Origin of the sequence: Paraburkholderia acidipaludis NBRC 101816 (genome assembly GCF_000684975.1) — a bacterium.
Lineage (GTDB): Bacteria > Pseudomonadota > Gammaproteobacteria > Burkholderiales > Burkholderiaceae > Paraburkholderia > Paraburkholderia acidipaludis.
The window spans coordinates 277,613-334,040 of record NZ_BAXZ01000006.1 but is presented as its reverse complement, the minus strand read 5'-3'; the positions used below and the strand labels follow the sequence as shown (position 1 = coordinate 334,040).

General features: G+C 67.7%; 49 protein-coding genes and 2 pseudogenes (2 of these 51 cut by a window edge). 25 read left to right on the top strand and 26 right to left on the bottom strand.

The genetic code is table 11. The annotated features are described in order from the left end of the window. A protein-coding gene (locus tag BAC01S_RS30890; protein ID WP_245616554.1) for an NRAMP family divalent metal transporter crosses the window boundary here: on the top strand, window positions 1-1,222 show its 3' portion. 89 nt of this gene lie to the left of the window's left edge; 1,222 of the gene's 1,311 nt are visible here — the last part of the coding sequence; its start codon lies beyond the left edge, outside the window; it ends in the stop codon at window positions 1,220-1,222. 26 nt (window positions 1,223-1,248) lie between these two features. Here the strand turns inward: BAC01S_RS30890 and BAC01S_RS10335 are convergent, their stop codons facing one another. After that, entirely contained in the window at window positions 1,249-1,977 is a 729-nt protein-coding gene (locus tag BAC01S_RS10335) for a GntR family transcriptional regulator (protein WP_043201773.1), read from the bottom strand. 458 nt (window positions 1,978-2,435) lie between these two features. Here BAC01S_RS10335 and BAC01S_RS10330 point away from each other — a divergent pair, with 458 nt between their 5' ends. The 6 genes from BAC01S_RS10330 to BAC01S_RS10305 all read left to right on the top strand — a co-directional run bounded on the left by BAC01S_RS10330 (window position 2,436) and on the right by BAC01S_RS10305 (window position 9,424). Further along, on the top strand, window positions 2,436-3,365 hold the full coding sequence (locus BAC01S_RS10330) for an ABC transporter substrate-binding protein (protein ID WP_156954378.1): 930 nt from the start codon (window positions 2,436-2,438) through the stop codon (window positions 3,363-3,365). A gap of 13 nt (window positions 3,366-3,378) precedes the next feature. Continuing rightward, window positions 3,379-4,905 carry an ATP-binding cassette domain-containing protein gene (locus tag BAC01S_RS10325; RefSeq protein WP_027794699.1) on the top strand — a complete coding sequence of 509 codons (1,527 nt, stop codon included), beginning with the start codon at window positions 3,379-3,381 and terminating at the stop codon, window positions 4,903-4,905. Beyond that, window positions 4,902-5,840, top strand: a complete 939-nt coding sequence (locus BAC01S_RS10320; RefSeq protein ID WP_027794698.1) for an ABC transporter permease — start codon at window positions 4,902-4,904, stop codon at window positions 5,838-5,840. Before BAC01S_RS10325 ends, BAC01S_RS10320 begins: the two co-directional genes overlap by 4 nt. Before the next feature lie 107 nt (window positions 5,841-5,947). Further along, window positions 5,948-6,895, top strand: a complete 948-nt coding sequence (locus BAC01S_RS10315; protein ID WP_043201843.1) for an ABC transporter permease — start codon at window positions 5,948-5,950, stop codon at window positions 6,893-6,895. 55 nt (window positions 6,896-6,950) lie between these two features. Next, window positions 6,951-7,871, top strand: a complete 921-nt coding sequence (locus BAC01S_RS10310; RefSeq protein WP_027794696.1) for an SMP-30/gluconolactonase/LRE family protein — start codon at window positions 6,951-6,953, stop codon at window positions 7,869-7,871. A 2-nt stretch (window positions 7,872-7,873) separates the two neighbouring features. Further along, complete coding sequence (locus BAC01S_RS10305) at window positions 7,874-9,424, top strand: UxaA family hydrolase (protein WP_245616553.1); 1,551 nt, start codon at window positions 7,874-7,876, stop codon at window positions 9,422-9,424. A gap of 88 nt (window positions 9,425-9,512) precedes the next feature. Here BAC01S_RS10305 and BAC01S_RS10300 read toward each other — a convergent pair whose 3' ends face one another. The 4 genes and pseudogenes from BAC01S_RS10300 to BAC01S_RS30885 form a co-directional block, all read right to left on the bottom strand. Then, window positions 9,513-9,938, bottom strand: coding sequence for an organic hydroperoxide resistance protein (locus tag BAC01S_RS10300; RefSeq protein ID WP_027794694.1), 426 nt, complete (start codon window positions 9,936-9,938; stop codon window positions 9,513-9,515). 240 nt (window positions 9,939-10,178) lie between these two features. Beyond that, window positions 10,179-10,745, bottom strand: a complete 567-nt coding sequence (locus BAC01S_RS10295; protein ID WP_027794693.1) for a TetR/AcrR family transcriptional regulator — start codon at window positions 10,743-10,745, stop codon at window positions 10,179-10,181. An 82-nt stretch (window positions 10,746-10,827) separates the two neighbouring features. Then, window positions 10,828-11,059: pseudogene (locus BAC01S_RS33790) on the bottom strand (LysR substrate-binding domain-containing protein); the annotation flags it as partial. Between the two features lie 141 nt (window positions 11,060-11,200). Next, window positions 11,201-11,920, bottom strand: coding sequence for a CerR family C-terminal domain-containing protein (locus BAC01S_RS30885; RefSeq protein WP_043201767.1), 720 nt, complete (start codon window positions 11,918-11,920; stop codon window positions 11,201-11,203). Between the two features lie 93 nt (window positions 11,921-12,013). Here BAC01S_RS30885 and BAC01S_RS10280 point away from each other — a divergent pair, with 93 nt between their 5' ends. Genes BAC01S_RS10280 through BAC01S_RS10270 form a run of 3 tightly spaced genes read left to right on the top strand, consistent with a single transcriptional unit; the run spans window position 12,014 to window position 16,238 of the window. Further along, complete coding sequence (locus BAC01S_RS10280; protein WP_027794691.1) at window positions 12,014-13,150, top strand: HlyD family secretion protein; 1,137 nt, start codon at window positions 12,014-12,016, stop codon at window positions 13,148-13,150. Then, the gene (locus BAC01S_RS10275) at window positions 13,143-14,741 is read left to right on the top strand and encodes an MDR family MFS transporter (protein ID WP_027794690.1); all 1,599 of its coding nucleotides are present in this window, start codon (window positions 13,143-13,145) and stop codon (window positions 14,739-14,741) included. Before BAC01S_RS10280 ends, BAC01S_RS10275 begins: the two co-directional genes overlap by 8 nt. 18 nt (window positions 14,742-14,759) lie before the next feature. Next, a complete protein-coding gene (locus tag BAC01S_RS10270; protein ID WP_043201764.1) occupies window positions 14,760-16,238 on the top strand; it encodes an efflux transporter outer membrane subunit in 1,479 nt (492 codons plus the stop codon). Between the two features lie 57 nt (window positions 16,239-16,295). On the opposite strand, the gene BAC01S_RS10265 is transcribed toward BAC01S_RS10270, so the two are convergent. Together BAC01S_RS10265 and BAC01S_RS30880 are read right to left on the bottom strand one after the other, a co-directional pair. Continuing rightward, window positions 16,296-16,841 (bottom strand): cytochrome b, encoded by a 546-nt coding sequence (locus tag BAC01S_RS10265; protein ID WP_027794688.1) that lies wholly within the window; start codon window positions 16,839-16,841, stop codon window positions 16,296-16,298. Beyond that, a complete protein-coding gene (locus BAC01S_RS30880; protein ID WP_043201761.1) occupies window positions 16,838-17,920 on the bottom strand; it encodes a catalase family peroxidase in 1,083 nt (360 codons plus the stop codon). The genes BAC01S_RS10265 and BAC01S_RS30880 overlap by 4 nt, the downstream gene beginning before the upstream one ends. Before the next feature lie 254 nt (window positions 17,921-18,174). Between BAC01S_RS30880 and BAC01S_RS10255 the strand changes: the two genes are divergently transcribed. After that, entirely contained in the window at window positions 18,175-18,573 is a 399-nt protein-coding gene (locus BAC01S_RS10255) for a GFA family protein (protein ID WP_043201758.1), read from the top strand. 74 nt (window positions 18,574-18,647) lie between these two features. Here the strand turns inward: BAC01S_RS10255 and BAC01S_RS10250 are convergent, their stop codons facing one another. The 3 genes from BAC01S_RS10250 to BAC01S_RS10240 all read right to left on the bottom strand — a co-directional run bounded on the left by BAC01S_RS10250 (window position 18,648) and on the right by BAC01S_RS10240 (window position 22,955). Next, window positions 18,648-20,090 carry an NAD-dependent succinate-semialdehyde dehydrogenase gene (locus tag BAC01S_RS10250; protein ID WP_027794686.1) on the bottom strand — a complete coding sequence of 481 codons (1,443 nt, stop codon included), beginning with the start codon at window positions 20,088-20,090 and terminating at the stop codon, window positions 18,648-18,650. 243 nt (window positions 20,091-20,333) lie between these two features. Further along, the gene (locus BAC01S_RS10245; RefSeq protein ID WP_027794685.1) at window positions 20,334-22,484 is read right to left on the bottom strand and encodes a phosphocholine-specific phospholipase C; all 2,151 of its coding nucleotides are present in this window, start codon (window positions 22,482-22,484) and stop codon (window positions 20,334-20,336) included. Window positions 22,485-22,562: 78 nt separating this feature from the next. Beyond that, window positions 22,563-22,955 carry a hypothetical protein gene (locus BAC01S_RS10240; protein ID WP_043201839.1) on the bottom strand — a complete coding sequence of 131 codons (393 nt, stop codon included), beginning with the start codon at window positions 22,953-22,955 and terminating at the stop codon, window positions 22,563-22,565. A gap of 229 nt (window positions 22,956-23,184) precedes the next feature. On the opposite strand from BAC01S_RS10240, the gene BAC01S_RS10235 reads away from it, so the two are divergent. After that, the gene (locus BAC01S_RS10235; protein ID WP_027794683.1) at window positions 23,185-23,649 is read left to right on the top strand and encodes an RbsD/FucU family protein; all 465 of its coding nucleotides are present in this window, start codon (window positions 23,185-23,187) and stop codon (window positions 23,647-23,649) included. 10 nt (window positions 23,650-23,659) lie between these two features. Here BAC01S_RS10235 and BAC01S_RS30875 read toward each other — a convergent pair whose 3' ends face one another. Then, a complete protein-coding gene (locus BAC01S_RS30875; protein ID WP_043201755.1) occupies window positions 23,660-24,016 on the bottom strand; it encodes a DUF1330 domain-containing protein in 357 nt (118 codons plus the stop codon). Between the two features lie 227 nt (window positions 24,017-24,243). On the opposite strand from BAC01S_RS30875, the gene BAC01S_RS10225 reads away from it, so the two are divergent. Next, complete coding sequence (locus BAC01S_RS10225) at window positions 24,244-24,462, top strand: hypothetical protein (protein WP_027794682.1); 219 nt, start codon at window positions 24,244-24,246, stop codon at window positions 24,460-24,462. A gap of 79 nt (window positions 24,463-24,541) precedes the next feature. On the opposite strand, the gene BAC01S_RS10220 is transcribed toward BAC01S_RS10225, so the two are convergent. The 6 genes from BAC01S_RS10220 to BAC01S_RS10195 all read right to left on the bottom strand — a co-directional run bounded on the left by BAC01S_RS10220 (window position 24,542) and on the right by BAC01S_RS10195 (window position 32,252). Beyond that, window positions 24,542-25,594, bottom strand: coding sequence for an alcohol dehydrogenase (locus BAC01S_RS10220; RefSeq protein WP_027794681.1), 1,053 nt, complete (start codon window positions 25,592-25,594; stop codon window positions 24,542-24,544). A gap of 179 nt (window positions 25,595-25,773) precedes the next feature. Then, on the bottom strand, window positions 25,774-26,403 hold the full coding sequence (locus tag BAC01S_RS10215; RefSeq protein ID WP_027794680.1) for a DUF2894 domain-containing protein: 630 nt from the start codon (window positions 26,401-26,403) through the stop codon (window positions 25,774-25,776). Further along, complete coding sequence (locus BAC01S_RS10210) at window positions 26,396-27,046, bottom strand: OmpA family protein (RefSeq protein WP_027794679.1); 651 nt, start codon at window positions 27,044-27,046, stop codon at window positions 26,396-26,398. Before BAC01S_RS10210 ends, BAC01S_RS10215 begins: the two co-directional genes overlap by 8 nt. Further along, window positions 27,043-29,340 (bottom strand): DUF802 domain-containing protein, encoded by a 2,298-nt coding sequence (locus BAC01S_RS10205; protein ID WP_027794678.1) that lies wholly within the window; start codon window positions 29,338-29,340, stop codon window positions 27,043-27,045. The genes BAC01S_RS10210 and BAC01S_RS10205 overlap by 4 nt, the downstream gene beginning before the upstream one ends. Before the next feature lie 11 nt (window positions 29,341-29,351). Further along, window positions 29,352-30,074, bottom strand: coding sequence for a DUF3348 domain-containing protein (locus BAC01S_RS10200; RefSeq protein WP_027794677.1), 723 nt, complete (start codon window positions 30,072-30,074; stop codon window positions 29,352-29,354). Window positions 30,075-30,218: 144 nt separating this feature from the next. Beyond that, window positions 30,219-32,252: an acetoacetate--CoA ligase gene (locus BAC01S_RS10195; RefSeq protein ID WP_407667917.1), complete on the bottom strand. Its 2,034-nt coding sequence runs from the start codon at window positions 32,250-32,252 to the stop codon at window positions 30,219-30,221. A 168-nt stretch (window positions 32,253-32,420) separates the two neighbouring features. Between BAC01S_RS10195 and BAC01S_RS10190 the strand changes: the two genes are divergently transcribed. The 3 genes from BAC01S_RS10190 to BAC01S_RS30870 are packed head-to-tail and all read left to right on the top strand — an operon-like array spanning window position 32,421 to window position 34,356. Further along, window positions 32,421-32,837, top strand: a complete 417-nt coding sequence (locus BAC01S_RS10190) for a MarR family winged helix-turn-helix transcriptional regulator (protein WP_027794675.1) — start codon at window positions 32,421-32,423, stop codon at window positions 32,835-32,837. A 35-nt stretch (window positions 32,838-32,872) separates the two neighbouring features. Further along, window positions 32,873-33,007: a hypothetical protein gene (locus BAC01S_RS35785; RefSeq protein ID WP_027794674.1), complete on the top strand. Its 135-nt coding sequence runs from the start codon at window positions 32,873-32,875 to the stop codon at window positions 33,005-33,007. Next, on the top strand, window positions 33,004-34,356 hold the full coding sequence (locus BAC01S_RS30870; RefSeq protein ID WP_052408727.1) for a hypothetical protein: 1,353 nt from the start codon (window positions 33,004-33,006) through the stop codon (window positions 34,354-34,356). The genes BAC01S_RS35785 and BAC01S_RS30870 overlap by 4 nt, the downstream gene beginning before the upstream one ends. Before the next feature lie 60 nt (window positions 34,357-34,416). Here the strand turns inward: BAC01S_RS30870 and zwf are convergent, their stop codons facing one another. Both zwf and BAC01S_RS10170 read right to left on the bottom strand, forming a co-directional pair. Further along, entirely contained in the window at window positions 34,417-35,892 is a 1,476-nt protein-coding gene (gene zwf, locus BAC01S_RS10175; RefSeq protein WP_027794673.1) for a glucose-6-phosphate dehydrogenase, read from the bottom strand. A gap of 161 nt (window positions 35,893-36,053) precedes the next feature. Then, window positions 36,054-37,379: an Nramp family divalent metal transporter gene (locus BAC01S_RS10170; RefSeq protein WP_027794672.1), complete on the bottom strand. Its 1,326-nt coding sequence runs from the start codon at window positions 37,377-37,379 to the stop codon at window positions 36,054-36,056. Window positions 37,380-37,617: 238 nt separating this feature from the next. Between BAC01S_RS10170 and BAC01S_RS10165 the strand changes: the two genes are divergently transcribed. From BAC01S_RS10165 to BAC01S_RS10155, 3 genes are all read left to right on the top strand, one after another. Further along, complete coding sequence (locus BAC01S_RS10165) at window positions 37,618-38,586, top strand: YVTN family beta-propeller repeat protein (RefSeq protein WP_043201833.1); 969 nt, start codon at window positions 37,618-37,620, stop codon at window positions 38,584-38,586. Between the two features lie 60 nt (window positions 38,587-38,646). Continuing rightward, entirely contained in the window at window positions 38,647-39,651 is a 1,005-nt protein-coding gene (locus tag BAC01S_RS10160; protein ID WP_027794670.1) for a sterol desaturase family protein, read from the top strand. Window positions 39,652-39,725: 74 nt separating this feature from the next. Then, entirely contained in the window at window positions 39,726-40,850 is a 1,125-nt protein-coding gene (locus BAC01S_RS10155; protein ID WP_027794669.1) for a 3-deoxy-7-phosphoheptulonate synthase, read from the top strand. Here the strand turns inward: BAC01S_RS10155 and BAC01S_RS10150 are convergent. After that, window positions 40,841-42,429: pseudogene (locus BAC01S_RS10150) on the bottom strand (methyl-accepting chemotaxis protein); the annotation flags it as partial. The gene BAC01S_RS10155 and the pseudogene BAC01S_RS10150 sit on opposite strands and share 10 nt — an antisense overlap. A gap of 376 nt (window positions 42,430-42,805) precedes the next feature. Here BAC01S_RS10150 and BAC01S_RS10145 point away from each other — a divergent pair. Further along, the gene (locus BAC01S_RS10145) at window positions 42,806-44,194 is read left to right on the top strand and encodes a tetratricopeptide repeat protein (RefSeq protein ID WP_027794667.1); all 1,389 of its coding nucleotides are present in this window, start codon (window positions 42,806-42,808) and stop codon (window positions 44,192-44,194) included. Window positions 44,195-44,498: 304 nt separating this feature from the next. On the opposite strand, the gene BAC01S_RS10140 is transcribed toward BAC01S_RS10145, so the two are convergent. The 5 genes from BAC01S_RS10140 to BAC01S_RS10115 all read right to left on the bottom strand — a co-directional run bounded on the left by BAC01S_RS10140 (window position 44,499) and on the right by BAC01S_RS10115 (window position 50,363). Further along, window positions 44,499-45,773: an MFS transporter gene (locus tag BAC01S_RS10140; RefSeq protein ID WP_027794666.1), complete on the bottom strand. Its 1,275-nt coding sequence runs from the start codon at window positions 45,771-45,773 to the stop codon at window positions 44,499-44,501. Window positions 45,774-45,840: 67 nt separating this feature from the next. Further along, complete coding sequence (locus BAC01S_RS10135; RefSeq protein WP_027794665.1) at window positions 45,841-46,653, bottom strand: siderophore-interacting protein; 813 nt, start codon at window positions 46,651-46,653, stop codon at window positions 45,841-45,843. Between the two features lie 55 nt (window positions 46,654-46,708). Next, a complete protein-coding gene (locus BAC01S_RS10130; protein ID WP_027794664.1) occupies window positions 46,709-47,437 on the bottom strand; it encodes a PadR family transcriptional regulator in 729 nt (242 codons plus the stop codon). Window positions 47,438-47,807: 370 nt separating this feature from the next. Further along, window positions 47,808-48,722, bottom strand: a complete 915-nt coding sequence (locus tag BAC01S_RS10120; protein ID WP_027794663.1) for a glutaminase — start codon at window positions 48,720-48,722, stop codon at window positions 47,808-47,810. 96 nt (window positions 48,723-48,818) lie between these two features. Beyond that, window positions 48,819-50,363: a DHA2 family efflux MFS transporter permease subunit gene (locus tag BAC01S_RS10115; protein ID WP_027794662.1), complete on the bottom strand. Its 1,545-nt coding sequence runs from the start codon at window positions 50,361-50,363 to the stop codon at window positions 48,819-48,821. A 227-nt stretch (window positions 50,364-50,590) separates the two neighbouring features. Between BAC01S_RS10115 and BAC01S_RS10110 the strand changes: the two genes are divergently transcribed. The 3 genes from BAC01S_RS10110 to BAC01S_RS10100 all read left to right on the top strand — a co-directional run bounded on the left by BAC01S_RS10110 (window position 50,591) and on the right by BAC01S_RS10100 (window position 53,554). Beyond that, entirely contained in the window at window positions 50,591-51,244 is a 654-nt protein-coding gene (locus tag BAC01S_RS10110) for an alpha/beta hydrolase (protein ID WP_027794661.1), read from the top strand. 281 nt (window positions 51,245-51,525) lie between these two features. Next, window positions 51,526-52,572: a rod shape-determining protein gene (mreB, locus tag BAC01S_RS10105; protein ID WP_027794660.1), complete on the top strand. Its 1,047-nt coding sequence runs from the start codon at window positions 51,526-51,528 to the stop codon at window positions 52,570-52,572. A gap of 196 nt (window positions 52,573-52,768) precedes the next feature. Further along, on the top strand, window positions 52,769-53,554 hold the full coding sequence (locus BAC01S_RS10100; protein ID WP_027794659.1) for an alpha/beta fold hydrolase: 786 nt from the start codon (window positions 52,769-52,771) through the stop codon (window positions 53,552-53,554). A 115-nt stretch (window positions 53,555-53,669) separates the two neighbouring features. Here the strand turns inward: BAC01S_RS10100 and BAC01S_RS10095 are convergent, their stop codons facing one another. Beyond that, complete coding sequence (locus tag BAC01S_RS10095; protein ID WP_027794658.1) at window positions 53,670-54,071, bottom strand: hypothetical protein; 402 nt, start codon at window positions 54,069-54,071, stop codon at window positions 53,670-53,672. A gap of 363 nt (window positions 54,072-54,434) precedes the next feature. Between BAC01S_RS10095 and gltA the strand changes: the two genes are divergently transcribed. After that, complete coding sequence (gene gltA / locus BAC01S_RS10090; RefSeq protein WP_027794657.1) at window positions 54,435-55,736, top strand: citrate synthase; 1,302 nt, start codon at window positions 54,435-54,437, stop codon at window positions 55,734-55,736. A 154-nt stretch (window positions 55,737-55,890) separates the two neighbouring features. Continuing rightward, on the top strand, window positions 55,891-56,428 hold the start of the coding sequence (locus BAC01S_RS10085) for an amylo-alpha-1,6-glucosidase (protein ID WP_027794656.1). 1,733 nt of this gene lie beyond the right edge of the window; 538 of the gene's 2,271 nt are visible here — the first part of the coding sequence; it begins with the start codon at window positions 55,891-55,893; the stop codon falls past the right edge of the window.

Below are 56,428 nucleotides of genomic sequence, written 5' to 3'. Positions count from 1 at the left end.
GCGCGCGCTGGCCGTCTGGGGCCCCGGCGTTCTCGCCGCGCTGGCGGATACCGATGCCGGCAATGTCGTCACGGCGGCGCAGAGCGGCGAGCAGTGGGGCTATCGCCTGATGCCGCTGTTGCTGCTGCTGACCCCGGCGCTCTACATGGTGCAGGAGCTGACCGTGCGCCTCGGCATCTACACGGGGCGCGGCCACGGCGAGCTGATTCGCGAACGCTTTGGCACGCGCTGGGCTTTGCTCTCGATGATCGGCCTCGCCGTTTCCACAATCGGCTCGCTGATCACGGAGTTCACCGCCGTGGCCGGCGTGGGCGAGATGGTCGGGATCGCGCGCGAGCAGACCCTGCCGATCGCCGCGGCGCTGTTGTTCTGCGTGGTGCTGAGCGGCACGTGGCGGCGCATCGAACGCGTCGCACTCCTGATCGGTTTGTGCGAGCTCGTATTCTTCTATATCGCATGGGCCGCGCATCCGCATCCCGCCATGGTCGTGCGTCATGCGATCGACTGGCCGATCGGCAATCGCGCCTTCCTATGGTCGGCCGCGGGGCTGATCGGCGCGGTCTTCAATCCCTGGATGATTTTCTATCAGCAGGCAGCCGTTGCGCCCCGGCATCGGCAGTGGGACGACTACCGCGCCGAGCGCCGCGATACGGCGGTCGGCGCCGTGCTGACCCAACTGCTGACGGCGGCCGTGCTGGTGGCGAGCGCGGCTATCGTCCTCCAGCTCCACGCCGCGCCGCGGCTGGAAACGATCGGCGACATTAGTGCGATGCTGATCTCGACGCTGGGCACCGAGGTAGGGGGCCTGCTGTTCGGCGTCGGCGTGCTGGGCGCTTCGATGGTGGCCGCCATCGTGGCATCGCTCGCGCTGGCCGGGGGCGTCGACGAATGGGCCGTGGGTAACGGCAAGGGCAAGGGCAACGACAACGCGCGCGGCGGCAGACTCGATCGCTGGTTCATCTGCACCTACGCAACCTGCGTGGCCGGCAGCGCGGTGCTGGTGTGGCTCGTGCCCGACCTCGTTTCGCTGACCGTCGCCCTGCAGGTCGTCAACACGCTGATGCTGCCGCTCGTGATGGGTCTCCTGATCGCGCTGGCGGTGACGGTGCTGCCGCGACGATTGCGACCGCGCGGTGCGTATTTGTTCGCACTCGTCGCGATCCTGCTGCTCGTCACCGTGCTGGGCGTGGTTTGCGCCGTTGCCGGCGCCGGCGCGTTCTGAGCGGGCGACTGCCGTTCACTCCGCCGTTAACCCTCGAACAACTCGACGTGCTCGTCGAACACGCGCTGCTGGCGCAGCAGCGCGTCGTCGAGATGCGCGAGCAGCGCGCGTTCCGCCGCGTCCGGGTCGTGCTGAAGCAGTGCTTCGAGCACCTGCTGGTGCTGCGCGAGCGTCATTGCGCCCTCGTCGGGCTCGCGCGCCGTGACGTAGCGCACGCGGTCGATAGGCGCACGCACGAGTTCGATCAACTGCAGCACCTTGGGCAGCCGCGCCGCCGCACCCACCGTCGCATGAAATCGGTTGTCCTGACGAATTGCCGCTACCGGATCGCCGCGGTCGATCGCGCGCCGGTGCACTTCATGAATGTCGTGCAAGGCGTCGAGTTCGCGCGCCGTGATCAGCTGCGCCGCGCGGCGGATGCTCGCGCTTTCGAGCACGCGCCGGATCAGCGCCCCTTCCGCGAACTGCTCGCGCCGCACCGGGGCGACGAAAGTGCCCGATTGCGCCGCGATCGTCACGAGTTCCTCCCGGGCGAGCTGCTGCAGCGCTTCGCGCACGGGCGTGCGCGAGATCCCCAGCGTTTCGGCCAGCGCGCGCTCGAAGATCACGTCGGCGGGCAGGACGGCCATCGTCACGATCGCTTCGCGCAGCAGGCGGTAGATCTGCGTGGAGAGCGGCTGCGCGCGATCGAGCGAGGTGGGGTCGGGCAGCACGCGGGCGATGAACTGCTCGGGATCGTTGCGGTCGGTTTTCATGAGCCAGGGAATGGTAGGCAGATCAAAATTTCATTCTACGGGCCGGTCGCCGAAAATCTGGCCAGAAGTCGGGTCATAGGCGGGCATGAACACATCCTGGGGTAATACCGTAGGTGCGGCGGTGCAAAAAGTCCTCACATGCGATCGTTCAACTAGTATATTAGTTAGCCGAGACAGGCCGTCAATCCGGTTCGACCTTCTCCGTCCGTTTTGCCCGATTCGGCTCGCTTTATGGCCTGCTTTACGGCCATGCTTCATGGCCGGCCACTCGGCCCACCCGCAGCGCATTGCAACGCTGCGGGCCGGCTAGGCCCCGCCGGGCCCCACGCGGACGTCCCGAACAGACCACAAGGAGACAGCAAGTGCGTTCGTACCTGGCTTCTGCAGTTCTCGGACTTTGCCTTGTCACTGCCGGCGCCGCGCAGGCGCAGGTGGCGGCCGGCGGCAGCACCGCGGCGATGAAGATCGCGCTTTCCAACAACTACGCCGGCAACAGCTGGCGGCAGACCATGCTCAAGAGCTGGTCCGAGGTGGCCGACCCGGCCGTCAAGGCCGGCATCGTCGCGGCGGCGCCCACGTTCACGACGGCCGAAAACCAGGCCACGGAGCAGGCGCAGCAGATCCAGAACCTCATCCTGCAGGGCTACAAGGCGATCGCGATCGACGCCGCCTCGCCGACGGCGCTCAATGGCGTGATCAAGCAGGCGTGCGCGGCGGGCGTCACCGTCGTCACGTTCGACGGCATTGCGACGGAGCCGTGCGCGTACCGCATTGCGGTCGACTTTCACCAGCTGGGCGCCATGCAGATCGACTACATGGCGAAGCGCCTGAACGGCCAGGGCAATCTGCTCGAAATCCGCGGCCTCGCCGGCGTGTCGGTCGACGACGAAATCCATCGCGGCATCACCGACGAAATCAAGAAGTATCCGGGCCTGAAGATCGTCGGCTCGGTGCACGGCGACTGGACGCAGGCGGTCGCGCAGAAGCAGGTGGCCGGCATCCTGCCCACGCTGCCGAAGATCGACGGCGTGGTCACCCAGGGCGGCGACGGCCTGGGCGCGGCGAATGCGATCAAGGAAGCGGGCCGCCCGACGCCGATCATCATCCTCGGCAATCGCCAGGAGGAGCTTGCGTGGTGGGCGCAGCAGCGCAAGAACGGCGGCTATGAAACGCTCTCGGTGACGATCCCGCCGGGCGCCGCGACGTTCGCGTTCTGGGTCACGCAGCAACTGCTCGCGGGCAAGAAGCTGCCGCACGACATCCAGATGCCGCTCATGTCCGTCACCTCCGACCAGCTCGACGCCGTGCTCGCGAAGACGCCGCCGGGCGGCATTGCCAACAAGCTGTACAGCCGGGACGAGGTCGTTAAGATCGTCGACGCGAAGTAGTCAGGAGAACGGATTGACCGACTCTCATGACGCGGCGCCGGCGCTGATCGGTTTGCGCGGTATCGGCAAGACCTTCGGCCGGGTGAAGGCGCTGGCCGACATCCGCTTCGAGTTCCGCGCCGGAGAATGCGTGGGCATTGCCGGCCATAACGGCGCGGGCAAGTCCACGCTGATGGCCGTGCTGACCGGCGTATTCCAGCCCGACGAAGGCGCGATGACGATCGAGGGCCGCGAGGTGTCGGGCTACGATCCGAACGTGGCGCGGGCGGCGGGCGTGCGCTGCGTGTTCCAGGAGCTTTCGCTGTGCGCGAACCTGAGCGTCGCCGAGAACATGCCGATCGTGCATCCCGAGCTGCACGGGCACGATTGGCGGCGCCGCGCAACGCGTCTGATGCTCGAGCAGCTCGACGCGATCTTTCCGGGCCATGGCCTGAAGGGGCACGAGCTGATCGCGGATCTCACGCTCACGCAGCGCCAGATGGTGGAGATCGCGCGCGCGTTCACGGTCGTGCGCGATCCCGTGAAGCTCGTGATTCTCGACGAGCCGACCTCGAGTCTCGACGCGCACACCGCGGCGCAACTGCTCGATTTCATCGAGCGCGCGAGCGAGCGCGGCATCGCGACGATCCTGATCAGCCATATGCTGGGCGAAATCGTGCAGGCGGCGCAGCGCGTGCTGGTGATGCGCGACGGCCGCGCAGCCGCCGTCTTGCCGCGCGAGGCGATCACGCAGGACGCCATCATCCGCGCGATGGGCCAGGATCTGCACATCGAGGCAGGCACGGCGAAGGGCGCGCAGCGCGGCCCGGCGGGGCGCGACGGCACGCGCGGGCAAGCGAGCCAATCGGTCCAATCGGTGCAATCGGGCTACCGCTGGGCGCTGGGAACGGGCGCACGGGCGCAGATCGACGCGCCGCGCGGTGAAGTGATCGGCTTCGCGGGGCTCGCGGGGCAGGGGCAGAGCGAGGCCTTGCTGACGATCTACGAAGCGGCCACGAAGGGCCGCGAGCGGGTCGCCTTCGTGGCCGGCGACCGCCCGCGCGACGGGGTGTTTCCGTTGTGGTCGATTGCCCAGAATCTCGACATCCGCTCGCTGCTCGACGGGCGCCGCGGCGCGGACGGCGGCGGCAGGGCGCCGCGCGTGATCGATCGCCGCGCGGCGCGCGCGCTCGCGAATACATGGGCGGGGCGCATCGGCATACGCGGCGCGCCGCTGAGCGCCGGCATCCTCTCGCTGTCCGGCGGCAATCAGCAGAAGGTGCTGTTCGCCCGCGCGCTGGCCTCCGACGCGCAGCTGATCCTGATGGACGACCCCACGCGCGGCGTCGACATCGGCACGAAGCACGAACTCTACCGGCTCGTGCGCGAGGAAGCGGCGCGCGGCCGCACGTTCATCTGGTACACGACCGAGAACGACGAATTCGCCCATTGCGACCGGACTTATGTGTTCCGCGCGGGCCGGGTGACGCGGCTCCTGCACGCGCACGAATGCAACGAGCAGTCGCTGCTGGCGGCAAGCTTCGAGGAGGTGCCCGCATGAACTGGACGCTCGACCGCGCCCGCCTGCGCGCGCTCCTGCCCGCGTTTTCGCTCGTCGCCGTGCTGGTGCCGATCTTCTTTCTGCAGCCCACCACCTTCAGCTATTTCGGCATCGGCCTGCTGCTGAACCTTGCCGTGCCGCTCGTGCTCGCCACGCTGGCGCAGCTTGCGATCATCACCGCCAACGATCTCGACCTCTCGATCGGGCCGTTCGTGAGTCTCGTCGCCTGCATCGGCGCGACCTTGCTGGTGGACCGGCCGCTCGTGGGCATCGCGGCGCTCGCGGGCTGCGTGCTGCTGTATGCGGCCGTGGGCGCGCTCGTGGAATTCCGGCAGATCCCGTCGATCGTCGTGACGCTCGGGCTCTCGTTCGTCTGGAACGGTCTTGCCGTCCTGCTGCTGCCTTCGCCTGGCGGCACGAGCCCTGTGTGGCTCACCTCGGTCATGGGCTACCAGACGCCGTTCATCGCCGCGCCGATCTTGTGGTCCACGGTGATTGCCGTGCTCGTGCACCTGCTGCTGATGCGCTCTTCCTTCGGCGTGCGGCTGCGCGGCACCGGCGGCAACCCGCGCGCGATGCGGCGCTTCGGCTGGTCGCTCGTGCGCAGCAAGGCGCTGCTGTACGGCATCGCAGGGATCTTCGGCGTGCTCTCGGGCCTCTGCTTGCTGGGGCTCACGACCTCCGCGGACGCGAATCTCGCGCTGCGCTACACGCTGCTCTCGATCGCCGCGGTGATACTGGGCGGCGGCGAGTTCATCGGCGGACGCGTTTCGGTGGTGGGTGCCGTGCTGGGCGCGACGACGCTCACGCTCGCGGCCTCGTTTCTCGCCTTCCTCAACGTTTCGCCCGACTGGCAGGTCGGCATGCAGGGGGCGATCCTGATCGTCGTGCTCTCGCTGCGCGTGCTGCTGCAACGCCGCGGAGGCCAGCGATGAGCGGCAACATGAGCGGCAACGATACTGGTACGCGCGCGGCGCCGGCCGCGCATGCCGCGGGCGGTGGTTCCGCCGAACCGCTTGCGGGTTCCATCGAGGAGCCGCCTATGGCGCTGGGCGCGCGGCTTCGTTCGCTGGAGGCGCCGTGGCTGTGGTCGTTCGCAGGCGCGGTGCTGGTCTGGCTCGTGATTGCCGGCGTGTTCGGCTTTTCGATTGCCGGCAATGTCGTCGCCACCGCGCTCGTGTTCGCCGTCTTCATGGTGCTGGTGGGACTCGGCCAGATGATCGTGATCACGGCCGGCCCCGGCAATATCGATCTCTCCATGCCGTCCGCGATCGCACTGAGCGGCGTGCTGGGCGTGCAGCTGATGCAAGGCCAGGATGGCCTGATCGTGACCGGCATTGCGGTCGCGCTCGCGGTGGGTGTGCTGGTGGGCGTGGCGAACTATCTGCTGATCCGCGTGCTGCGCATTCCTCCCATCATTGCCACGCTCTCGTCGAGCTTCATCGTGCAGTCGGTCGCCATCACGCAGAGCCGCGGCATGCCGCCTCCGCCGCCCGCGCTGCAGGCGTTCGCGAATGCGCGCATGATCGGGCTGCCCGACGTGGCGTGGTTCGCGCTCGTGCTGTCGGTGGCGCTGGCGTTCGTGCTGCATCGCACGGTGTTCGGGCGCGGCCTCTCGGCGCTCGGCCAGAACGCGCGCGCGGCGTGGCTCGCGGGCGTGAAGGTCGAACGCGTGCGCTGCGTGACCTACGTGCTTTCCGCCATCATCGCCGCGTTGACCGGGCTGCTGTTGGCGGCCGTGTCGGGCGGCGCCGCGCTCGACATGGGCGTGGAATACATGCTGATCTCCGTAGCGGTGGTCGTGATCGGCGGCACCGAGGTGGCCGGCGGCAAGGGCACCGTGGCGGGCGTCTGGGGCGCTTCGCTGTTTCTGTACCTCACCAACGCGATGCTCAATGCGCTGGGGGCCGGGGCCGGCGTGCGCTCGATCGTCTATGGAGTCCTTATCATTGCCGTTGTCGTGGCGAGCGGGCGCAGGGTGCGCCAGTAAGCGGCGCGTCGGCGCTTGCGAGCGCAACGATCCCTTCAGGAACCAGGAAAAGACCATGAATCCCGACGAGTATGAAGTTCACGATGCGCGCTTTCGCGCGCTGCTTCAGCCGAACGCGCAGTTCGAAAAGCTCGCGGGCGGATGCATGTGGGCCGAAGGCCCGGTATGGTTTCCGGCCGGCGAGTTTCTGGTCTGGAGCGACATTCCCAACAACCGCATGATGCGCTGGGTGCCCGGCATCGGCACGGGGGTGTTTCGCGCCAACTCGAACTTCAGCAACGGCAACACGCTGGACCGCGAAAGCCGGATGGTCAGTTGCGAGCACGGTGCGCGGCGCGTGACGCGCACGGAGCACGACGGCCGCATCACCGTGATCGCCGACCGCTACGACGGCCGCCGGCTGAATTCGCCGAACGATGCCGTCGTGCATTCGGACGGCTCGGTCTGGTTCACCGACCCGGATTACGGCATTCTCAGCGACTACGAAGGCTATCGCGCACCGAGCGAAATCGGCGCGTGCCATGTGTACCGGGTGGCGCCCGACACCGGCGCGGTGGAGCGCGTGGCCGACGACTTCGCGAAACCCAACGGCCTCGCGTTCTCGCCCGACGAGTCGCGGCTTTACGTGGCGGATTCCGGCGCCTCGCACATCGAGCACGGCCCGCACCATATCCGCGTATTCGACGTCGACGCGCAGGGCCGCCTGCGCAACGGGCGCGTATTTGCCGAGGTTGCGCCGGGCGTGCCGGACGGCATGCGCGTGGACGAGCACGGCAATGTCTGGACCAGCGCGGGCGACGGCATTCATTGCTACACGCCCGAGGGCACGCTGCTCGGCAAGATACTCGTGCCGGAAACCGTGGCAAATCTCGTGTTCGGCGGACCGAAGCGCAATCGGCTTTTCATCGCGGCCAGCACGTCGATCTACTCGCTGTATGTGGGCGTGCGCGGCGCGCATGCGGGGGGCCAGCAATGAACTTGCCTCATCTTCCGCCGGCCCCGAAGCTGTCGGCTGCGCTGATCCTGCTCGATCCGCGCGACGACGTCGCGATCGCGCGCGAGCAACTGCTGCCCGGCGCACTCATCGAGGGCGAGCGCACCGTGGCCGGCCTCATTCCTCCCGGCCACAAGGTGGCGGTTCGCGACGTGGCGCAGGGCGCGCCGGTGCGCCGCTACGGGCAGATCATCGGCTTCGCGAGCCGGCCGATACGATGCGGCGAGCACGTCCATACGCATAATCTTTCGATGGGCGAGTTCGAGCGCGACTATGCATTCGGCGTCGACGCGCACGACACGCCGCACGCCGCCCAGCCCGCGACGTTTCTAGGCATTCGTCGCGCGGACGGCCGCGTCGCCACGCGCAATTACATCGGCATCCTCACTTCGGTCAACTGCTCGGCCACGGTCGCGCGGGCGATTGCCGACCATTTTCGCCGCGACATTCATCCCGAGGCGCTCGAAGCATTCCCGAACGTCGATGGCGTGGTGGCGCTCACGCACGGGCAGGGATGCGCGCTGGCCTCCGAAGGCGAGCCGATCGACGTGCTGCGCCGCACGCTGGCGGGCTACGCGAGGCATCCCAACTTCTTTGCTGTCCTGATCGTCGGGCTCGGCTGCGAGACCAACCAGATCGACGGGCTCGTCGAGGCGGAGCATCTGGAACGCGGCGCGCAGCTCGCGACCATGACGATCCAGCAGACCGGCGGCACGGCGCGCACGGTCGCGGCGGGGATCGAACGCGTGCGCGCGCTGCTCGCCGAGGCGAACCGCGTGACGCGCGAGCCGGTGGAGGCGCGCCATTTGATGGTGGGGCTGCAGTGCGGCGGCTCGGACGGCTATTCGGGCATTACCGCGAACCCGGCGCTGGGCTCGGCCGTGGACCGGCTGGTCGCTCACGGCGGCACGGCGATCCTTTCCGAAACGCCCGAGATCTACGGCGCGGAACATCTGCTCACGCGCCGCGCCGCGTCGCGCGAGGTGGGCGAGAAGCTGGTGGCGCGCATACGCTGGTGGGAGGCGTATTGCGCACGCATGGACGCGAACATGAACAACAATCCGTCGGCCGGCAACAAGGCCGGCGGGTTGACGACGATCCTCGAGAAGTCGCTCGGCGCGGTGGCGAAGGGCGGCACGACGCGGCTCGTTCAGACCTACGAGTACGCGCAGCCGGTGCGCGAGCACGGGCTCGTGTTCATGGACACTCCGGGCTACGATCCCGTTTCCGCTACGGGCCAGGTGGCCGGCGGCGCCAACCTGATCTGCTTCACGACCGGGCGCGGCTCGGCCTATGGCTGCGCGCCGTCGCCGTCGCTGAAGTTCGGCACCAACAGCACGCTGTGGCGCCGCCAGGAAGAGGACATCGACCTGAACTGCGGAACCATTCTGGACGGCGAACAAAGCGTGGACGAGGCGGGCGCGGCGATCTTCGCACTGATGCTCGCGACGGCCTCCGGCCAGCGCACGAAAAGCGAGCAGCACGGCTACGGCCAGAATGAATTCGTGCCGTGGCAGTTGGGGGCGATCATGTGAGCGAGCCGGTTCGCGCGAACCGGCTGCGGGGGCAGAGGCGACGGGCCGCGAGGCCGGCACCCGGCCCGCACCCCGTTGCGACGACGCTTCAGGCGATCGTGAGCGTGACGTCGATGTTGCCGCGCGTGGCGTTCGAATACGGGCACACGATATGGGCCTTGTCGACGAGCGCTTGAGCCTCGGCGCGGTCCATGCCCGGCAGGGAGATCTTCAGCTCGACCTCGATGCCGAAGCCGTTCGGAATCTGGCCGATCCCCACGCTGCCGTCCACGGCAACGTCGGCCGGAAGCGCGATCTTGTCGCGTGCCGCGACGAATTTCATCGCGCCGATGAAGCACGCGCTGTAGCCCGCGGCGAACAGCTGCTCGGGGTTCGTGCCGTCGCCGCCCGCGCCGCCCAGCTCGCGCGGCGTGGTCAGCTTGAGGTCGAGGTGGCTGGCGGGCACCTCGGCGCGGCCGTCGCGGCCTCCGGTGACATGGGCGTGGGCGGTGTAGAGAACCTTTTCGATCGACATGACAGACTCCGGTTGGGTACTGCGGTTGAGGTGGACTGCTGCGCTGATCCTTAGGAAGGGTAGTCGCCGGACGTGAATCCCGCGAGTCGTTGCGCGGCCGGCGCAGGCGATGTGCCTGCAGACCGGGGTGCACGGATCGACGCCTTCATGAGGCTCATCTTGAAGCTATCTATTGGAAGATAGATTTTACTGCCTGAAAAGAGGCGGCCACCCGCCTCGATTCCGATTTTCCGGCTGCCCTCAGGCGGCCTTTTTCCACATCGCGCTCACGTCTTCGAGCCGCGACCTGGTGTGAAACAGCCGGCTCGCCACCACGCTGCCCTGCAGCGCCGCGAACAGCGTGCGCGCCGCGCTTTCCGGACTGCCGTTGGCGACGAGCGTGCCTTCGGCCGCACCCGCCGCCAGCACCCTGGCGAGCCAGCTTTCGTTGGCGCGGAAAAACGCCTGGATCGCTTCGCGAATGTTTTCGGGCAGCGACTCGATATCGGCGGCCAGCATGCCGCACAGGCAGATCTGGTTGCCGTCGCCGAGCGTCTTGCCGAACAGCTTCGTGTAGGCCGCAAGCTTCGCCTCGGCGGAGAGGTGCGGGCTGATCGCCTGCAAACTCGCCATGACTTCACCGCTGTACTGATGAACCGCTTCGAGCACCAGATCGTCCTTCGACGGGAAATAGTAATGGATGCTCGACGTCTTCACGCCAACCAGGCTGGAGAGGTCGCGATAGCTGAACCCGTTGTAGCCGCGCAGCATCATCAGCGTGATGGCGTGGTCCAGAATCTGTTCGCGGACGGTCGATTTCGTTTCCATGTACTCAACTTTATCTACTGGAAGGTAGATTGTCAAGGGGGGATTTTGCGCGGCCACGTCCGGCACGGCCGGCTCGCCTCGCTCAAACATTCGCCAGCGCGTCGATCGTGGCATCCAGCAGCGCGCGCAACCGGGCGACACGACGCAAGTCGCGGTGATAGCCCAGCCAGACATCGCGGCCCGGCGGCGCTTCGCCCAAATCGATCCGCCGAATGCCCGGCGTCGCATCGCCGAGAGGACAGGGCAGCACGGCGAGACCCGCGCCTTCGGCGCACATGCGCGCCGAAGGCGCCGCGATGATTGCTGCCGAACGCCGTCCGGCGAGCGCGATGCCCGCGAAGCAGATCGCGCCCGCGCCCATGCCGAACGCGGTGGCGACGCCGTCGCGGCGCGAGAGGCCAATGGCCAAGGCGCGACGCCCGGTTTGCGCACGGTTCTGGACGGCCAGGGATGGATCAGGCGCGCCGCGCGGCGTCGCGCTCGCGGATCCAGTGCGCGAGCAGCACCAGGGTCTGCTCGCGGACATTGGCCTTGATGAACTCGGCTTTCTCCGCGTCGATGTCGTCCCATTGGAGCTTCGCGAGCGTCGTGCGCCGCGCGAGATGAAAGAGCAGGAATTGCCCGTACAGGCTCAGCAGGCGCACGGTGGTGCGCGGGTCGTCGGCGGGGATGCCGGTCAGGCGTTCGAGCAGTTCCTGGTTCACGTTGTTGAGCGGGTCGCGCACGCGTTCGCGCAGAACCTCGGAGCCGATCTCCGGCTCGCCGCCGCCTTGCTCGCGCGCGAAGAAGAGCCGCGCGTCCGGTTCGGTGTGCTTGACGAAAGTCCGGTCGGCCACGGCCGACTGAAGGCGGAGGAAGGCGTCGATGAGCGCCGCGTCGCTGCCTTTGCCCGCCAGCACTTTGCGGGCATGCAGCACGGCCGGCTCGAACGCGCGCCACGATTCGTCGGCGATCCATTCCGCGCAGGCGCGGTAAAGCCCTTCCTTGTTCTCGAAGTAGTACTGCAGCGCCGGCGCGTTGACCCCCGCCCGCGCGGCGATCTCGCGCGTGGAGGCGCCGTCGAAACCGTGCTGGCCGAACAGACCGATCGCGGCCTCGATGATCTTGCGGCGCGTTTCGTCGCCGCGTGCGTAGCCGCCCTCCGGCGGGCGGCGCAGTCTCTTGCTCTCGCTCATAACTCCCCTTCAAGCTCATTTCGAAATATATCACTTGACACAATTTTTCCGAATGGAATAATTATTCCGATTGGAATAATTTGGACCGAAGACATGTCAACAACGGCAGGCGCGCCGGGGCGCGAAGTGGCGGACGAAGTGATCACGCCCACGCGAGGCGGAGCGAAGCGAATGTTTCTGATCGGCATGGCGCTGGTCGCTCTCGTGGCCGGCGCGGTCTGGCTCGGGCACTGGTGGCTGGTCGGCCGCTTCATCGAAACGACCGACGACGCTTATCTGCAGGCCGACAGCGTGACGATCGCGCCGAAAGTGAGCGGCTACGTGACCGACGTGTACGTGGCCGACAACCAGGCGGTGAAGGCCGGCGATCCGCTCGTGAAGCTCGACGCGCGGCAATACCAGGTATCGCTCGATCAGTCCGCCGCCACGGTGGACGCGCGCGAGGCCGACATCCAGCACGCGCAGGCGCAGATCGACCAGCAGCACGCGAACATCGCGCAGGCCGAGGCGCAGGAGCAGGTGGCGCGCGTGAGCCTGCGCCATGCGCGCGACGAGGTGGCGCGCTACACGCCGCTCGCCGCGACCGGTGCGGAAACCACGGAGCGGCTCGCCGAGCTCACCAGCACGCGCGACCAGGCGCAGGCCACGCTGGCGGCCGACGGGGCCGCCGTGGATGCCGCGCGTTCGCAGATCGGCGCGCTCACGGCGGAGCTCGCGCAGGCGCGCGCGCAACTCGAGGCGGCGCGTGCGAATGCGGCGCAGTCGAAGCTCGATCTCGACAACACGGTCGTGAAGAGCGCGCTCGACGGGCGCGTGGGCGACCGCACGGTGCGCGTGGGCCAGTACGTCCAGCCCGGCACGCGCATGCTGACCGTCGTGCCCGTGCAGAGCACCTATCTCGAAGCCAACTTCAAGGAAACGCAGATCGGCCGCATGCGCGTGGGCCAGCCTGTGGAACTGCATGTGGACGCGCTGCCGGACCACACGCTGCACGGCGTGGTGGACAGCTTCTCGCCGGGCACGGGCTCGCAGTTCGCGCTGCTGCCGCCCGAGAACGCCACCGGCAACTTCACGAAGATCGTGCAGCGCGTGCCGGTGCGCATCCGCATCGACACCGGGCCGCAAACGCGCAAGCTGCTGCTGCCGGGCATGTCGGTGACCGTGGACGTGGACACGCGCTCGGCCCGCGACGACGACCGCCGCATCGACACCGAGAACCATCGTGGCTGAGGCTTCCGCCCATTCCGCGCCGGCCGGGCCGCATCCGCACGGCGAGCGCGCGAGCGCGGCCGACTGGATCGCCGTGGCCGCGGGCGCGCTCGGCGCGCTGATGGCGACGCTCGACATCTCGATCACGAACTCGGCGCTGCCGCAGATCCAGGGCGAGATCGGCGCGACCGGCACCGAGGGCACGTGGATCTCCACGGGCTATCTGATGTCCGAGATCGTGATGATCCCGCTGGCCGCGTGGCTCACGCGTGTATTCGGACTGCGAAATTTCCTGCTCACGAATTCGGCGCTCTTTATCGCGTTCTCGATGATGTGCGGCTGGTCGCACACGCTGCCCGCGATGATTGCCGGGCGCATCGGCCAGGGCTTCACGGGCGGCGCGATGATCCCCACCGGGCAGACCATCATCCGCACGCGGCTGCCGCTTTCGCAACTGCCCGTGGGCATGACGGTGTTCGGCCTGATCGTGCTGCTGGGGCCGCTGCTCGGGCCGGTGGTAGGCGGGTGGCTGGCCGAGAACATCAGCTGGAGCTGGTGTTTCTTCATCAACCTGCCCGTGTGCCTCGCGCTGATCACGCTGCTGGTGGTGGGGCTCGAGCCCGACCGTCCGCACTGGGAGGCCTTCTTCAAGGCCGACTGGCTCGGCATCGTGGGCCTGGCGATCGGCCTGAGCTCGCTCACCGTCGTGCTGGAAGAGGGGCAGCGCGAGCAGTGGTTCGAGTCCAGCACGATCGTCACGCTAACCTGGGTTTCGCTCGCCGGCATGGCGTTGATCGCGATTTCGCAGTTCACGGCGAAAAAGCCCATCCTGCGGCTCTCGCTCATGCGCAATCTGCGCTATGCAAGCGTGATCGTCATCGTTTTCGCGGTGGGCGCGGGTCTTTACGGCATTTCGTATCTGCTGCCGCAGTTTCTGAGCCTCGTTGCGGGCTACAACGCGGAGCAGTCGGGCGGCATCATGCTGCTCTCGGGCCTGCCTGCCTTCCTCATGATGCCGATCCTGCCGCGCCTGCTCGGCAAGATGGATTTTCGCGTGCTCGTGGTGGGCGGGCTCATGCTGTTCTCGTTCTCCTGCCTGCTCGACATCTCGCTCACGGCGCAGAGCGTCGGCCACGATTTCGTCTGGTCGCAGCTGATACGCGGCGGCGCCCAGGTGCTCGCGATGATGCCGCTCAATCAGGCTTCGATGGCGGCGGTCGCGCGCGAAGACTCGGGCGACGCGGCCGGTCTTTACAACATGGCGCGCAACCTGGGCGGTTCGGTCGGGCTCGCCATCATCGGCACGCTGATCGACCGGCGCGAGACCTTCCATACGGCCATGCTGCGCGATTCCGTCAGCGCAAACTCGCTGATCGGGCAGGACCGCGTGGCCGCGAACGCTGCCAACTGGTTCGCGCAGACCGGTGACATGGCCTATTCGCAGATGCGCTCGCTCGGCCAGATCGCCGCGCAGATCCAGCAGCAAGCGATGGTTATCACGTATTCCGAAACATTTTTCGTGCTCGCCATTGCACTGGCCGCCTGCATTCCGCTCGCGCTCCTGCTCAAGAAGCCCCAGCCCGGCGCAAAGGCGCCGTCCGCCGGCCACTGACGTTTCCTTTCCGCTCTCATGACGGCATTCCGCTTCTCCCGTTTCTGCTTCTCACCGCGCGCGCTTGTGCCGCTGACGGTCATCGCTGCCGCCTGCGTGCTCGCGGCCTGCACGGTTGGCCCCGACTACCGCGGCGCGCCCGCGGTCGCACCGGAGGCCGCCAGCGCCACCACCTTCGTGCGCACGCCTGCGAAGGGCTTCGTGCCGGTGCCCGCGCCCGACGCATGGTGGCTTGCGCTGAACGATCCGCAACTGAATGCGCTGATCGCCGCGGCCTTCGCGCATAACCCGGATCTGCGCGCGGCGCAGGCGCGCCTGCGCGAATCGCGGGCGCAGCTTCAGCAGCAGCGCGCAAACGAACTGCCGAAGGTGTCGGCCGACGCCGCGGCGGTGCGCATGCGCGAGCCGAATCTCGGCGCGTTCTCCTCGCAGGGCGGATCGAGCGGAGGCGGTCCGCTGCAGTTCTATACGGCGGGCTTCGACGCCACATGGGAGATCGACCTGTTCGGCGGCACGCGCCGCGCGATCGAGGCCGCGAGCGACGAGGCCGATGCGGTCGATGCCGATCTCGCCGACGCCCAGGTCTCGCTCGCGGCGGAAGTCGCGCAGGCGTATATCGATCTGCGCGACCAGCAGCAGCGTCTTGCCATCGCGCAGCGCACGGCCGAGCTGCAGCAGCAGATGCTCACGCTCACCGAGCAGCGCCGCGCGGGCGGCACGGCGGCCGAAGTCGACGTCGAGCGATTGACGACGCAGGTGGAGAACACGCGTTCGACCATCACGCCGCTGGCGGCCCAGATCGAAATTTCGCTCGACCAGCTGGCGGTGCTCACAGGCAAGGCGCCGGGCGCGCTCGACGCGGAGCTCGCGGCGCCGCAGCCGCTGCCTGCCATGCCCGCATCGGTGCCGGTGAGCGATCCTTCGGCCATGCTGGCGCAACGCCCGGACATTCGCGCCGCGGAGCGCCGCCTCGCGTCGAGCAATGCGCAGATCGGCGAGCATATCGCCGACTTTTTGCCCAAGCTCACGCTGTTCGGCGATCTCGGCTTCACGGCGGCGGATCCCGGTCACCTGATGCGCAAGAGCAATTTCAGCTGGGTGGGCGCGCCTTATCTGCAGTGGAACCTGTTCGACTTCGGCCGCACGCTGGGTGCCGTGCATGGCGCCGAGGCCTCGCGCGACGAAGCCGAGGCGCGTTATGAAAAGGCCGTGCTCGCGGCGCTGCAGGACGCCAATGCGTCCCTTTCGCGCTACGGCTATCAGCGCGAGCATCTCGCGACGCTGGAGCAGGTGCAGGCTTCGGCGCAGCGTTCCGCGACGCTCATGCGCGAACGCTACCGGGCGGGCACCTCGAGTCTTGTCGATCTGCTCGACACGCAGCGCGCCGAATTCCTCTCCCAGCAGGACGTGGTGGCGGGGCAGGCCGAACTGCTCAAGGACTTCGTTTCGCTGCAGAAGAGCCTGGGGCTGGGCTGGAAGCCCGCCACGCCGGGTTAAGGCGGGACGCGCCGCCAGCCCGGTTGCGAGGCTCGCGGCGCGAACGCCAGTTCGCCTTCACGCGCGCCGTTCGCCGCGCGCCATGCTCGCCATCACGCCGTCGCGCCGGATCCACGCATGAAAGAGCGCGGCGCCCAGATGCAGCAGCACGGTCGCAAAGAGCAGGAAAGCGAGCCACGTATGAGCCGTGCGCAGAACCGCATAGAGCGTGACGTTGCGCGGCACGATGGGCGGCAGATGGAAGCTGCCCGCTATCACGACCGGAAAGCCTCCGGCGGACAACATGGACCAGCCCACGAGCGGCATGGCCACCATCAGCCCGTAAAGCGCGAGATGCGAGCCGTGGGCGCCCAGGCGTTGCCAGCCCGGAAGGTCGTCGGGTAGCGGGGGCGCGCCGTAAGCGAGGCGCATGCCGGCGCGCACGATCACGAGCACGAGCAATGCAATGCCTAGCGGGCGATGCAGCGCGACGAGCGCGAGGTGCAGCCGCGAGACGGTGGAAACCATGCCCACGCCCACGAACAGCATCGTGATGATAAGGACTGCCATGGTCCAGTGCAGGAGGCGCGAAGGCGCGCTGAAATGGCGGCGGGGCGGCTTCATGGCTGCGGGTCTCCCTGGGATTTGCCTTGCGAATTTTCTTTCGATTGGGCGCCTTGCGCGATTTCGCGCGTGCGGCGGTTGTACGAAACGGCATAGGCGGCCGAGCGCGCCGCGAGCAGCGGATCGCGGGAGGGTGCGAGGCCGGCGGGGAGAATCGTCGGATCGTAGTTGACGTCGCGGCACGCGCCGTCGCTCTGCGGCGACGCGCTTTGCAGCACCAGCGTGCCCGCGTCGATGCGCGGGCGGTCGGCGGGCCATGCCTCGGTCGCATTGTCGGTGGGGTCGCCGGGCTGCGCGACCGTGATCACGAGGTGCCAGCGCAGCGGTCCCTGGGCGAGGCGCGCGGCGAGGTCGCCGGCGAGGAAATCGGGCTGGGCTTTCTGCCCGGCCGTTTGCGGCGCGTACGGTGTTTCGGGCACCGTTTCCCAGCGGATCGCGTGCTGCCGCCCGTTCGCGTCGGTCGCGACGAACGCATTGATGCTGTAGAACGTGGTGTTCGCGAAGCTCGACGCGCTTGGGTGGGCCTTGACCCATTGGCGGAACGGCAGCGTATCCGGGTTCGCGCGGTAGAACGCGTCCAGCTTCGCTGCGTCCGGCTTGCCGGTGGCCGGGTCGGGCCGCGCGGCCACGAGCTGCTGCAGGAACTGCAGCGGCGTGTGCACGGCGAACACGGGTGTCGAGTTCATGCCCGTGCGCCACTGCTCGCCGTCTTGCTGCTGGAACAGCAGCGCCATGCTGCGTACCGGCGTGCTGGCGTCGGGCGCGGACGGATTGCTGCCCGGAATCGCGAAGCGCCCTATAACAGGCGTGCGGCCCGGCGCGAAGACCTCGGCGCGCGAGACGCTCGCGCCGTTGCCGTTGCTCTCGAACCAGCCCGCCACGCACAATCCTTTGGCGTGATTGCGCCTGAAGCCCGGGTGGATGCCGTAGTTCGTTTCGAAGGTGTTGACGAACCGGGGTGCGTTCACGCGGTGAGGCGTGAGCCATCCCGCGGTCCATGCGAAGGCGCCGGCCGCGCCCGCGACCACCGCGGCGATGGCCGCGAGGCGGCACGGAACGCAGATCGGTGCGCGGTTCATGGCCGTGCTCCGCGCCGCGGCGCGGCGCTCACCGGGCCGTAAAGGGAAAGGAATGACATGGTCGGTCCCGTGGAAGGCCGTGTGGCCGATACCGGGTGAACAGCGAACCCGCGGATCTATTCCATCCCCATTCGCAGGGGCGGCATGGCGCTTGCGTGTGCCGCTTGCGTGTGCAGGATAGTCATCGAAGGCTTTCGATGAACTGTACACATGAGCCGGCGAGGTGCACGCCTCGTCTGGCCAGGGAGGAAACCATGCTGACCGGTGGCTGTTTCTGCGGACAGATTCGCTATGAAATCACGGGTGAGCCTGTCGACTGCACGGTATGTCATTGCGCCGATTGCCGGCGCACGTCGGGGGCGCCGTTTACCGCCTGGATGAGCGTGCGCCTCGGCGATTTTCGTTTCATCGTGGGCATCCCCCGCGTGGTCGCGACGAGTCCCGGTGTGGAGCGCTCGTTCTGCGGACAGTGCGGAACGCCGCTGACCTACCGGCACGCCACGTTCACCGAGGAGGTGGATGTGACGACGGGCAGCCTCGATGACCCCGACGGGGTGGCGCCCGCCCATCATACGTGGACGTCGCAGAAGCTCGCGTGGGTGCGGATTGCGGACGGGTTGCCGGAACATCCGCGCGCGCTGCCCGAACCTTGATCGGCAAGGACCGCGCGGCAAGGACTGCGGCGCGTGCCGCGTGCCTGTAAAGACACGCGGCGCGCGCTCGCGCATCAACGATGCTCGGTGACGAACTTCGTGACGAGATACGCTTCCATCGCCTCGGTGCCGCCTTCGGAGCCGTAGCCCGAGTCCTTCACCCCGCCGAACGGCGTTTCGGGCAGCGCGAGGCCGTGGTGGTTGATCGACAGCATGCCCGTTTCGATATCCTCGGAAAGCGCCGCGGAGGTGGCGCTCGAGCGCGTGTAGGCATACGAGGCGAGGCCCCACGGCAGGCGGTTGGCTTCCGCGATGGCGTCTTCGTAGCGCGAGAAGCGCGAGATCGGCGCGAGCGGGCCGAACGGCTCTTCGTTGAGGATGCGCGCGGAGAGCGGCACGTCGGTGAGCGCGGTCGGCGCGAAGAAATAGCCTTCGCGGCCAATGCGCTCGCCGCCCGTCAGCACCTTCGCGCCCTGTTCGCGCGCGTCGGCCACGAGCCGCTCCATGGCCGCGAGGCGCCGGTCGTTCGCGAGCGGCCCCATCTGCACGCCTTCCGTGAGGCCGTTGCCCACCTTCACGCCGCGCAGCGTCGCGACGAAGTGCTCGACGAACTCGTCATAGGCCGCGTCCTCCACCATGAAGCGCGTGGGCGAAATGCAGACCTGGCCCGCGTTGCGGATCTTGGCGAGCGCGAGCAGCTTCGCGGCGCGCGGGACGTCGGCGTCGGCGAACACGATGGCCGGCGCGTGGCCGCCCAGCTCCATCGTGACGCGCTTCATGTGCTCGCCGGCCTTCGCGGCCAGCAGCTTGCCCACCGGCGTCGAGCCGGTGAACGAGATCTTGCGGATGGCCGGATGCGCGATCAGGTACGACGACACCTCGGCAGGCACGCCGAACACGAGGTTCAGGGCGCCGGCGGGCAGGCCCGCGTCGATGAACACCTGCACGAGCGCGGCGCAGCTCGCGGGCGTTTCTTCCGGCCCCTTGAGCACGACGGTACAGCCCGAGGCCAGGGCCGCGGACACCTTGCGCACGGCCTGGTTGAGCGGGAAATTCCACGGCGTGAAGGCCGCGACCGGACCCACGGGCTCGCGCGTGACGAGCTGGCGGACCGCTTCCGAGCGCGACGGGACGAGGCGGCCATAGGTGCGGCGGCCTTCTTCGGCGAACCAGTCGATGACGTCGGCGCCCGCGAGCGTTTCCACCTTCGCTTCGGCGAGCGGTTTGCCCTGTTCGCGCGTCATGATCGCGGCGACTTCGTCGGCGCGATCGCGCAGCAGTTGCGCGGCGCGGCGCATGAGCTTGCTGCGCTCGTAGGCCGAGACTTTGCGCCATTCGCGGAACGCGCGCGCCGAGGCTTCGGCCGCGTCGGAAAGGTCTTGCTCGCTCGCGAGGCTCAGGCGGCCGATTTCGGCCTCGGTGGCGGGGTCGACCACGGGAATCGTTCTGGCGCCGGCGCGCCAGGCGCCGTCGACATAGATCTGGGTATCCGGGTAGGGCTTCGCGCTGGACGTCATGGTGGGGCAATCCTGTTCAACGGTGGGGGGAGGCGGTCGCATGCGCAAGGGGCCCGCGTAAAGGGCTTGCGTGCGGCGCCGCGAAACGTGGACGAAATGTTGACGAAACGTGGACCGTCCATTGTGCCACCGCTCCTCGCGCGCTGCTGGCGGCCGGCAAGAAGAACGGGCCTTCGACGCGGTCGAAGGCCCGTTGGCCGGCATGCGGGGTACGTCCGGCGAGGAGGCGGAACCTCCTCCGCTTCAGCTCAGCTGCGTCACCGGCGCCACGGCGGCCGGGTCGCTGATGCTCGGGCGGCCGGTCTCGATATGGCCGGCGAAGCGGCGCTGGAAGGTCGCGTCGTCGTTGCTCGTCACCGTCAGGTCGTACCAGTGGTGGCTCGACGCGAGGATCCAGGCCTCCTCCACTCGCCCGCCCGCCGGGACCAGCACGTTGCGCTCGCGCGCGCCGTAGGCGTTGTCGGTCACGTTCAGGCGGGCGACGCCGCCCCCCGTGTTCGCAAAGCGCAGGAACAGGTTGCCGTTGGCGACGTCGTAGTGCGCCGTGACTTCCGGCGCCGGCGTGCCGCCCTTATGGTTGTTGCCCTGGCTGCCCTGCTGCGAGGCCGCTGCGGCCACCGTGCCCGCGAAGCGGCGCACGAACCCGTTCGGGCCCTGGACTTCGAACGCATAGACGCCGTTCGTCACGGTGAGGTCCCAGGTGTCGGAGAGCGACTTGCCGGCTTCCACCGTGTAGCGCCACGGGCCGTCGCTGCGGTTCGTGCCGTACACGTAGAAGTGCGCGCCTTCGCGGCCGGTGCTGGCGAAGGTGATTTCCAGCGTGTTCTTCGCCGCGTTTGCCTGGCCGTTCACGTGCAGCTCGTAGGGCAGCGCGCGGGCAAAGCGCACGCCCGCCTCCTGCGGATCGATCGGGCCGGGCGTGGCCGGCACGGTCGGCGCCGGGTTCGCCGTGCACTGGTTGTTGGCCATCGAGATGTAGTTGCTCGTGTCGGGCAGCGCCGGCATCGTGGCGTCGGGCGTGCGGAAGTCGAACGCCGAAAGCAGGTCGCCGCACACGGCACGGCGCCAGGCCGTGATGTTCGGCTCGTGCACGCCGAAACGCGCCTCGATGAAGCGGATCACCGAGGTGTGATCGAACACCTGCGAGCACACGAAGCCGCCCTTGGTCCACGGCGAGACCACGGTCATCGGCACGCGGGGCCCAAGGCCGTAAGGCAGGCCGTCGGCCGTGTAGCTGCCGCCGCGGTAGGGGTTCACGACGTTGTGGATCTCGCCTTCCACGCTCACCGTCGACTTGCCCTGCGCCGCGGTGGTGGCCGGCTGCGGCGGCACGATATGGTCGAAGAAGCCGTCGTTCTCGTCGTACATGATGAAGAGGACGGTCTTGCTCCAGACTTCGGGGTTCGAAGTGAGCGCCTCGAGAATCTGCGAGGTGTATTCGGCGCCGTAGGCGGGCGTGTACTTCGGGTGCTCCGAGTACGCGGCGGGCGGCAGCAGCCACGACACCTGCGGCAGGTTGTTCGCGAGCACGTCGTTCTTCAGGTCCGCGATCGTGCGCACGGTCTGCGCGCGCTCGTACAGCGCCGAACCCGGCTGCGCGTTGATGAAGTTCACGAAGTTCTGCAGGATGTTCGTGCCGTAGTTCCCGTTCAGCGGGTCGTTGCCGTTCGTGCCCTGCTGGTAGATCTGCCACGAGATGCCGGCGGCCTGCAGGCGCTCGGGGTAGGTCGTCCACGAGAGCAGCTGATAAGCGGGCGGGCCGTCGCCGTCCACGTAGTCGTTGTTGTCGAGGAGCGGGCCGCCCATCGTGCCGCTCGGGTCGACCATGCCCGTCATCAGGTAGGCGCGGTTCGGGTGCGTCGGTCCGGCCAGCGAGCAGAAGTAGTTGTCGCAGACGGTGAACGCATCGGCCAGCGCGTAGTGGAACGGAAGGTCCGAGCGCAGGTAGTAGCCCATCGTCATGTCGGTCTTGTACTGCGGCCACTGGTTGTAGAGGCCGTTGTTGATCGCGTAGTGCGTGGGATACCACGAGTGGTCGAGGTCGCCCACGCATTGCGCGCTCGTGGTCTGCGTGTTCAGGTGGAACGGCAGCACGGGCTTGGCGGCGTTCTCCTGCGAAGGCTGGTACCACACGGGCTGGCCGCCGGGCAGCGGGATCGGCAGGCGGTCGTTGTAGCCGCGCACGCCGCGCAGATGGCCGAAATAATGGTCGAACGAGCGGTTCTCCTGCATGAACACGACGATATGCTCCACGTCGCGGATCGAGCCGGTGCGCGAGAAGGCCGGTATGGCGAGCGCGTTGCGGATCGATTCGGGGAACACGGTCATCGCGGCGGCGGCGGCGCCCGACTGCGCGACGGTCTGCAGGAAACGGCGACGGCTGGTTGACGTCATTGTTGATCACCTTTCTGCTTGTGAACGGGAAGTGTGCGTGCGCACACCACGAAACGGCTTGCGTGCTGGTTTGCGGATCTACTGGCTGGTCGTTGCGGTACGGCGGGAATCGTCGGCGGGGGCATCCGTGTCGCCCGGCGCGTAGCTCAGGACCGGTGCGATCTGCCGGCTGTCCGCGGCGAGGCTGGCCTCTACGCTTTGCACGGGCGCGGAGGCCTGGCCGGGCACGGCGTCTCGCGCGGCGTCGGCCGCATAGGGGCTGCTCGCGGGCGTGTTGTTGCCCGGGGCCGCGGTCTGGGCTGTCTGGTTTGTCTGCGCCGGCGCGGCTGCGGCGGGAACGGGTGTCCCGGCGCTGGCCGTGGACGGCCCCGCATCGGGACCGCATGCGCTCAGCGAGATCGTTGCGAGAACAACGGACAATGGGGCAGCAAGCGCGGTCGCCGGAAAGGCGCCGCAACGGCGTATTCTCATGTGCGTGTCCATTCTGATTGATGGAGTGCGCACAGTTTCCTTACCGAAGAAGAAAGAATTATGAAACCAGGGCAAACGTTTGCGCGAGATGAATATGCCTTTGCAAACGTCTTTGCCGCGGCCGGCATGGCCTGTCTGCCTGGCCGCGTGCTCTTGTGACGCGAGCATGGCGCGCGTTACGATGGCGGCGCTTTGCGAACCGTTTTTCGAACCTTACCCAGGAGACACCGTGCTGAAGAATCTCGATCCGCTGCTCAACGCCGACGTGCTGCACGCGCTGGCTTCGATGGGCCACGGCGACGAAGTCGTGATCTGCGACGCCAATTTCCCTGCCGACTCCGTCGCGCGCGAGACGGTGCTGGGCCGCGTGCTGCGCCTCGACGGCGTGGATGCGCCGCGGGCCGTGCGCGCGGTGCTTTCGGTCATGCCGCTCGACAGCTTTGTCGACGACCCCGCGCTGCGCATGGAGGTGGTGGGCGACCCGCAGGCGCTGCCCGCCGTGCAGCGCGAGGCGCAGCACGAAGTGAACGCGTTCGAGGGGCGCGAGGTGCCGTTCGCGCCGCTCGAACGCTTCGCCTTCTACGAGCGCGCCCGTCGCGCGTACTGCGTGATCGCCACGGGCGAGCCGCGCGGCTACGGCTGCTTTGTCTTCAAGAAAGGCGTGCTGCTGGCGGCGGACGAGCCGCGCGCGTGAGCCTCGCGACTTAGCGCGCGCCGCGCACATCGCTCAGGCCGGGCACGTCCGCGAGGACGTCCGTTGCGCGATGCGGTTGCGCCACCTGGTCGATGAGGAACGCCACGCCCGTGGCGTGCTCCGTGCGTAGCGGCAGGATTGCCTGATAGGCGGCCGAGCGATACCAGGCGCGCGCGCGCTCGCGGTCCTCGAACTCGATCACGATCAGGTCGCCCTTGAAGGCGCCTTCGAGTTGCTCGACGCGGCCGCCGTGAATCACGAAGCGCCCGCCGTAAGGGGCGAGCGTTGCGTCGATCTTCTCCAGGTATTCGACGATGGCGGGGCACATTTCGACTTCGTGCAGATGGGCGATGGCATAGGCGGTCATGGCTTCGATCCTCGTGTCTGGTGCGTGGCTCAGTGCCTTGAAGTGCACATAATGATGTGCAGGCAGGAACGAGGATAGGACGCGGCGCGCGCCGGATCGATTACCTCCGGGGTAAGGGCCGGGAAAGCCGTCCGGCGCCGCGGCGAACGTGCGGCGCACGAGGCGCGCGGAGTAAAATAAGCGTTACCGGACCTCCAGATCCAGCCCACCCTGTCATCGCGCGTCAGATGAAACCCGCACCGAAAAACGAACCCAAACGCAAGCGGCCGCCTACCTGGGTCCTCAATACCCTCACGGCGCTGGTGGGCATCGCCACGCTCGGCGCCGGCATCGGCTGGCTGATCTATAGCTGGGTCGTCGACCGGGAGATGCCTTATTTCGCGATTCCGCTGATTCTCTGCGTGCCCGTGATCGCGGCCGTGGCGTTTCGCAACATGTGGGACTAGCGTTTTTGAGCGCCGCGGGCGCGCCTTGCAGGCGCACCGCGGCCAGTCGATCAGGGATGCGAACGATTTTCCCGTGTGCTCACGGAATCAGCACTTGCCGCCCCACCACCTTGCCCTCCTGGAGGGCAAGCAGTGCGGCGTTGACCTCGGTGAGCGGCCGGCTCGTCACCGGTGCGGGACGAACCTTGCCGTCACGCATCAGCGCAACGAGCTCGCGCAGTTCGGGCAGCGTGCCGACATAGCTGCCTTCGATGCGCAGCGGCCGCATCGGGATGATCGGCAGCGCGAGCGTGATGTCGCCGCCCATGAGGCCCACGATCACCACGTGGCCGCCGCGCGCGCTGGAGTCGAGCGCGAGCGTCACGGTGGACGTCGCGCCAACGAGGTCGAGCACCGCGCGCGCGCCGCCGCCCACGGCCTGGGCGATCTGGGTGGCGGCGTCGGGCGCGCGTGCGTCGATGGCCGCGAGCGCCCCTTCCTTCAGCGCGGCTTCGCGTTTGCCGGCGTCGACGTCCACGACGATCGCGCCTTTGCCGCCCAGCGCCTTGAGGACTTCGATCGCCATGAGGCCGAGGCCGCCCGCGCCGATCACCACCACGGGCGTTTCATGGATGCGCCCGCCGAATTTGCGGATGGCCGAATAGGTCGTCACGCCCGCGCAGGCGAGCGGTGCGGCCTTGACCGGATCGAGGCCGCCGAGATCGACGAGATAGCGCGGGTGCGGCACGATCACGTAGTCGGCGAAGCCGCCGGCGCGCATGACGCCGAGCGACTGCGGCTTCACGCAGATGTTTTCTTCGCCGCGCAGGCAGGCGGCGCACTGGCCGCAGCCGATCCACGGATGCACGACCGCCACCATGCCGGTCTGCACGGGGCCGGCGTCCGGCCCCGCGGCCACCACCTCGCCGCAGATCTCGTGGCTGGGCGTGAGCGGCAGCTTGATGCCGCGGTCGGCGAGCGAGAGCTTCTTGCCGCCGCCCAGATCGTAGTAGCCCTCCCAGAGATGCAGGTCGGAGTGGCACAGGCCGGCGGCCTTCACGCGCACGAGCACTTCGGTGCCGCGCGGCTGGGGAATCTCCTCGTGCATCAGTTCGAGCGGCTGGCCGTGGCGGGTCACGCAAAAACAACGCATCTGCATGGATGTCTCCGTAATCGGTTGGGCGACCGCTGGACCATGGCGGCTTTTTTCGCATCATAGCGGATGCGATACGTTTTCGTGCGCTCGTTCTTTTTTGTTTTTCCCGTATGCGCGCGCCGTGGCCTGGACGGAATAATGCACGCGATAGGCCGTCTTGCGTGCGGGTGCGGGGGTTAACGCGCCTTGCCGCGCGTGCCTTTTTTCGCGCTCGCGGCGCGCGGCGCTTCCCTGGCCGGGGCCGTGCCGCCGGCATTGAGCTGCTCGAGCCACGAGAGCGCATCCGCGTAGGTAAGGAACTGCTGCAGGTAGCCCGGCGAAAGCTCGCGCATGAGCGAGAGTGCGCGGTGCACGAGGCTGCTCGAATTGAGCGGGCCGGCGTTCTGCGGCACGAGGATTTCGGCGACACGCAATTGCTGGCCCGTGCGCACGCGGGCCCAGGTGGCCCGAAAGTAGTCGAGCAGTTCGGGCGCAACGGTCGGCCCGTTCGCGTCGCGGGCTCCCGCGCTGCCGGCGTCGCGCGGCTGGCTCGCGAGGTAGTCGACCAGTTCGCCCAGCGCGCCGCGCGTGCTTCGCGGCGAGTGCAGCGAGGTGCGCGCCGCGTCCGTGCCGTCGGCGAGCGCCGCATATTCCGTCATCAGTTCGGAGAGCCTGGCATCGAGCAGACGGCGCGCTTCGCCGCCGTGGCGTTCCGCGCGAAGCGCGAGCGCCTCGATCGCGCGAAAGCGCGTGGGATCGAGCCGGTCGGCGCCGCGCTCGCGCCATGCGTCGAGCTGCGTCGGCAGCGGTGTCGGGCCCTCACTCACCGCGTTCACCGCCGGCGGCCGTCGAGCGCGGGACGGGCGCGATCTCGACGCGCCGGTTCCTGGCGCGCCCCGCCGCGTCGGCGTTCGAGCTCACGGGCTGTTCCGATCCGAATGCCGCCGCAAATACCGACGAAGCGGGCACGCCTTCTTCGATGAAGGCGCGCGTCACGGTCAGCGCGCGCTGCGCCGAGAGCTCCCAGTTGTCGGCGAAGCGCCGGTTGCCGGCGCGCACCTGCTGGTCGTCGGCAAAGCCGCTCACCATCAGGATCTCGTCGTGCGCCTTGAGGTAGGTCGCGAGCGGACCGGCCAGGCTCTGCAGCAACTGGCGGCCCTCGGGTTGCAGCTGATCGGAGTTCAGCGCGAACAGGACGTTGCCGCTAATGCCGATGCGGCCGTTGACGAGCGTGATGCGCCCGGCCGCGAGCGGGCCGGCCAGCGCCTGTTCGAGCGTCTTGCGGCGTTGGGCTTCGAGCTGGCGCTCCTTGACGGCCTGGTCGAGCTTCGTCGAAAGCTCGAGCTGCACGCCGATCACGGCGACCAGGATCAGCACGAACGCGCCCAGCAGCACCGTCATCAGGTCGCTGAACGCGGCCCAGACCGGCGTGGCCGGCTCCGCGCCGCCGTCGATGAAGTCCTCGCTCATGCGGTGTCGGCTCCTGCTTCGGTGCGTTGACCCGCCAGCTGCTGCAGCTCTTCCATGATCTGCTTCTGCGAGAGCAGGCTCAAATCGATCACTTCGCGCGCTTGCGTGACGTAGTAGGCGAGCTGTTCGTCGCTGCGCGCGAGGGATTTGTCGAGCGCGGCCTCGATGCGCTGCAGCTGCGCCACGAGCGTTTCGTTCGATGTGCCGAAGGACTGCACGGCCGCGCCGAAGGCGTCGCCGAGACTTGCCACTTCGGTCGCGCCGCTCGCCACCTGCGCGGCGACGCCGTCGAGCCGGCCCGTGCCGGTTTCGACGCGCTCGGTGAAGCGCGCGCCCACGCGTTCGAGCAGGTCGGACGAGGTCGTCACGAGCGAATCGATGGCGCCGCGCTGTTCGGTCGAGGCGTGATTCACGGCGGCGAGCAGCGTTTCGAGCGTGGCGAGCAGGCGGTTGCGCTCCTCCAGCATCGCGGTGTCGTGAACCATGCTGTCCGAGAGCTTCTGGCGCAGTTCGGCGATGACGTCGGCGGCGGCGCGCGGCGCTTCGGAAGCAGCCTCGACGAGGCGGGCGATTTCGGCGATCGTCTCGCGCGAGTGGGCCGCGGCGCTGGCCGCGACTTCGCCGGCGGTATGTTCGAGCGTCTCGCAGATCGCCTGCTGGCGGCTCGCGGTCTGGGCGAGCGCTTCGTCCCATTGGGCGCGCAGCGTCGCCGTCATGGCGGCGATGCTCTCGCGCCAGGCGTCGAGGCGCTGGGCTTCGCGCGCGGTGAGCCTGGTCTCGAGACCGGCGTGCGACTCGTCCGCCGCCCGGAGCAGCGCGGCCGTGTGCTGTTCGTACTGCGCGGCCGCGGCGGCGAGGGCTTGCTGGTGATCCTCGGCGAGCTGTCCGCTTACGCGCGAATGGTGTTCGAGCGCGGCGTTCCAGGTTTGCGCGACGGCGTCCGCGCTCGTGCCGAGGCGCGTGGCGACGTTATCGAGCAGCTGAGCCGAGCGTTGCTCGAAGGCGTCGGCGTAGCGGTCAAGCGAAGCACGCAGGTTCTCTGCCGATGTTTCGTTCAACTGGCGATGCTGCGCGAGCGCTTCGTGCCATTGCGTCGAGAGCGCGGCCGACGTGGTTTCGAGGCCGGACGTGATGCCGGTTAGCTGGCGCTCGACCGACTGCGTCACGGTTTCGTGCAGCGAGGCGGTCTGGTCCTTGAGGGTGGCCGTCGTGGCGTCGAAGCCCGCCGTGACGGTGCTCAACTGGCGTTCCACTGCCTGAGCGACGGTCTCGTGCAAGGCGCGGGTCTCGGCCTTGAACGTTGCCGTCGACGCTTCGAGGCTCGACGTGATCGTATTCAGCTGGCGCTCGACCGCTTGCGTGACCGCCCCGTGCAGCGCCGCGGCTTCGTCCTCGAGCTTCGCGAGCGTGGCTTCCACGGCGGGCAGGACCGCCGCGCTCGCGGCGCGCGCGCTGCCGGCCGCGCTGTCCTGAAGCGAGCGCGCGACAGAGGCGGCGAGCGCTGTCCAGGTGGCTTCGGCCTTGCCGAGAAAGGCCGCCTGGCTCGCGATCTGCCGTTCGTTCATGGCGAGGCTTTGCTGTTCGATGGTCTGCATGACGGTGTGCAGACGATCGACGAGGACCGGCATCGCCTCGGCCTGGCGCTGCATCAGCGCGTAGCCTGCCTCGCGGCGGTGCGCGTTCGAAAAGACATGCAAGGTGGTCTCGATCTTCGCATCGAGCCGCTGGGCGGCTTCGCCGCGTTCGCGCCGGCAGAGCGCCGAAAGCAGCCCCAGCATCGCCGAGGTGGCGACGCCCGCGATCGAGGTGCCGAAGGCGAATGCGAGCCCCTTGACCGGCGCGGCGAGCGAGGCGCGGATCGCGACGAGGTCGGTCGAGCCTTCCAGCGCGGTTCCGGTGCCCTTGAGCGTGGCGACCATGCCGAGCAGCGTGCCGAACATGCCCAGCAGCACGAGCAGGCCGACCAGGTAGGGCGTGAGCGCGGGGCCGGGCAATGCCGTGCGTTCGCTTTCCACGCGCAGGCGCACCGCGCCGCGCAGGCCGGCGGGCAGCCGGTCGAGCCAGAGGCCGAGCTTCGCGGGCGGCGTGGCCAGCTCCGCGAGCGCGGCGTCGAGGGCGGACGTGGCCTGGCGGTAGCGCCATAGCTCGAACGCGCCCGCGAGGTAGCAAGCGCCGATCAACAAGGTGACGGCGAGCGCGAGCAGATTGGCGCCGGCGACATAGCCGAAGCCGATCCAGCAGACGGCGGCGAGACCTGCGAGGAATACAACGAGATCGATACGAAGTCGGGACATGAGGAGCTGAATTAGCGGGCGCGAAGGGCCGCGAGCAGCCCTTGCACCGGTTGGAACCGGATGTCGAGTTCGGCGAGCAGCACGCTCTGCATTTCCTTGCGGAACGCGGCAAGCCATGCGCCGGATGCGGCCGGCGCCTCGTCGGGCGCCTGCTGCGCGGCGCGGCGCAGGCGCTCGAAGTGCGTCGCCAGCAGCGCGGGGACCGAGGCCAGCAGGCGCTGTTCGCGCGCGCCGAGCGAGCGCTCCATGATCGCGTCCACGGCCGCGAGGCGCGCGAGCGCTGGCGTGCGCGCCGCGAGCAGCGCGCGCAGGCGCTTGCGCAACTGGCCGATTTCCGTCTCCATGGCCTGCTGGATCGACAGATAGTCCTGGCGGAACTCGGCGAAGTCGGCAGGCGCCGGGGCTTCGGCGGTTTCGCGCGCGCCGCGCCGCGCGTTGGCCGGGGCGCACGCGCGCGTGATCATCTTCGTGAGCGCGCTGCGCGCCGTCACGACGAGCGCGGCATCCTCGCGGTCGAGCGCCTGCGCCACGCCCGCGCGAGACGGGTCCGGCGGGGCGTTCGGCGAGGCGCTCAGCGCGGTCGAGAGCGCGATCGCGTCGGTCCAGCCGAGCCACTGGCTCAGACGGTCGGCGAGGGACGCCTGCGGTTCGGATACGTCGGCTTCGGCCAGACGAGCAAGCAGGCGAACGAGGGTCGGACCGCTCAGTGCCGCTTGCAGGGGGGCTTGAACCATACCTGCGGGAGACAAAAACCTGACAGTTTACACGCTGGGGCGTTTTCCGCCGAAGGTCCGGGGTCCGATAGCGGAATAACGGCCATGATCGACGCCCTGAGCAAGGCCTTTGGCGAGGCCCAAAAGCCAGGCACGAGGGCAGCGCTAAGCGGCAGGTTTGCCGGGTCCGCCACGCGCCGCCAGCTCGCGCGCGAACTCGCTGAACCAGGCGAGCGATTCGGGGTTGGCCATCGTCCCCGGATTCGCGACCTTTTCGAGCGGCTGCCCCAGCAAGAGCTTCTTGATGGGCAACTCCATCTTCTTGCCCGAGAGCGTGCGCGGCACCGCGTCGATCTGGAACACGTCGTCGGGCACGTGCCGTGCCGAGAGCGCGACCTTGATGCGCTCGCGTATCGCCGCCTTCAGCTCGGGCGTGAGCACGGCGCCCTCGCGCAGCACGACGAAGAGCGGCATGTACGATTCGCGCCCCAGGTACTCGAGATCGGCGACGAGGCTGTCGAGTATCTCGGGCAAGTCCTCCACCGCGCGATACAGCTCGCTCGTGCCCATGCGGATGCCGTGGCGGTTGATTGTTGCGTCGGAGCGGCCATAGATGATCGCGCCGCCGCGTTCCGTGATGCGCACCCAGTCGCCGTGGCGCCAGATGCCGGGCCAGACGTCGAAGTAGCTGTCGCGATAGCGCGTGTCGCCGGCGTCGTTCCAGAAGTAGAGCGGCATTGAAGGCATGGGCGCCGTGCAGACGAGCTCGCCCACTTCGTCGATGAGCGGCCGGCCCGCGTCGTCGAATGCTTCGACGCGGGCGCCCAGGCACCGGCACTGCATTTCGCCGAGCCGCACGGGCAGCGTGGGCACGCCCGCCACGAAACAGCCGGCAAAGTCGGTGCCGCCGGAAATCGCGGCGATCCATACGTCGCCGACATGATCGAGGATCCAGCGATAGCCTTCTGCCGGGAGCGGCGAACCGGTCGAGCCGACCGCGCGCAGGGCCGATAGTTCGGATTCCTGCCGAGGTTCGACGCCCGCCTTCAGGCAGGCCTGGAAGAAGGCGGCGCCCGCGCCGAAGAAGTTGGCCCGCGCGTCGCCGACGAAGCGCCATAGCGCGCCCATGTCGGGGTAGCCGGGGTTGCCGTCGTAGAGGCACAGCGTGGCGCCCACGAGCAGGCCGGCCACCTGGCAGTTCCACATGATCCAGCCCGTGCTGGAGAACCAGTTGAAGCGGTCGCCGGGCCGCAGGTCGAGGTGCAGCGCGGCGATCTTGACCTGCTCGAGCATGATGCCGCCGTGCGAATGGACGATGGGCTTGGGCAGCCCCGTCGTGCCCGACGAGTAGACGATCCAGAGCGGTTGGTCGAAGGGGACGGGCTCGGGCGCGAGCGCCGCGTCGCCGGCGATGGCGTCCGCCCAGGCGTGGCCTTGCGCACCGTTGCCGCGCACGATCCCGGCCGCGTCGGCCTTGGGATCGTGCTCGGTGTCAAGATACGGCACGAGCACGACATGGCGCACGCATGGCAGTTCGGCCAGCAGCTCGCCCAGCAGCGCGCGGCGGTCGTGCGGCTTGCCGCCGTAACGGTAGCCGTCGACGGCGATCAGCACAGTGGGTTCGATCTGGCGGAAGCGGTCGAGCACGGCCAGCCGTCCCATGTCGGGCGAGCAGACCGACCAGATCGCGCCGAGGCTCGCGGCGGCGAGGAATGCCACGATGGTGTGCGGGATGTTCGGCATGAAGGCGGCGACGCGATCGCCGCGCTTCACGCCCATCTGCCGCAGGGCGGCGGCGAGCGCGGCCACCTGGCGCTCGAGTTCGGCCCAGCCGAGTTCGCCGTGCTCGCCGGCCTCGTTGCGCCAGACGATGGCGGGGCGCGCGGGCGTGGCGTGGCGGAAGGCCTGTTCGACGTAATTGAGGGTGGCGCCCGGAAACCAGCGCGCGCCGGGCATCGAGGCGTTTTCGAGCGGCTTGCCGCGCGGCGTGGCCGAGCGCAGGTCGGCCCAGTCCCACAGCGCCGACCAGAAGCCGTCGAGATCATCGACGGACCAGCGCCATAGCGCGTCGTAGCCGTCGAACGCCAGGCCGCGCTCGCGTGCGAGCCACTGCGTGAATTCGGTGACGCGCGCGCGGGCGACGGTGTCGGGCGAGGGCACCCACGCGGGGGCGTCGGCGGCTTCCAGAGGCGGGGTCACGATGGCGGTTTTCCTCGGAGAACGAAGGGCGGCGGTCAGGCGCCGCGCGTCCCCTCATTGGGTACCATTTTTTCCGTGCGCCGCGCTAGACGGTGTAAACGCCGAGGAATGCCGAGACCCGGCGCGAAAATGGTTGCATAGCTAACGATAGCAGGGTATGCTTCGTGCATGTTCGACCAGTGTCTCTACTTCAACACGTCGGCGCTCGCGCGGCGGCTCGAGCGTGAATGGGCCGATGCCTTCGAGCGCTTCGATCTCACGCCGCCGCAGGGTTTCATGCTGCGCGCGGTGATGGAGCGTCCGGGCCTGCTTCAGCGCGAACTGGCCGACCTGCTTTCGATTGCACGGCCCACGGCTACGCGCGTGCTCGACGGCCTCGAAGCGCGCGGCTACGTGGAGCGCCGCCGCACCGAAGGCGACGGGCGGGAGGTGGCGATCGTCCCCACCGCGCAGGCGCTCGCGATACGCGAGGCGCTCAACGGCGCGAGCGCGGCCGTCACGGGGCGTCTCAAGCGCACGCTGGGCGGCGACGTGTTCGTGGAGACCGTCACGCGGCTGCGCAGCGCGCGTACGACGCTAGGCTGAGCGCAACAGCGCATCAAGGGTAACGGAGTTTCATCATGCGGCGCATCGGCGCTTTCTTCATTTCCAGCTGGCTCGCGGCAGCCATTTTGTTTCTCGGTCGTCATTCGGTTCCCATGATCGTGCTGAGCGGCGTGGTGGCGTTCGCTGGGCTCGATCTCTTCCGGCCGTGACCGGCGAGCTGCTTCCGGACCTCACGGACACGCCCGCGCTGCTGCGCGAAGCGGCGCAGAGCGCACGCGCGAGCGGCGACGAACTGGGCGCGCTCGCGCATCTGATCGCCGCCGAGGCGCTCGAATCCTGTAAGGCGGGCATCGTTGGCGAGGGCGCCCAGCGCGTCGGCATGGTCGCGACCGGCTACTTCATGAAGGGCGATCATGCGCGCGCCCGGCGCTGGTATGAGCTTGCGCTCGGTCTCGACGCCGGGCAGGCCGCCGCCTGGCAAAACCTCGCGGCGATCCACGCGAAGGCGGGGAATGACGATCATGCCCAGCGCTGCCGCGAGCGCGCTTATGCGTTGCAGCGCGTCTACGTGGAAACGTCGGGGCAGCCGTCGCGCCGGGTGCTGTTGCTGTGCGCGGGCCGTTCGTCGGGCAACGTGCCGTTCGACCTGCTCGTGCCCACGCCGCACAACGGACGCATCAAATACGCCGTCGACTATGCGCCGCCCGCAGAGGACGCGGGCCTGCCGCCGTTCGATCTCGTGTTCAACGCGGTGGGCGATCCCGACATTGCGGAACCGCTTCTTGCGCGCATCGCGCAGTTCGCGCAAACCTGCACGCGCCCGTTGCTCAACGTGCCGGAACGCGTTGCCGAAACGCGTCGCGACCGGTTGCCGGCGTTGCTGCAGGGTTTGCAGGATGTGCGGACTGCGCCGTGCATACGCGTCGATCTTGCGCGGCCAACGGACGACACAGCGTCGGACAAAGCGCACGCCAACTCGCGGCAGCGCATAGCCGCGGCGGGCCTGCGCCTGCCGCTGCTCGTGAGGCCCGTCGCGACGCATGGCGGCGAAGGGCTCGTGCGTTGCGACACCGAGGCCCAGCTCGAAGCCGCGCTCGCCGCGCAAACGGGCTCGTTCTACGTCAGCGCGTTTCGCGACACGCGCGACGCCGACGGTTCATGCCGCAAATACCGTATTGCCTTCGTGGATCGCGTGCCGTATCCGTACCATCTCGCGATTTCGCCGCACTGGATGGTGCATTACTTTTCCGCGGAGATGGAGGGCGTGCGCCGGAAGCTCGAAGAAGAGGCGCGCTTTCTTGCCGATCCCGTTGCGGCGCTCGGCGAGCGCGGCGCGGCGGCGATCGCCGCCATCGGCCGGCGCCTCGATCTCGACTACGCGGGCGTGGATTTCACGGTGCTGCCCGATGGCAGCGTTTTCGTGTTCGAGGCGAACGCGACCATGCTCGTGCATCGCGAGCGCCCTGACGGCGAACTCGCGCACAAGAACGTCTACGTGCAGCAGATCGCGGAGGCGTTCGAAGCGATGATGCGCGCGCGCATGGCTACGAGGGTCTGAGGCGTTTCGACTGGCGCCGCGCCGCGAAACAGGCGGGCGGCGCCGTTACATCTCAGCGGCTCAGGCCTCTTCGGCCCACGACATGCCTTCGCGCGCCAGCAGCGCCGAAGACGCCGCCGGGCCGAACGTCCCCGCCGTGTAGCTGCGCGGCCGGTCGCCCAGCTCTTCCCAGCCGGAGAGGATCGGCTCGACCCACGACCACGCCGCTTCCAGTTCGTCGCGGCGCATGAAGTGCGTGAGGCGGCCGCGGATCACGTCGATCAGGAGGCGCTCGTAGGCTTCCGCGCGGCGCTCGGGAATGGCCTGCTGCAGGTCCAGATTCAGGCTCACCGGCAGCATGTTCATGCCGCTGCCCGGCTCCTTGGCGAGCATCTGCAACTGGATCGACTCTTCGGGCTGAAGCTGGATCACGAGGCGGTTGCCGTAGTTGCGCGGGCCGCTCGGGAAGATCGAGAACGGCAGGTCGGCGAACTCGATGACGATCTCCGACTGGCGCTTCTGCATGCGCTTGCCCGTGCGCAGAAAGAACGGCACGTTGGCCCAGCGCCAGTTGTTGATGTGGGCGCGCAGCGCGACGAAGGTTTCCGCGCGGCTGTTGGCCGGCACGTTGTCCTCTTCCAGGTAGCCCTTCACGGGCTTGCCGTCCACGGCGCCCGCCGCGTACTGGCCGCGCACCGTGTCGCGCGCGATGTCGGCCAGCGTCATCGGGCGCAGCGAACGCAGCACCTTGAGCTTTTCGTCGCGCACGGCGTCCGCGTCGAGCGAGACGGGCGGCTCCATGGCCACGATGCACAAGAGTTGCAGCAGGTGGTTCTGCACCATGTCGCGCAGCGCGCCCGTGTGGTCGTAGAAGCCCGCGCGGCTGCCCACGCCCACCGTCTCCGCCACCGTGATCTGCACGCTGCGGATATACGGCGCCTGCCACAGCGGCCCGAAGATCGGATTGCCGAAGCGCAGCACCATCAGGTTCTGCACCGTTTCCTTGCCCAGATAGTGGTCGATGCGATAGATCTGCGGCTCGGCGAAATGACGGCCCACCGATTCGTTGATTTCCTGGGCCGAAGCGAGGTCGTGGCCCAGCGGCTTTTCCAGCACGACGCGCGAACGTTCGTCCACGAGGCCCGCCGACGTGAGGTTGTCGCAGATCGTCGTGAAGAGTTCCGGCGAGGTCGAGAGATAGAACACGCGTATCGCCTCGGCGCGCGAGGCCGATTTGAGCCGGGCATAGTCCTCGGCCAGGTTGACGTCGATGATCACGTACTGGAACAGACCGAGGAAGCGGTCCCAGGCGGCGGCGTCGAAGGCCTTGGCGTCGATGAACGGACGCGACTGCTCGTTCATGAAGGCGCGGTACTGATCGATGCTCCAGTCCTTGCGGCCCACCGCGATGATGCGCGTTTCGGGCGGCAGGTTGCGGTGCAGGTGCGCCATGTAGAGGGCGGGCAGCAGTTTGCGTGCAGCCAGATCGCCGCCGCCGCCGAAGATGATCATGTCGACGGGCTGGTCGGGCGCGGCTTGGGCAGTCTGATTCGTCATGGCAGGTCGCTGGTGGGCAAAGGGAATAAGGCGCCTTGCGGCGCTTATCGGGCGCGCGGGGCGCGCCGGTTGCGGAAAAAACCGCGCCCGGAGTTCGGCCCGGCGCGGCGAAAAAGCTTATGGTGCATGGTTTCGCGCGACTTTGCACGCTGAAGATCGCCTCAGCCCGGTCCCGGCAAGCCGGGCACCGTCATGCCGAAGGTCTGGGCGAGCAGGATCGCGTTGAGCGCGAGCACGGCGGCCGCGCCGGCCACGGCGAGCCAGACCGTGAAGGTGCGGTTACGATGCGGCCCCATCAAGTCGGCGCGGCTCGTGAGCCAGACGAGGGCGATCATGGGCACGGGCAGCGCGAGGCTCAGCACGACCTGGCTCATGACGAGCGCCTGGGTGGCGTTCACGCCGAAGCCGACCACGGCGAAGCTCGGCACCATGGTCACGACGCGGCGCAGCCAGAGCGGAATCTGGAAGCCGACGAAGCCCTGCATGATCATCTGCCCCGCGAGCGTGCCCACGACCGAGCTCGAAATGCCCGAGGCGATCAGCGAAAGCAGAAAGATGCCGGCCGCGCCCATGCCGAGCAGCGGGGCGAGCGTGCGGTAGGCGCTTTCGATCTCGGCGACGTCCGGATGGCCCGCATGGAAGGCGCCCGAGGCCATGATGACCATGGCCATGTTGATGAGGCCGGCGAGCGACAGCGCGATCACCACCTCGATGTTGGAAAAGCGCACGAGGCGCGTGCGTTCGAGGTCGTTGCGCGGCGGCACGCGCGCCTGGGTGAGGCCCGAATGCAGGAAGAGGGCGTGCGGCATGACCGTCGCGCCGATGATGCCCACGGCGATCGTCACGGCCTGCGCGTCGGGCAGGCGCGGCGCGGCGAGGTGGCGAAACACGCTGGGCCAGGCGATGGGCGCGATGAAGAGCTCCAGCAGATAGCACAGCCCGATGATGCCGACGAGCCCGCCGATCACGAGCTCGAGCGGCCGGAAACCCGCGCGCTCGAACAGCAGCAGGACATAGGTGACGATTGCCGTGACGACCATGCCCGCCATGAGCGGCAGATGAAAGAGCAGCGAGAGGCCGATCGCGCCACCGAGGAATTCGGCGAGATCCGTCGCCATTGCCGCGATTTCGCTCACGCCCCACATCGCCCAGACGAGCGGCGCGGGCAGACGCTCGCGGCACAGCTCGGCGAGATTGCGCCCCGTGACGATGCCGAGCTTCGCGGAAAGTCCCTGAAACAGCATGGCCACCCCGTTCGCGAGCAGCACGACCCACAACAGCGCATAACCGTAGCGCGCGCCCGCCTGGATGTTGGTCGCGAAATTGCCGGGGTCCATGTACGCCACCGACACCACCACGGCCGGCCCCGCAAGCGGCAGCAGCAATGCCGCGCCGCGGCGGCGTCCCTCCAGCGCCTCGCGCACGGCGGCGGCCGTGCTCTTCGTGAGGCCGTCGGGCAGGTGGTCTTCGCGGGTGCGATGGTCCATGCGCGCTCCTCGAAGTTGGGGGCAGAACGCCGCGCGGGGGAACGCGCGTCATCGGATTGCGGCGCTCGCGCGTTAAGGAGACAATCTTTCGCGCTCACGCGCCGGCGCATGTCGCTATCTCAGCACAAACCGCCCCGGCGCGCTTCCATCAGCCTCTTTCTCTTACGAAATGCCTGAATTCCCGATCATTTCCTTTACGAAAGCCCGCCTCAAAGCTCATGGCGCGGCCGCACTGCTGATGGGCGGCCTCGCATGGGGCTCGCTCGCTCACGCAGACAGTAGTGCCAACGACCGGGTCATCGTGCTCGACTCCGGCGAGGCGCAGCTTTCGCTCATCGACGAAGCGAGCCGCACCGTGGTGGGCACCGAGCCCACCGGCAAGGAGCCGCACCACCTGATGATCACGCCCGACGGCAAGTCGCTGATCGTCGCCGATTCGGTTTCGAACGACCTGATTTTCGTCGACCCGCACACGGGCAAGGTGCAGCGCCGCGTGGAGGGCATCGAAGACCCTTACCAGCTCGGCTTTTCGCCCGACCACAAGTGGTTCGTGACGGCGGGCCTGCGCCTCGACCGCGTGGACATCTACAGCTACAACGGCCAGGATGTCACGCTCGTGAAGCGCATTCCGCTCGCGAAGACGCCTAGCCACATCAATTTCTCGTCGGACAGCAAGACCGCCTTCGTCACGCTGCAAGACACGGGCGAACTCGCCGCGATCGACCTGCCGACGCAGACGGTGGCCTGGAAGCTGCACGTGGGCAACACGCCCGCAGGCTTGTGGATGACGCCCGGCGACAAGTACCTGCTCGTCGGCATGACGGGCGAGGACGACGTGGCCGTGGTGGACCTGCACAGCCGCACGGTCGTGAAGCGCATCCAGACCGGCCGCGGCGCGCACAACTTCCGCAATCTCGACGACGGCAAACATGTGGCCGTGTCGAACCGCGTGGATAGCACGATCAGCATTCTCGACTACACGACGCTCACGAAAGTCGCCGACATCACGGGCCTGCGCCCCGGTCCCGACGACATGGAACTTTCCGCCGACAAACGCTATCTGTGGGTAACGTTCCGCTTCGCGAAGCACGTGGGGGTCATCGACCTCACGACGCGCAAGCTGATCGACACGATCGCCGTGGGCCGCTCGCCGCACGGCATCTATTTCGCGAACAGCGCGCCGGTCTACGCGCCGAATCCGGACTAAGCTAAGCGCTGGACCAGGCGCGCTGAAAGCGAACCTCAAGGCACTTTTCCGAGGGAATTGATGATCGACACCCTGATCTCGCAGCTCGACAACGGCATTTCGTGGCTGCAGACGCTGCTTTATGTCGACGTGTTCCAGCCGATCTTCTACAAGGTCGGTCTGATGGGCTATGACGACGACACTTACGACGCACTCTACTGGATGATCATCGGCGTGCTCGAAATCGTCGTGACCTATGCGCTGCTGCGCCCGCTGGAGGCGCTGCGGCCCATCGAGCCCTGGGCCGACCGCAAGGCGCTGCGCGCGGACGTCTGGTACACGTGGATCGCCAAGCTCGGCATTCTGAACATCGTGTTCTTCTTCCTGTTCCAGCCGGCGTTCAATCACTGGCAGAGCCTGATGGCGATCTACGACATTCCGAACATCGACGTCGACAGCCTGTGGCCCGGCGTCACCGACAAGCCGATCGTGTCGTTCCTGATCTACTTCATCGTGCTCGACTTCGCGGGGTACTGGTATCACCGCTGGCAGCACCGCTTCGGCGTGTGGTGGGAATTGCACGCGGTTCACCACAGCCAGCGGCAGATGTCGCTGTGGTGCGACGACCGCAACCACTTCCTCGACGACATCATCAACGCGGCGTTCTTCGCGGCCATCTCGCTCTTCATCGGCGTGCAGCCCGCGCAGTATGTCGTGCTCGTCGCGGTGGGCAATTTCATGCAGAGCGTGCAGCACGTCAATGCACGGCTGCCGTTCGGCTGGGGGCTCGACCGCCTCCTCGTGAGCCCCGCCTTCCATCGCCGCCACCATGCAGTGGGCTACGGCCACGAGGGCACGCGCTACGGCTGCAACTTCGGCGTGGTGTTCCCGTGGTGGGACGTGCTGTTCCGCACGGCTTCGTGGAACAAGGAAGTCGAGCCTACCGGCATCCGCGACCAGCTGCCCGTGCCGCAAGGCCAGGGGCTCGACTACGGCGGCGGTGTGTGGGCGCAGCAGTGGAAGGGGCTCGTGCGCATCGCGCAGCGCCTGCGCGGCAAGCGCTATCCCATGGGGGCCGCCTCCTGAGGCCCGAGGCGGCCTTGATGCGATAATCCTGCCAGACCCCGCAATACCTCTCGCGTGGGACCGGAGAACGCATCTTGAGCCGCATCGACAATCCGCAGCACGACCAGGAAGTCGGCTTTGCCGACGCCACCGAAGACTCCACCCGCATCGACGACACGCGCATCGGCGCCGTGCGTCCGCTCATTTCGCCGGCCCTGCTGCTCGACGAGCTGCCGGTGCCGGCACAGATCCAGACCCTCGTGGAAACGAGCCGCGCGCAGATTGCCGAGGTGCTCAAGCATCGCGACGACCGCCTCGTGATCGTCGTGGGGCCGTGCTCGATCCACGACCACGATCAGGCGCTCGAATACGCCAGGCTGCTGAAGGCGAAGGCCGACGCGCTGAAGGACGAGCTGCTCGTGGTGATGCGCGTCTACTTCGAAAAGCCGCGCACCACAGTGGGCTGGAAGGGCTACATCAACGACCCGCGCCTTGACGGCAGCTTCCGCATCAACGAGGGCCTGCGCGCCGCGCGGCAACTGCTGCTCGACATCAACGCGCTCGGCCTGCCGACCGCCACCGAATTCCTCGACCTGCTGAGCCCGCAGTACATCGCCGACCTCGTCGCCTGGGGCGCGATCGGCGCGCGCACGACGGAGAGCCAGAGCCACCGGCAGCTCGCCTCGGGTCTTTCGTGCCCGATCGGCTTCAAGAACGGCACCGACGGCGGCGTGCAGGTGGCCGCCGACGCCATCGTCGCGGCGCGCGCGAGCCATGCGTTCATGGGCATGACCAAGATGGGCATGGCCGCGATCTTCGAAACGCGCGGCAACGACGACTGCCACGTGATCCTGCGCGGCGGCAAGACGGGGCCGAACTACGACCGCGCCTCGGTGGCCGCGTGCTGCGAGGCGCTCGCGAAGGCGGGGCTGCGCGAGCAGGTGATGATCGACTGCTCGCATGCGAATTCGAACAAGGCGCATCAGCGCCAGATCGACGTTGCGCAGGACATTGCCTCGCAACTGGCCGACGGCGAGAAGCGCATTGTCGGCGTGATGATCGAGAGCCACCTCGAAGAGGGGCGCCAGGATCTCAAGCCCGGCGTGCCGCTCAAGCGCGGCGTGTCGATCACGGATGCCTGCATCAGCTGGGCCCAGACCGAGCCGGTGCTGGAGACGCTGGCCGACGCGGTGCGCGCGCGCCGGCAGCGGCGCGGCTGATCGGGCGAGCGACGACAGGGCGGGCGTCCCGCCCGCGTCAGCCCGCGAGACCTTCGCGCAGGCGGAACGTGGCGACCGCCTCGCGCAGCGCCGCGGCCTGCTCGGCAAGCGCGTGGGTGGCCGCCGTGGCTTCCTCCACGAGCGCGGCGTTCTGCTGCGTGACCTCGTCCATCTGCGTCACCGCAATCCCCACCTGCTCGATGCCGGCCGTCTGCTCCCGCGAGGCCGTCGAAATCTCGCCGACGATGGCCGTTACGCGGTGCACCGAGCCGACGATCTCGTCGATGATCCGACCCGCGCCGGCAACGAGCGACGAGCCCGCTTCCACGCGCTGCGTCGACTGGGCGATCAGGTCCTTGATTTCGCGCGCCGCGGCGGCGCTGCGTTGCGCGAGCGTGCGGACTTCGCCCGCCACCACCGCGAAGCCGCGGCCCTGTTCGCCCGCGCGCGCCGCTTCCACGGCGGCGTTCAGCGCGAGAATATTGGTTTGAAACGCAATGCCGTCGATCAGGCTGATGATCTCGCCCACCTTGCCCGAACTTTCGGCGATCGACCGCATGGTTTCGACCACTTCGTGCATCACGGCGCCGCCGCGCGTGGCGGTCTGCGCCGCCGTGCCGGCAAGCTCGCTCGCATGCTGCGCGTTCTCGGCGTTCATGCGCACGATCGAGGTGAGTTCTTCCATGCTCGCGGCCGTTTCTTCGAGCGACGCCGCCTGGCCTTCGGTGCGCGCCGATAGATTCTGGTTGCCGGCCGCGATCTGCGCGCTCGCGGACGCTACGCCCATCGCGTTGCCGCGCACTTCGTTCACCACGTGCGCGAGGCTTGCCTGCATCTGCATGAGCGTGGCGAGCAGCTCGGCGGTTTCGTCGTCGCCGCTCACGTCCAGATCCGTCGAGAGGTCGCCGGCCGCGACTTCATGCGCAAAGCGCACCGCGCGGCCGAGCGGCCGCGTCACCGTCCGGCTGAAGGCGACGCCGCCCGCGAGCGCAAGCACGAACACGCCGATCATCAGCGCGGCGCTGATCTGCGTGGCGCGTTCGGCGTCCACGGCGGCTTGCGTTGCCACCTGCGCATTGTCGGCGGCGATTTTCTGCGCCGCGCGGTCCAGCAGGTCGGCAGGCGCGCGGTCTACGCCGGCCACCTGCGTGTCGCCGGCGGTCGGGTCGAAGCCCGCCGCCTTGAATGCGTCGAAACCTTTGCGATAACCCTGGCCCATGGCCGCGTGCGCCTGCGCGAACTGCTCGATCAGGTCGCGGGCCTCGCCTGGCGCAAGCGTTTGTTCGAGCTTCGCGGCGAGGTCGTCGACAGTTTTCTCGCGTGTCTGGAACGCGCTCCAGTAGCGGTCGAGTTTCTGCGGATCCTTGCCGCGCAGGAGCGTGTCTTTCCACTCCTGTACCTGCAGCTTGAACGCGACGAGCGTAGCCGACGCCATGCGCTCGTTCGCGGCGCTGTCCTGCACGCTGGTGCGATAGGTGCCGATGGCTTCGTTGAGCATGTGAATGCCGTAAAACGCGCCAGCCGACATCAACGTGAGTGCGGCACCGAAGGCGAGAGGAATCTTGCGACTGAGCTTCATTGGGGGCAGATACGGGAGAGAATGAGGGCGAACGCCGATCGCTATATCGGCTTTCGCACGGGATTCTGAAGGGTTATTCAGGCTCCTTTGGGCTTCTTTCGCATTCGTTCGTAGAGCAGAACAAGTCTGAAGAATAGGAGCGTGCGGGCCGCTGCATGCGGCGCGCGGAGAACCGCGAGCATGAATGTAGTGCCGAAACGAGTCGCGCTTGTGTCAAGCCGCCGGATTGCGGGCTCTTCGCGTTTTCGTGTTACGCGGCATTACCCGCGGCAGCTCTGGTAATCTGCCGTAAGCTGTCACATCAGGGTCACGATCTCCGCGGCGCGTGGCTCTGCTATGTTGACCGGTTCACATCACGTTGCCGCGCGCTGCCATCATGTCTGCCGATCGCTTGTTTGAACTGGCCTCTTCGTATCATCGCGAGGGACGTCTCGATCTCGCCGAGGGCCATTACCGTGAAGTCCTGGCCGGCGACCCCGATCATTGGGCCGCCTGTTACGGTCTCGCCCAACTCCTGATCCGGCTCGACCGCTTCAACGAAGCCATCGCGTGTCTCACGCCGCTCCTGAACCGCGAGGGCGACACGGCCGCGGTCTGTCGCCAGCTGGGTCTGGCCGAGGCCTGCGCGGGCCGCCGGCTGCGTTCGCTCCGGCACTTCGAGCGCGCGCTCGAGTACGCGCCGGACGATGCCACCACCGCCCACCTCGTCGCCAATCTGCAGCAGGCGCTGGGCATGGACGAAGCCGCCCAGGCGAGCTACCGCCGCGCGCTGAAACTCAGGCCGCTGATCCTCATTCCCGCCGCTGTCGCACCGCCGGATTTCCGTGCCCTGTTCGTCTTCGCGCCCGGCGCCGGCAATACGCCGATCGAGTATCTGGTGGCGAACGCGCGCTTCGAAAGCAACGTCATCACCGTGCTGGCGGACATGGACTACGACTACGACCGCTTGCGCGGCTACGCGGACGTGGTTGTCAATCTCGTTTCCGATGTCGATCGGGGGCTGGCATCGCTCGGGCCGGCGGAGGCGTTCATTGCGGCGATCGGAAGCCCGGTTATCAATCCGCCGCGGCTGATTGTCGAGACGAGCCGCGAATCGGTGGCGCGGCGTCTCGAACCCGTGCCGGGCTGCCGGGTTCCGCAAACGCGCCTCCATCCGGCGGCGCAGTTGCAGGCGCTGGCCGCGCAGGGCGGCGAGGTGCCGCCGTTTCCGCTGCTCGTGAGGCCGGCGGGCTCGCACGGCGGCGAGGCGTTCGAGAAGGTGGGGGATCTCGCGCAACTGCAGGCGTTTCTCGCGAAACACGTTGCTGAGAACTACTATCTCACGCCGTTCGTGAACTACCGGTCCGCCGACGGGTATTTCCGTAAATATCGTTTCGTCTTCGTCGACGACGAGATCCTGCCGTACCACCTCGCCATCGACGACAAATGGAAAGTGCACCACGTCACCACCGGCATGGGGGACAGTGCGTGGATGCAGGCCGAGGAGCAGGCGTTCCTCGACGATCCCTGGCGCGTGTTCGGCGCGGCGCAGCGCGAGGCGTTGCGCGCCATCCGCAATGCGATCGGCCTCGACTACTTCGGCATCGACTGCTCGCTAGGGCAGGACGGCGCGATCGTGGTGTTCGAAGTCAATGCGAGCATGCTGGTTCACGGCAACAACCAGCAGTTTCCGTACAAGACCGAAGCGGTGGAGCGGATCAAGCGCGCGTTTCATACCATGCTCGCGAAGCGTGTGGCAGCGTGCCAGGTCCAGCGCGAGCGCTGACTCGTTTCAGGCCTTCACGTAGCGCCTGGAGCGAGGCCGCGTCGACCTTGCTTCGCATTTTGGTTTCGAGACGTGGGTCAAGGTGAAACAAGCGTATTCCGAAAGCCGTAAATGCGGTGCAAAAAGATAGCCCGGCAAGATATGGCAATCCTTATTACCGGCACGGTTGTCTGCCATTCTCAGCCGTCCGACGTTGCCGGGCTGGCCGTGTTTTCGCCCGTCGCGCCGCTCGACTGCGCGCCGTATATCCGCAACGGCGGCTTCACGGCGGGCCAGGTCTCGCGGGTTCTCAAGATGCACGGTGCTAACGCGACTGGGCGGCAACCGGCGCGCTGGCGCTCCGCACGGGGCCGCCTTGCGCCGGCGTGTCGTGGCCGGTGCCTTTCACATGCGCGATCCAGGCAATGGCGACGAGTGTCAGCGCCGTGGCAACCCAGCCGTTGCACCCATAGCCCGTGATCGTGCCGTTCGGCCCGTTCGCCAGCAGAAGGCCGCCGGCCCATGCGCCAATGCCCATCCCGAGCGCCTGCACGGCATTGTTCGCGCTGAGGAAGGCGCCGCGCCGCGCGGGCTCGGGGATCGTCGTGAGCAGCGCCTGCATCGGGATCATGCGTCCCGACATCGCGACCATGAAGAAGGCGAAGAACGCGACGAGGCCGACGAACGGCAGTGCCGGCGGCAGATGCGTAACGAACAGCACCGGGGCGAGCGAGACGAGCGCCATGATGCGGAAGACCTGGCGCTTGCCGTAGCGGTCCGCAAGCCGTCCCACCGCGCGCGACGTCAGGAAGGTCGCGGCGCCGCCTGCCATGTAGAGCCACGAGAGCTGCTGCGGCGCAACGCCGTGATTCGCGACGAGCATGGGCGAGATGAACGGGATCACGAACATGTGACCGGCCATCATCGTAAAGGTCAGCGCGAACGCCTTGAGGTGGCGCGGCAGCGTGAGCAGGCTCCAGAGCTGCGGCAGGATGCGCGAGAGCGGCGTGCGCTCGCCGAGGTGTTCCGTGAGCGGCGGCACGATGCGCGTGCCCGCGAACCAGATGCCCGCCGAAAGCACCACCAGCAGCAGGAACGGCGCGCTCCAGCCGAAGTGCGCGCCCAACAGCACGCCGGCGGGCACCCCGGCAATCGCCGCAATCGAGAACGCCGTCATGATGACGCCCGTGGCGGCGCCGCGGCGTGCCGCAGGAATCACGTCGCTCACGATAGCCATCACGATCGAGCCCAGCACGCCGCCCGTGAGGCCGGCAAACGCGCGCGCCGCGAGCAGCAGATGAAAGTTGCCGGCCAGCGCGCAGGCGAGATTGGACGCCGCGAAGAGCGCATACGCCACCTGCAGCAAACGGCGCCGGTCGAAGCGGTCGATATAGGTTGCCGCGAAGAGACCCGAAAGCCCCGAGCACAGCGAATAGGCCGACACCGCCGTGGCGAACTGCGCCGGCGTGATGGCGAAGGCGTGCATGATTTGCGGGCCGAGCGGCATCATCACCATGAAGTCCATGATGACGGTGAACTGGGTCAGCGCGAGCAGCCAGAGCAGCGTGCGTTCGCGCAGGGGATTGAGCGTGGTTGTCATTGGATTCGCTTTGCCCTGAAAGAAGCATGCGCGGCAAGTGCGCCGCGCATCCGGGATGGGTCGACGACTAGTCGTCGATGGTTTCGTGGGTCGCCTGCGCGCCGCGCCGCCAGTAAGCCGAGGCGCGAATGCGCTTCTTGTCCACGCCGCGATCGTTCACGAGATGCGTGCGCACGGCGCGGATCGCAGCCGCTTCGCCGGCCGCCCAGACGTAGCCCGTGCCCGGCGGCAGCCAGACCTGGTCCACGGCATCGAGCAGCGGATTGTCCGATGTCGCCTCGTCGCGATAGCACCAGATGGCATAGAGGTCGGTCTCGGTCGGCAGTTCGATGCGGGCCGCGCGGTTCTCGACCTCCACGACCACCGCGACGCGCGCGCCTGCGGGCAGCTCGGTGAGACGCCGCTGGATAGCCGGCAGCGCGGTGTCGTCGCCGATCAGCAGATGCCAGTCGAAGCCGGTCGGGATCACCATCGATCCGCGCGGTCCGCCGATGCCGAGGTAGTGCCCCGGCTGCGCGTTGGCCGCCCACGCCGTGGCGGGGCCGGCTTCGTGGAGCGCGAACTCGAGATCGAGCTCGCCCGCTTCGGCGTCGAAACGGCGCGGCGTGTAATCGCGCATGGCCGCGCGGTTTTCTTCGCCTTCGGGAAACACCGGGCCGTCGGGGCCGAGCGTCGGCAGCACCGGCTTTTCGGCGCCGGCGGGCGGGAAAAACACCTTCACGTGATCGTCGAACGAGGCCGAGACGAAATCGTCGAGATCGCCCGTGAGCGTGACGCGCACGAGCGCGGGCGAGAGCGGTACGACGCGCGCGACGCGCAGCAGCCGGAACTTCAGCGGATGACGCACGCGGAAAACTTCGAGGGTTGAGGGGTTCTGCATGAAAGATTCTCCGATGAAGACGGGCGGGCCGGGTTGGCTCGATCTGAGCGGCGGATCAGGCGCCGGCCGGTTCGTTGTTGCCGTTGCTGCCGCTTTGGCCGCCGTTTTCGATTTCCTGGGTGGCGCGCACGAGGATCGCGGCAATGCGGCGCTGCTCCTCGGGCGAGACGTCCGTGCGGCGCACCAGGGCGTGCTTGAGGGCATGGCGCGCTTCGATCAGCTCGCGCACCCAGCCGCCTTCGGTTTCGTCGGCCGGGTCCTGGCCCGCGAACGCGCGGCGCATCACGTCCATCTTGCGGCCGAAGTGCGTGAGCTTGGCGAGAATGAGCTCGGCGCGCTCGCGATTGGCGTCGAGGTAGGTGCGGCCCTCGGGCGACAGTGAGTACTGCTTGCGATTGCCTTCGAGCGTGACGCTCACATAGCCGAGCTCTTCCAGATACGTGAGGGCCGGGTAGACCATGCCGGGGCTGGGACTGTAGAAGCCGTTCGAGCGGGCGTCGAGCGCCTTGATGAGCTCGTAGCCGTGGCTCGGGCGCTCGGCGAGCAAAACGAGCAACATGAGCTGCAGGTCTTCGGACGTGAACTTGCGGCCGCGGCCGAAACCGTCGCCGTCTCCGAAGCCGCCGAAACCTCCGCCGAAGGGACCGCCGAAGCGGTCGCCCCAGCCGCCGGGGCCTTCGCCGTGCTGGCGATGGCGGCCCATGGCGTGCCAGAAGGCGTGAATGGGGGATACGTGACGCAAAAAATCGTGGCCGCGGCGGCCGAAATGATGGTGATGGCGCATGACGCCTCCTTCTCTAGTGTCTTAAAACATGTCTTAAGATATATATCGTAAGAGTGTTTGTCAAAGAGAATTTTGAGGGAAGGATGGGGGAGAGGGATCTTGAGCTCGGCACGCCCGAAGGCGACGGACCCGGGATCCTGTCAGCGCTGGCCGAATGGTCTGAGCGGTATGACCGGTATGAGGAAGCGCACTTGTAGGAAGTGCGGAATAGCGAGCGGGCGCGAGGCCTGGCAATGATCCGGCGTTGGCATGCCGGATTGCCTGTTCCTGCCGAGGTGCTGAGCGGTGCAGCCTGAGTGAAGGACACCGGGAAAGCGGTGTCGTCCCGTTTCTCTTTGAAAGAGTGAAGCCCGTTCTTGCGGGCCAGGCATCAAAAAATCGACCGCTCCGTGCGCGTCGTCAGCCATTCCAGAGCCATCGTGCCGACCAGCGAATTCCCCGTCGGATCGAGCCCCGGCGACCACACGCACACCGCGAACTCGCCCGGCAGCACGGCCACGATGCCGCCGCCCACGCCGCTCTTCGCGGGCAGCCCCACGCGATAGACGAAATCCCCCGCGGCGTCATAGGTGCCGCAGGTCAGCATGAGTGCGGAAAGCCGCTTGGCGGAGCTCGCGTCCAGCACGTGCTCGCCGCTGGCGGCCGAGACGCCGCCGTTCGCGAGAAAGAGCGCCGCGCTCGCCAGTTCCACGCAGTTCATCGAAATCGCGCACTGGCGGCAGTACGCGTCGATCACGGCGTCGGCGGGCATTTCCAGATTGCCGAAGCTCGCGATGAAATGCGCCATCGCGCGGTTGCGCTCGGCGTGGTCGAGTTCCGACTGTGCCACGCGCAGGTCGTAGTCGATCCCGCGGACACCCGTGAGCCGCCGCATGAAATCGACGAGCGCGGTCTCCGCCTTCACGAAGCGGCGGCACAGCACGTCGGTGACGACAAGGGCGCCCGCGTTGATGAAGGGATTGCGCGGCTTGCCGCACTCGCTTTCGAGTTGGACCAGCGAATTGAACGCCGTGCCCGAAGGCTCTCGGCCCACGCGTTCCCACAGGGCGTCGCCGAGCAGCTGGAACGCCAGCGTGCAGGCGAACAGCTTGGAGATGCTCTGGATCGAGAAGCGCACGTCGGCGTCGCCGGTGCGAAAGACGCGGCCGTCGACGGTGACGATGGCCATGCCGAAGTGGTCGGCGCGAACCCGCGCGAGTTCGGGAATGTAGTCGGCGACGCGGCCCGTGCCGAGGTACGGCTGCAGGTCGCGGTGGATGGCGTCGAGTATCGGCTGGTAATCCATGGGCGGGACAGAACAAAAAGGCGGGGCGCGGCCAGGGTGGGCCGCCGGCCCCGGCGATTGTAGCGATTCCCGCGGCGACGCAACACCGCCCGGAGGTCAGTGCGCCCCGGCCGCGCCCCCGCCGCCGCGCGTGGATTTCGTCACCCAGATGAGCGGGATGATCGCGAGGAAGATGATCGCCGAGATATAGAAGATGTCGTTCAGGCCCATCATCGCCGCCTGGGTCGTGAGCTGGAAATCGAACAGCGCGTGCGCGGAGGGCTCGCTCAGATGCAGGAGCGTCTGGGTGTTTTCCATCGACTGGCGGAAGACGGGGTTGTCGACCGAAGCCTGCTCCGTGAGCCGCGCGTGATGGAGGATCGTGCGGTTGTTCCAGGCGTTCGTCGCGATCGAGGTGCCCACCGCGCCGCAGAATACGCGCACGAAGTTCGAGAGGCCCGCGGCCGCCGGCATGCGCGAGGGCGGCTGGCCCGCGAGGATGATCGCCGTGAGCGGCACGAAGAAGAGCGCCATCGGGATGCCTTGCAGGAGCGTGGGCAGCACGAGATGGAAGGTGTCGATCTCGATCACGTACCACGAGCGCATGAAGAACACGCCCGCGAAGAGCACGAACGCGATCGTCGCGATGATGCGCGCGTCCGAGCGCGGCAGGATGCGGCCCACCACGGGAGCCAGGATCACCGCGAAGATGCCGAGCGGCGCGGTGACGAGGCCCGCGTCGACGGAGCGGTAGTTCAGGTACTCCTGCATCCATTGCGGCAGCAGCACGAGATTGCCGAAGAACACGCCGTAGGCAACCGAGATCGCCACGGTGCCGCCGAGGAAGTTGCGCTGCGCGAAGAGCCGCAGGTCGACGATGGGGTGCTCCTCGGTCAGTTCCCAGACGAGGAAGAACGCGAAGCTCACGAGCGCGGTGATGCCGAGACCGACGATCACGGGCGAGTTGAACCAGTCGAGATCCTTGCCCTTGTCGAGCATGATCTGCAGCGACGCCACCCACGCGATAAGGAGACCGAGCCCCACGATGTCGATGGGCGGCTTGCGCGTGGGCGATTCGCGGTGGCGGTAGATCAGCCACGTGGCAGTGCCCGCGAACAGGCCCACGGGGATGTTGATGTAGAAGATCCATGCCCAGTTGTAGCTGTCGGTGATCCAGCCGCCCAGCGCCGGGCCGGCGATCGGGCCGACGGTTGTCGTCATGGCCCAGAACGCGAGCGCCGTGGCCGACTTGTCCTTCGGCCAGGAGCCGAGCAGGATGGCCTGCGAGAGCGGAATCAGCGGACCGGCCACGGCGCCCTGCAGCACGCGCGCGACGAGCAGGAACGGCAGGCTCGGTGCGATGCCGCACAGCCACGAGGCGATCACGAACGAGAAAATCGAGGCGACGAACAGGCGCACCTGCCCGAAACGCTGCGTGAGCCAGCCCGTTAGCGGAATCGACACGGCGTTGGCGGCGGCGAACACGGTGATGACCCACGTGCCTTCGTCGACCGAAACGCCGAGGTCGCCGGAGATGGTCGGGATGGCGACGTTGGCGATCGACGTGTCCAGCACGTTCATGAACGTGGCGAGCGCGACGGCGATGGTTGCGAGGATCAGGCGGCCGCCTTCGAGGGGCGGCGGCGGGGCGGGTTGATTCAAGCTGGTTCTCCGCGTGTCTGGCGTGTTGTTTCGCTGCGGGGGCGCGGGCCGCCCGGGTTTGCGCCAAGCTTAACCGCAATCGGATGGGGCCATCGGCGCCGCGGCCAGCATCCCCACGACATAGAGGGGCATCCGGTTACGCGGCGGCACGCGGCACGCGGGCTCGGCGTATGCTTGCGGCTGCGTTCGGCACCACAACTTGTCGATGGGGCAACAGGGGACTTCCAATGAGCTGGGAATCGTTCGATGGCGGCTGGCGGCTTGCGCCGGCCGGGGGCAGCGCGCGCGCGCTCGTCGTGCTGCTGCATGGCGTGGGCAGCAACGCGCGCGATCTGCTGCCGTTGGCCGACACGTGGCGCGACGCGCTGCCGGGTGTCGCGTTCGCATCGCTCGACGGCAGCGAACCGTTCGACGGCGGATTCGGCGGCCGGCAGTGGTTCAGCTTGCGCGACATCGGCGAGAGCAATCGCGAGGCGCGCGTCACGCAGGCGGCGGCGGTGCTGCGTGGGCGGCTCGACGCCGAACTCGCGCATTGGGGGCTGGGGTACGACGCGCTGGCGCTCGTCGGCTTTTCGCAAGGCTCGATCATGTCGCTGCACCACGTCGCGACGCGGCCCGAAGGCGCGGCGGCCGTCGTCGCCTATGCCGGGCGGCTCGTCTCGCCCGTGGCCGCGAAAAGCCGGACGGCGCTTACGCTCGTGCATGGCGAGGACGACGAGGTGATTCCGGTGCAGGAACTCGAGCGCGCGGCCATCGCCTTCAGCGACGCGGGGTATGCCGTCGCGGCCTATGTGCTGCCGGGCGTCGGCCACACGATCACGCCGCAGGGCGTGCTGCTCGGCCGGGATGCGCTCGTGCGGGCGCTGGAATCGCGTCTTTGAGGCCTGCGCGGCCCCCGCCGCGTGACTTATTCGATACATATTGCGCGGCTAAGCTGCACGGTTATTTTTGGCGCGGCTAAAGTCTGCCGCGGCTTTGGCCGTTAATACGCCCAATGGTGCAGCCGATGAGGCAGCAACAAGGCAACCGATGGACCCGGAAAGGCCCGCAAAGTCCGATCCGCCCGGGGTGCGGCCAGCGTGACGCATTGCCGGGTTCCGACGGGGCGGGCCGTTGGCGGGGCCGTCCCTAATCGTACAAAAGACCGCGCATAAAGACCGACATGGCTCGAGCGAAGCCGCATTCCTCCTTCCTGACAAGGCTGTCCCGTGACGACGTGGCGGTTGATCTCGGCACGGCGAACACATTGATCTTCACGGCGGGCGAGGGCATCGTCCTGAACCAGCCTTCGGTGGTCTGCTTCGAGCGCGGCACGAAGGCCGGCGAGCCGACGATTGCCGCGGTGGGGCGCGAGGCGCGCGATCTGCTCGGCCGCACCCCCATGAATCTCGAGACCGTGCGCCCCTTGAGCCACGGCGTGATCGCCGATTTCCCGGCGGCCGGCCACATGATGCGCCGCTTCGTGGCGATGGCGCAGCCGCGCCGCCTGTTCGGGCGGCGCGCGGCATTTACGGTGTGCGTGCCGGCTTCGGCCAATCATGTCGAGCGCCGCGCGATTCGCGAAACCGCGCTGGCCGCGGGCGCCGCGAGCGTGAACCTGATCGGCGAGTCGCTGGCGGCGGCGGTGGGGGCGGGGCTGCCGGTCTCGTCGGCGACCGGCTCGATGGTGGTCGATATCGGCGGCGGCACCACCGAGGTCGGCGTGATCGCACTGGGCGGCGTGGCCTGCAGCGGCTCCGTACGGGTGGGCGGCGACGAATTCGACCGCGCCATCGTCAATTACATACGCGGGCTCTATGGCGTCGTGCTCGGCGAGCAGACTGCGGAGCACGTCAAGAAGACCATTGGCAGCGCGCTGCATGGCGAGCCGGTCGAGACCATGCGCGCGACCGGGCGCAGTGTCGAAGACGGCCTGCCGCGCACGATCGAGCTGTCGAGCCACGACATTGCGGACGCGCTCGCCGCGCCGCTGCGCCAGGTGATCGGCGTGGTGCGCCAGGTGTTCGAAACCGCGCCGCCCGAACTCATCACCGACATCGCGCATCACGGCATCGTGCTGACGGGCGGCGGCGCGCTGCTCGGGCGGCTCGACCAGTGCCTCGCCCGCGAGCTGGGCGTTGCCGTGCGCGTGGCCGACGAGCCGCTGACCTGCGCCGTGCGCGGCGCGGGCGCCGCCGCGGCCTGCCTCGACGCGTGCGTGTTCGAGTAAGCGAGCCGCACCGGCAGCCGGGCGCCGCCGTGCGCAGTACACGCGTTGTGCCACAACGTGGGACAATGGCGCCTTTTTCCCGATACGTCCCGCGCGCGGCCTAGCCGGCGCGTCGTCGTTCTCATCGTTTCTCGCCGTGAATCAAGCCGTCTTTCCCGCGCCCGGGTCGTTCGTCGAACTGCCCGGCGGCGTGCCCATGCCCTTTGTCGAACGCGGCGAGGGCGAACTGCTGCTGTTCGTGCACGGCTCGCTCTGCGACTACCGCTACTGGCAACCTCAGCTTGCGGGCCTCGCACAGCATTACCGCTGCGTTTCCGTGAGTCTCACGCACTATTGGCCCGCGCCCGACGCGGCGCGCGGCCGGCCCTTCAGCTGGAGCCGCCATGCCGACGAAATCGGCGAGTTCATCGAAGCTTTCGGTGCCGGGCCGGCCCATGTGATCGGGCATTCCCGCGGCGGCAACGTGGCGTTTCATTTCGCGCGGCGCCATCCGCAGCTCGTGCGCACGCTCACGCTGGCGGATCCGGGCGGTCCCGTGCGGATGCCGGGGCAGACGCTCGCGCAACTGCCCGAGACCGTCAACGCGCTGCGCGCCCGCGCGGTGCAGTTGATCGCGTCAGGCGAAGTGGACGCGGGACTGGAGCTTTTCGTCGACTCGGTCAGCCGGCCCGGCTTCTGGGCGAAGAGCACGCATTCGTTCCGCCGCATGGCGACCGACAACGCCCATACCCTTGGCCCCCAGTTTCGCGATCCGCTCGCGGCCTATACCCGCGATGACGCGGAGCAGGTGGCGTGTCCGGTGCTGCTGGTAGATGGGCAACTGAGTCCGGCCGTGTTCCATCGCGCCGTGGCGGCGCTGGATGCGTGGATTCCCGACGTGCGCCGCGAGACCGTGAATGGCGCCTCGCATGGCATGAACCTCGCGCGGCCGGCCGAGTTCAATATGCTCGTCGATCAGTTCGTGAGCGGGCACGGGCGCTGACGGGCGCGCTGCGAAGGGCGGGTTGAGAGGGGATGAAGGACGCCCGGCGAGGGCCAGCCCTCGCGGAAGACCGCCCGGCCGGGCGGCCTTCTGCGAGGCCCGGTGAACCGGTGTCTTAGTCGCGGGACTGCGCGTGGGCGTCGAGTGCGTGCTCGGCGGCTTCGCCTACGAGGCCGGCGTAGTAGAGATGCACGCCGATGGCGAGCGAGTCGTTGCGGATCTCATGGAAAGCCTTCCGTGCCTTCACGGGGTCCTTGAAGACAAGGTAGTGCGCTTCCTGCGAGACGAGGCGCGCGACCTGGTGCAGGCCATGGCCGTGCAGCTTGTCGACGAGGTGATCGAGGCTGCGGTGCGTACGTGCGTCGGTGCGCGGGTACAGCATGTGCAGCACGGCGACACGTTCGGACGCCAGCGCGGCGGACAGCGCAACCACGATGTCCTGATGGTTCAGTGCCGTGACGACGGAACCTTCGGCCAGTTCGTCTTCCGCAAACAGGGTGTCGATCGAAATATTCATCTGCTATTCCTTACATTTTGCTTCAAGCACGTGTGGCTAGAGAAAAAAGGCCCGCCTAAACAAGGCAGGCCAGCAGAGTGACATGCAAAGTCAATAGGGGAAGTCTCTGCATGCGTCGGAGTATCGCAGAACTGAGGGCGAGATGTTGCACTGCAAGAGCAAAATATTGTTGCAATAAGTGCGTGGAAGGCGGCTGAAAGCCATGAGCGTTGCGTAAGTGAAGAGGCATTGTTGCCGGAATAGTTGTCAATCGTTGCCGCGCAGGGCCGTAGAATGCGCCACGTGGTCGCAGCGATGCCACCCGCTGTTCTAGGGGTCCCGCGCTGCGGCATGTGCGATGTGACAGCCACTCAAGGACAAGACATGATTGATTCGAAGACACACGCCACGCTCACGATTCCCGGCAAGGCGGAGAGCGTCGAGCTGCCGGTCTACAAGGGCACCCAGGGCCCGGACGTGATCGACATCCGCAAGCTGTACGGCCAGACGGGCATGTTCACGTATGACCCGGGCTTCATGTCGACGGCGTCGTGCAACTCGGCGATCACGTACATCGACGGCGACAAGGGCGAACTGCTCTATCGCGGCTACCCGATCGACAACCTTGCGCAGAACGCCGACTTTCTCGAAACCTGCTACCTGCTGCTGAAGGGCGAACTGCCCACGCAGGCGCAGAAGGACGAATTCGTCGCGACCGTCACCCATCACACGATGGTCCACGAGCAGATGCACTTCTTTTTCCGGGGGTTCCGCCGTGACGCGCATCCGATGGCGATTCTGGTTGCGGCAGTCGGCGCGCTGTCCGCGTTCTACCACGACTCGCTCGACATCAATAACCCGCGTCACCGCGACATCTCGGCGATCCGCATGATCGCCAAGCTGCCGACGCTCGTGGCCATGGCCTACAAGTACTCGATCGGCCAGCCGTTCGTGTATCCGCGCAACGACCTTTCGTACAGCGCGAACTTCATGCAGATGATGTTCTCCACGCCGAGCGAAGAGTACAAGGTCAACGACGTGCTCGTGCGCGCGCTCGACCGCATCCTGATCCTGCACGCCGACCACGAGCAGAACGCCTCGACCTCGACGGTGCGCCTGGCCGGTTCGTCGGGCGCGAACCCGTTCGCGTGTATCGCGGCCGGTATCGCCTGCCTGTGGGGCCCGGCGCACGGCGGCGCGAACGAAGCCGCGCTGAACATGCTCGAACAGATCGGCTCGCCGGACAACATTCCGGAGTTCATCAAGCAGGTGAAGGACAAGAACTCGGGCGTGAAGCTGATGGGCTTCGGCCACCGCGTGTACAAGAACTACGATCCGCGCGCGAAGCTGATGCGCGAAACGTGCTACGAAGTGCTCAACGAACTGGGCCTGCACGACGATCCGCTGTTCAAGCTGGCGATGCAGCTCGAGAAGATCGCGCTGGAAGACGAGTACTTCGTGTCGCGCAAGCTGTACCCGAACGTGGACTTCTACTCGGGCATCGTGCAGCGCGCGCTGGGCATCCCGACCTCGATGTTCACCTGCATCTTCGCGATGGCGCGCACGGTGGGCTGGATTGCGCAGTGGAACGAAATGATTGCCGACCCCGAGCAGAAGATCGGCCGTCCGCGCCAGCTTTTCATCGGCGAAACGCCGCGCGAAGCCAGGCCGATCGCGCAGCGCTGAGCGGCACGGGTCGTTGTCAGAAGGCGCCTGCACGCGACCGCGTGCAGGCGCTTTTTTGCGCATGTTTCTTGCGGTTCGCGCATGCGTTTCGTCGGCCGCGGCGGAAGCCTCTACAATCGAACGGAAGCGAACCGATCGACACAGGAGCCAGACGATGCAGGATCCAGAAGCACTCGGCGGCGTCACCCATTCGGGCGGCGTGGACCACCCCGCACACGACACGGACGGCGCGTTCATCGCGCCCGAAACCCCCGAGGTCGCCAGCGCGACCCAGCATGTGCTGAAGTCGGGCGACACCTTCATCGTCAACGATCCGCTCGGCGACCTCACCGGCATCGACGACGGTCTCTTCGTCAACGACACACGCGTGCTCTCGTCGCTGCGTCTCACCTTCGGCGGGCGCGTGCCGTCGCTGCTCTCGGGCAGCGTGAGCAGCGATAACACCGCTTTCACCGCGCATCTCACGAATCGTCCGCTGCCGCCGCTCGGCGGCTCGACCACGCCCGAAGGCGTGATCCACGTGCAGCGCTCGCGCGTGCTCTCGGGCACGATGATGACCGAGGCCATCGAGCTCACGAACTACGGCACCGAAGACGCCGTCGTGCCGCTTTCGATCTCGTTCGCGAGCGATTTCCGCGACATGTTCGAAGTGCGCGGCCTCAAGCGCGAAGTGCGGGGCACGCTCGCTCCCG

Bases quoted from the DNA above. Each gene is read 5' to 3' on its own strand.
- BAC01S_RS10335 (WP_043201773.1), bottom strand. From the start codon at position 1,977: ATGAAAACCGACCGCAACGATCCCGAGCAGTTCATCGCCCGCGTGCTG.
- BAC01S_RS10330 (WP_156954378.1), top strand. From the start codon at position 2,436: ATGAAGATCGCGCTTTCCAACAACTACGCCGGCAACAGCTGGCGGCAG.
- BAC01S_RS10320 (WP_027794698.1), top strand. From the start codon at position 4,902: ATGAACTGGACGCTCGACCGCGCCCGCCTGCGCGCGCTCCTGCCCGCG.
- BAC01S_RS10315 (WP_043201843.1), top strand. From the start codon at position 5,948: ATGGCGCTGGGCGCGCGGCTTCGTTCGCTGGAGGCGCCGTGGCTGTGG.
- BAC01S_RS10310 (WP_027794696.1), top strand. From the start codon at position 6,951: ATGAATCCCGACGAGTATGAAGTTCACGATGCGCGCTTTCGCGCGCTG.
- BAC01S_RS10300 (WP_027794694.1), bottom strand. From the start codon at position 9,938: ATGTCGATCGAAAAGGTTCTCTACACCGCCCACGCCCATGTCACCGGA.
- BAC01S_RS10295 (WP_027794693.1), bottom strand. From the start codon at position 10,745: ATGGAAACGAAATCGACCGTCCGCGAACAGATTCTGGACCACGCCATC.
- BAC01S_RS30885 (WP_043201767.1), bottom strand. From the start codon at position 11,920: ATGAGCGAGAGCAAGAGACTGCGCCGCCCGCCGGAGGGCGGCTACGCA.
- BAC01S_RS10280 (WP_027794691.1), top strand. From the start codon at position 12,014: ATGTCAACAACGGCAGGCGCGCCGGGGCGCGAAGTGGCGGACGAAGTG.
- BAC01S_RS10270 (WP_043201764.1), top strand. From the start codon at position 14,760: ATGACGGCATTCCGCTTCTCCCGTTTCTGCTTCTCACCGCGCGCGCTT.
- BAC01S_RS10265 (WP_027794688.1), bottom strand. From the start codon at position 16,841: ATGAAGCCGCCCCGCCGCCATTTCAGCGCGCCTTCGCGCCTCCTGCAC.
- BAC01S_RS30880 (WP_043201761.1), bottom strand. From the start codon at position 17,920: ATGAACCGCGCACCGATCTGCGTTCCGTGCCGCCTCGCGGCCATCGCC.
- BAC01S_RS10255 (WP_043201758.1), top strand. From the start codon at position 18,175: ATGCTGACCGGTGGCTGTTTCTGCGGACAGATTCGCTATGAAATCACG.
- BAC01S_RS10250 (WP_027794686.1), bottom strand. From the start codon at position 20,090: ATGACGTCCAGCGCGAAGCCCTACCCGGATACCCAGATCTATGTCGAC.
- BAC01S_RS10245 (WP_027794685.1), bottom strand. From the start codon at position 22,484: ATGACGTCAACCAGCCGTCGCCGTTTCCTGCAGACCGTCGCGCAGTCG.
- BAC01S_RS10240 (WP_043201839.1), bottom strand. From the start codon at position 22,955: ATGAGAATACGCCGTTGCGGCGCCTTTCCGGCGACCGCGCTTGCTGCC.
- BAC01S_RS30875 (WP_043201755.1), bottom strand. From the start codon at position 24,016: ATGACCGCCTATGCCATCGCCCATCTGCACGAAGTCGAAATGTGCCCC.
- BAC01S_RS10225 (WP_027794682.1), top strand. From the start codon at position 24,244: ATGAAACCCGCACCGAAAAACGAACCCAAACGCAAGCGGCCGCCTACC.
- BAC01S_RS10220 (WP_027794681.1), bottom strand. From the start codon at position 25,594: ATGCGTTGTTTTTGCGTGACCCGCCACGGCCAGCCGCTCGAACTGATG.
- BAC01S_RS10210 (WP_027794679.1), bottom strand. From the start codon at position 27,046: ATGAGCGAGGACTTCATCGACGGCGGCGCGGAGCCGGCCACGCCGGTC.
- BAC01S_RS10205 (WP_027794678.1), bottom strand. From the start codon at position 29,340: ATGTCCCGACTTCGTATCGATCTCGTTGTATTCCTCGCAGGTCTCGCC.
- BAC01S_RS10200 (WP_027794677.1), bottom strand. From the start codon at position 30,074: ATGGTTCAAGCCCCCCTGCAAGCGGCACTGAGCGGTCCGACCCTCGTT.
- BAC01S_RS10190 (WP_027794675.1), top strand. From the start codon at position 32,421: ATGTTCGACCAGTGTCTCTACTTCAACACGTCGGCGCTCGCGCGGCGG.
- BAC01S_RS35785 (WP_027794674.1), top strand. From the start codon at position 32,873: ATGCGGCGCATCGGCGCTTTCTTCATTTCCAGCTGGCTCGCGGCAGCC.
- zwf (WP_027794673.1), bottom strand. From the start codon at position 35,892: ATGACGAATCAGACTGCCCAAGCCGCGCCCGACCAGCCCGTCGACATG.
- BAC01S_RS10170 (WP_027794672.1), bottom strand. From the start codon at position 37,379: ATGGACCATCGCACCCGCGAAGACCACCTGCCCGACGGCCTCACGAAG.
- BAC01S_RS10165 (WP_043201833.1), top strand. From the start codon at position 37,618: ATGGGCGGCCTCGCATGGGGCTCGCTCGCTCACGCAGACAGTAGTGCC.
- BAC01S_RS10160 (WP_027794670.1), top strand. From the start codon at position 38,647: ATGATCGACACCCTGATCTCGCAGCTCGACAACGGCATTTCGTGGCTG.
- BAC01S_RS10145 (WP_027794667.1), top strand. From the start codon at position 42,806: ATGTCTGCCGATCGCTTGTTTGAACTGGCCTCTTCGTATCATCGCGAG.
- BAC01S_RS10140 (WP_027794666.1), bottom strand. From the start codon at position 45,773: ATGACAACCACGCTCAATCCCCTGCGCGAACGCACGCTGCTCTGGCTG.
- BAC01S_RS10135 (WP_027794665.1), bottom strand. From the start codon at position 46,653: ATGCAGAACCCCTCAACCCTCGAAGTTTTCCGCGTGCGTCATCCGCTG.
- BAC01S_RS10130 (WP_027794664.1), bottom strand. From the start codon at position 47,437: ATGCGCCATCACCATCATTTCGGCCGCCGCGGCCACGATTTTTTGCGT.
- BAC01S_RS10120 (WP_027794663.1), bottom strand. From the start codon at position 48,722: ATGGATTACCAGCCGATACTCGACGCCATCCACCGCGACCTGCAGCCG.
- BAC01S_RS10110 (WP_027794661.1), top strand. From the start codon at position 50,591: ATGAGCTGGGAATCGTTCGATGGCGGCTGGCGGCTTGCGCCGGCCGGG.
- mreB (WP_027794660.1), top strand. From the start codon at position 51,526: ATGGCTCGAGCGAAGCCGCATTCCTCCTTCCTGACAAGGCTGTCCCGT.
- BAC01S_RS10100 (WP_027794659.1), top strand. From the start codon at position 52,769: ATGCCCTTTGTCGAACGCGGCGAGGGCGAACTGCTGCTGTTCGTGCAC.
- BAC01S_RS10095 (WP_027794658.1), bottom strand. From the start codon at position 54,071: ATGAATATTTCGATCGACACCCTGTTTGCGGAAGACGAACTGGCCGAA.
- gltA (WP_027794657.1), top strand. From the start codon at position 54,435: ATGATTGATTCGAAGACACACGCCACGCTCACGATTCCCGGCAAGGCG.